The 56,633-nt window shown below is 70.8% G+C and carries 52 protein-coding genes and 1 pseudogene (2 of these 53 cut by a window edge); 26 read left to right on the forward strand and 27 right to left on the reverse strand.

Features of this window, described 5'->3' with window-relative positions:
- From H6A23_RS04045 to H6A23_RS04080, 8 genes are all read left to right on the forward strand, one after another.
- Positions 1-1,554: the 3' portion of an ABC transporter ATP-binding protein gene (locus tag H6A23_RS04045; protein ID WP_204830917.1), read on the forward strand. It extends 282 nt beyond the left edge of the window; only the last 1,554 of its 1,836 coding nucleotides appear in the window; its start codon lies beyond the left edge, outside the window; its stop codon occupies positions 1,552-1,554.
- A complete protein-coding gene (locus tag H6A23_RS04050; RefSeq protein ID WP_204830918.1) occupies positions 1,555-3,288 on the forward strand; it encodes an ABC transporter ATP-binding protein in 1,734 nt (577 codons plus the stop codon).
- A 99-nt stretch (positions 3,289-3,387) separates the two neighbouring features.
- Positions 3,388-4,056 carry a DUF3793 family protein gene (locus tag H6A23_RS04055; RefSeq protein ID WP_204830919.1) on the forward strand — a complete coding sequence of 223 codons (669 nt, stop codon included), beginning with the start codon at positions 3,388-3,390 and terminating at the stop codon, positions 4,054-4,056.
- A gap of 38 nt (positions 4,057-4,094) precedes the next feature.
- Entirely contained in the window at positions 4,095-4,523 is a 429-nt protein-coding gene (locus tag H6A23_RS04060; RefSeq protein WP_075280467.1) for a flavodoxin, read from the forward strand.
- 72 nt (positions 4,524-4,595) lie between these two features.
- Complete coding sequence (locus H6A23_RS04065; protein WP_204830920.1) at positions 4,596-5,231, forward strand: DUF6796 family protein; 636 nt, start codon at positions 4,596-4,598, stop codon at positions 5,229-5,231.
- 151 nt (positions 5,232-5,382) lie between these two features.
- The gene (locus H6A23_RS04070) at positions 5,383-5,700 is read left to right on the forward strand and encodes a DUF6110 family protein (RefSeq protein WP_204830921.1); all 318 of its coding nucleotides are present in this window, start codon (positions 5,383-5,385) and stop codon (positions 5,698-5,700) included.
- Positions 5,701-5,708: 8 nt separating this feature from the next.
- Positions 5,709-7,784: a heavy metal translocating P-type ATPase gene (locus tag H6A23_RS04075; protein ID WP_204830922.1), complete on the forward strand. Its 2,076-nt coding sequence runs from the start codon at positions 5,709-5,711 to the stop codon at positions 7,782-7,784.
- Between the two features lie 48 nt (positions 7,785-7,832).
- A complete protein-coding gene (locus H6A23_RS04080; RefSeq protein ID WP_204830923.1) occupies positions 7,833-7,985 on the forward strand; it encodes a hypothetical protein in 153 nt (50 codons plus the stop codon).
- Between the two features lie 75 nt (positions 7,986-8,060).
- Here the strand turns inward: H6A23_RS04080 and H6A23_RS04085 are convergent, their stop codons facing one another.
- The 13 genes from H6A23_RS04085 to H6A23_RS04150 form a co-directional block, all read right to left on the reverse strand.
- Positions 8,061-9,968, reverse strand: coding sequence for a heavy metal translocating P-type ATPase (locus H6A23_RS04085; RefSeq protein WP_204830924.1), 1,908 nt, complete (start codon positions 9,966-9,968; stop codon positions 8,061-8,063).
- Positions 9,969-10,075: 107 nt separating this feature from the next.
- On the reverse strand, positions 10,076-10,351 hold the full coding sequence (locus H6A23_RS04090) for a metal-sensing transcriptional repressor (protein ID WP_087216948.1): 276 nt from the start codon (positions 10,349-10,351) through the stop codon (positions 10,076-10,078).
- Positions 10,352-10,440: 89 nt separating this feature from the next.
- Positions 10,441-10,809 carry a heavy-metal-associated domain-containing protein gene (locus tag H6A23_RS04095; RefSeq protein ID WP_204830969.1) on the reverse strand — a complete coding sequence of 123 codons (369 nt, stop codon included), beginning with the start codon at positions 10,807-10,809 and terminating at the stop codon, positions 10,441-10,443.
- 73 nt (positions 10,810-10,882) lie between these two features.
- Positions 10,883-11,269 (reverse strand): YbaN family protein, encoded by a 387-nt coding sequence (locus H6A23_RS04100; protein ID WP_204830925.1) that lies wholly within the window; start codon positions 11,267-11,269, stop codon positions 10,883-10,885.
- Entirely contained in the window at positions 11,266-11,631 is a 366-nt protein-coding gene (locus H6A23_RS04105) for a nitrous oxide-stimulated promoter family protein (RefSeq protein ID WP_204830926.1), read from the reverse strand. Before H6A23_RS04105 ends, H6A23_RS04100 begins: the two co-directional genes overlap by 4 nt.
- Positions 11,631-15,083, reverse strand: a complete 3,453-nt coding sequence (cydC, locus tag H6A23_RS11435; RefSeq protein ID WP_286165794.1) for a thiol reductant ABC exporter subunit CydC — start codon at positions 15,081-15,083, stop codon at positions 11,631-11,633. Before cydC ends, H6A23_RS04105 begins: the two co-directional genes overlap by 1 nt.
- A gap of 185 nt (positions 15,084-15,268) precedes the next feature.
- A complete protein-coding gene (locus H6A23_RS04120; RefSeq protein ID WP_286165786.1) occupies positions 15,269-15,640 on the reverse strand; it encodes an HIT family protein in 372 nt (123 codons plus the stop codon).
- Between the two features lie 178 nt (positions 15,641-15,818).
- On the reverse strand, positions 15,819-16,616 hold the full coding sequence (locus tag H6A23_RS04125; protein WP_204830927.1) for an anti-sigma-I factor RsgI family protein: 798 nt from the start codon (positions 16,614-16,616) through the stop codon (positions 15,819-15,821).
- Complete coding sequence (locus H6A23_RS04130; RefSeq protein ID WP_204830928.1) at positions 16,613-17,098, reverse strand: RNA polymerase sigma factor; 486 nt, start codon at positions 17,096-17,098, stop codon at positions 16,613-16,615. The genes H6A23_RS04125 and H6A23_RS04130 overlap by 4 nt, the downstream gene beginning before the upstream one ends.
- Before the next feature lie 25 nt (positions 17,099-17,123).
- On the reverse strand, positions 17,124-17,588 hold the full coding sequence (locus H6A23_RS04135; RefSeq protein ID WP_204830929.1) for a hypothetical protein: 465 nt from the start codon (positions 17,586-17,588) through the stop codon (positions 17,124-17,126).
- 352 nt (positions 17,589-17,940) lie between these two features.
- Complete coding sequence (locus H6A23_RS04140; RefSeq protein ID WP_353653006.1) at positions 17,941-19,851, reverse strand: ABC1 kinase family protein; 1,911 nt, start codon at positions 19,849-19,851, stop codon at positions 17,941-17,943.
- A gap of 14 nt (positions 19,852-19,865) precedes the next feature.
- Positions 19,866-20,213 (reverse strand): phasin family protein, encoded by a 348-nt coding sequence (locus H6A23_RS04145; protein WP_204830930.1) that lies wholly within the window; start codon positions 20,211-20,213, stop codon positions 19,866-19,868.
- A gap of 130 nt (positions 20,214-20,343) precedes the next feature.
- On the reverse strand, positions 20,344-21,018 hold the full coding sequence (locus H6A23_RS04150; protein ID WP_204830931.1) for an HAD family hydrolase: 675 nt from the start codon (positions 21,016-21,018) through the stop codon (positions 20,344-20,346).
- Between the two features lie 92 nt (positions 21,019-21,110).
- On the opposite strand from H6A23_RS04150, the gene H6A23_RS04155 reads away from it, so the two are divergent.
- From H6A23_RS04155 to H6A23_RS11655, 4 genes and pseudogenes are all read left to right on the forward strand, one after another.
- Entirely contained in the window at positions 21,111-22,367 is a 1,257-nt protein-coding gene (locus H6A23_RS04155; RefSeq protein WP_204830932.1) for a DUF1015 domain-containing protein, read from the forward strand.
- 35 nt (positions 22,368-22,402) lie between these two features.
- Positions 22,403-24,661, forward strand: coding sequence for a tetratricopeptide repeat protein (locus H6A23_RS04160; RefSeq protein WP_204830933.1), 2,259 nt, complete (start codon positions 22,403-22,405; stop codon positions 24,659-24,661).
- Positions 24,661-25,323, forward strand: coding sequence for an HAD family hydrolase (locus H6A23_RS04165; RefSeq protein WP_204830934.1), 663 nt, complete (start codon positions 24,661-24,663; stop codon positions 25,321-25,323). The genes H6A23_RS04160 and H6A23_RS04165 overlap by 1 nt, the downstream gene beginning before the upstream one ends.
- A gap of 230 nt (positions 25,324-25,553) precedes the next feature.
- Positions 25,554-26,033: pseudogene (locus H6A23_RS11655) on the forward strand (LuxR C-terminal-related transcriptional regulator); the annotation flags it as partial.
- Between the two features lie 71 nt (positions 26,034-26,104).
- On the opposite strand, the gene H6A23_RS11440 reads toward H6A23_RS11655, so the two are convergent.
- The 9 genes from H6A23_RS11440 to H6A23_RS04210 form a co-directional block, all read right to left on the reverse strand.
- Positions 26,105-26,713 carry an IS30 family transposase gene (locus tag H6A23_RS11440; protein WP_286165796.1) on the reverse strand — a complete coding sequence of 203 codons (609 nt, stop codon included), beginning with the start codon at positions 26,711-26,713 and terminating at the stop codon, positions 26,105-26,107.
- 111 nt (positions 26,714-26,824) lie between these two features.
- Positions 26,825-27,343, reverse strand: a complete 519-nt coding sequence (locus tag H6A23_RS04175; RefSeq protein WP_204830936.1) for a helix-turn-helix domain-containing protein — start codon at positions 27,341-27,343, stop codon at positions 26,825-26,827.
- A 433-nt stretch (positions 27,344-27,776) separates the two neighbouring features.
- On the reverse strand, positions 27,777-29,105 hold the full coding sequence (locus tag H6A23_RS11660; protein ID WP_204830937.1) for a transcription antitermination factor NusB: 1,329 nt from the start codon (positions 29,103-29,105) through the stop codon (positions 27,777-27,779).
- A complete protein-coding gene (fmt, locus tag H6A23_RS04185) occupies positions 29,106-30,062 on the reverse strand; it encodes a methionyl-tRNA formyltransferase (RefSeq protein WP_204830938.1) in 957 nt (318 codons plus the stop codon).
- 8 nt (positions 30,063-30,070) lie between these two features.
- Entirely contained in the window at positions 30,071-30,619 is a 549-nt protein-coding gene (def, locus tag H6A23_RS04190; RefSeq protein ID WP_204830939.1) for a peptide deformylase, read from the reverse strand.
- A 44-nt stretch (positions 30,620-30,663) separates the two neighbouring features.
- Positions 30,664-32,967, reverse strand: a complete 2,304-nt coding sequence (gene priA / locus H6A23_RS04195) for a replication restart helicase PriA (protein ID WP_204830940.1) — start codon at positions 32,965-32,967, stop codon at positions 30,664-30,666.
- A gap of 89 nt (positions 32,968-33,056) precedes the next feature.
- The gene (locus H6A23_RS04200) at positions 33,057-34,346 is read right to left on the reverse strand and encodes a type II toxin-antitoxin system HipA family toxin (protein ID WP_353653007.1); all 1,290 of its coding nucleotides are present in this window, start codon (positions 34,344-34,346) and stop codon (positions 33,057-33,059) included.
- A 2-nt stretch (positions 34,347-34,348) separates the two neighbouring features.
- Positions 34,349-34,747 carry a helix-turn-helix domain-containing protein gene (locus H6A23_RS04205; protein WP_286165799.1) on the reverse strand — a complete coding sequence of 133 codons (399 nt, stop codon included), beginning with the start codon at positions 34,745-34,747 and terminating at the stop codon, positions 34,349-34,351.
- 82 nt (positions 34,748-34,829) lie between these two features.
- Positions 34,830-35,756, reverse strand: a complete 927-nt coding sequence (locus tag H6A23_RS04210) for a hypothetical protein (protein WP_204830942.1) — start codon at positions 35,754-35,756, stop codon at positions 34,830-34,832.
- A 304-nt stretch (positions 35,757-36,060) separates the two neighbouring features.
- On the opposite strand from H6A23_RS04210, the gene H6A23_RS04215 reads away from it, so the two are divergent.
- From H6A23_RS04215 to H6A23_RS04225, 3 genes are read left to right on the forward strand one after another with little or no spacing between them, the layout of a single operon-like run.
- Positions 36,061-36,339 (forward strand): hypothetical protein, encoded by a 279-nt coding sequence (locus H6A23_RS04215; RefSeq protein ID WP_204830943.1) that lies wholly within the window; start codon positions 36,061-36,063, stop codon positions 36,337-36,339.
- 37 nt (positions 36,340-36,376) lie between these two features.
- Positions 36,377-36,568 carry a type II toxin-antitoxin system HicA family toxin gene (locus tag H6A23_RS04220; protein WP_204830944.1) on the forward strand — a complete coding sequence of 64 codons (192 nt, stop codon included), beginning with the start codon at positions 36,377-36,379 and terminating at the stop codon, positions 36,566-36,568.
- 1 nt (position 36,569) lies between these two features.
- Complete coding sequence (locus tag H6A23_RS04225; protein ID WP_204830945.1) at positions 36,570-37,028, forward strand: type II toxin-antitoxin system HicB family antitoxin; 459 nt, start codon at positions 36,570-36,572, stop codon at positions 37,026-37,028.
- A 24-nt stretch (positions 37,029-37,052) separates the two neighbouring features.
- Here the strand turns inward: H6A23_RS04225 and H6A23_RS04230 are convergent, their stop codons facing one another.
- The 3 genes from H6A23_RS04230 to H6A23_RS04240 form a co-directional block, all read right to left on the reverse strand.
- Positions 37,053-37,445 carry a hypothetical protein gene (locus H6A23_RS04230; RefSeq protein WP_204830946.1) on the reverse strand — a complete coding sequence of 131 codons (393 nt, stop codon included), beginning with the start codon at positions 37,443-37,445 and terminating at the stop codon, positions 37,053-37,055.
- A gap of 144 nt (positions 37,446-37,589) precedes the next feature.
- Positions 37,590-41,033, reverse strand: coding sequence for an FtsX-like permease family protein (locus H6A23_RS11665; RefSeq protein ID WP_353653008.1), 3,444 nt, complete (start codon positions 41,031-41,033; stop codon positions 37,590-37,592).
- A gap of 106 nt (positions 41,034-41,139) precedes the next feature.
- Entirely contained in the window at positions 41,140-44,355 is a 3,216-nt protein-coding gene (locus H6A23_RS04240) for an ABC transporter ATP-binding protein/permease (RefSeq protein ID WP_204830947.1), read from the reverse strand.
- Between the two features lie 421 nt (positions 44,356-44,776).
- Between H6A23_RS04240 and H6A23_RS04245 the strand changes: the two genes are divergently transcribed.
- From H6A23_RS04245 to H6A23_RS04270, 6 genes are all read left to right on the forward strand, one after another.
- Positions 44,777-45,490, forward strand: a complete 714-nt coding sequence (locus H6A23_RS04245; RefSeq protein WP_204830948.1) for a response regulator transcription factor — start codon at positions 44,777-44,779, stop codon at positions 45,488-45,490.
- A gap of 183 nt (positions 45,491-45,673) precedes the next feature.
- Positions 45,674-46,609, forward strand: coding sequence for an ABC transporter ATP-binding protein (locus H6A23_RS04250; RefSeq protein ID WP_204830949.1), 936 nt, complete (start codon positions 45,674-45,676; stop codon positions 46,607-46,609).
- A complete protein-coding gene (locus H6A23_RS04255; RefSeq protein WP_204830950.1) occupies positions 46,606-47,406 on the forward strand; it encodes a hypothetical protein in 801 nt (266 codons plus the stop codon). Before H6A23_RS04250 ends, H6A23_RS04255 begins: the two co-directional genes overlap by 4 nt.
- Positions 47,403-48,224: a hypothetical protein gene (locus H6A23_RS04260; RefSeq protein WP_204830951.1), complete on the forward strand. Its 822-nt coding sequence runs from the start codon at positions 47,403-47,405 to the stop codon at positions 48,222-48,224. Before H6A23_RS04255 ends, H6A23_RS04260 begins: the two co-directional genes overlap by 4 nt.
- Positions 48,221-49,246, forward strand: a complete 1,026-nt coding sequence (locus tag H6A23_RS04265) for a sensor histidine kinase (RefSeq protein ID WP_353653009.1) — start codon at positions 48,221-48,223, stop codon at positions 49,244-49,246. The genes H6A23_RS04260 and H6A23_RS04265 overlap by 4 nt, the downstream gene beginning before the upstream one ends.
- 32 nt (positions 49,247-49,278) lie before the next feature.
- Positions 49,279-49,596, forward strand: coding sequence for a YbjQ family protein (locus H6A23_RS04270; protein WP_204830952.1), 318 nt, complete (start codon positions 49,279-49,281; stop codon positions 49,594-49,596).
- A gap of 12 nt (positions 49,597-49,608) precedes the next feature.
- Here H6A23_RS04270 and H6A23_RS04275 read toward each other — a convergent pair whose 3' ends face one another.
- Entirely contained in the window at positions 49,609-51,000 is a 1,392-nt protein-coding gene (locus tag H6A23_RS04275) for an FtsX-like permease family protein (protein WP_204830953.1), read from the reverse strand.
- A 155-nt stretch (positions 51,001-51,155) separates the two neighbouring features.
- On the opposite strand from H6A23_RS04275, the gene H6A23_RS04280 reads away from it, so the two are divergent.
- The 3 genes from H6A23_RS04280 (at position 51,156) to H6A23_RS04290 (ending at position 53,448) form a co-directional block, all read left to right on the forward strand.
- Positions 51,156-51,440, forward strand: coding sequence for a YgjP-like metallopeptidase domain-containing protein (locus H6A23_RS04280; RefSeq protein WP_204830954.1), 285 nt, complete (start codon positions 51,156-51,158; stop codon positions 51,438-51,440).
- Positions 51,437-51,823, forward strand: coding sequence for a M48 metallopeptidase family protein (locus H6A23_RS04285; protein WP_204830955.1), 387 nt, complete (start codon positions 51,437-51,439; stop codon positions 51,821-51,823). Before H6A23_RS04280 ends, H6A23_RS04285 begins: the two co-directional genes overlap by 4 nt.
- A 224-nt stretch (positions 51,824-52,047) precedes the next feature.
- On the forward strand, positions 52,048-53,448 hold the full coding sequence (locus H6A23_RS04290; RefSeq protein WP_204830956.1) for a TrpB-like pyridoxal phosphate-dependent enzyme: 1,401 nt from the start codon (positions 52,048-52,050) through the stop codon (positions 53,446-53,448).
- A gap of 282 nt (positions 53,449-53,730) precedes the next feature.
- Here the strand turns inward: H6A23_RS04290 and H6A23_RS04295 are convergent, their stop codons facing one another.
- Positions 53,731-55,530: a carbon starvation CstA family protein gene (locus H6A23_RS04295; RefSeq protein WP_204830957.1), complete on the reverse strand. Its 1,800-nt coding sequence runs from the start codon at positions 55,528-55,530 to the stop codon at positions 53,731-53,733.
- A gap of 229 nt (positions 55,531-55,759) precedes the next feature.
- On the opposite strand from H6A23_RS04295, the gene H6A23_RS04300 reads away from it, so the two are divergent.
- Both H6A23_RS04300 and H6A23_RS04305 read left to right on the forward strand, forming a co-directional pair.
- Positions 55,760-56,446 carry a response regulator transcription factor gene (locus H6A23_RS04300; protein ID WP_204830958.1) on the forward strand — a complete coding sequence of 229 codons (687 nt, stop codon included), beginning with the start codon at positions 55,760-55,762 and terminating at the stop codon, positions 56,444-56,446.
- 13 nt (positions 56,447-56,459) lie between these two features.
- On the forward strand, positions 56,460-56,633 hold the beginning of the coding sequence (locus H6A23_RS04305; RefSeq protein WP_204830959.1) for a sensor histidine kinase. Its footprint extends 867 nt past the window's final position; 174 of the gene's 1,041 nt are visible here — the first part of the coding sequence; its start codon is at positions 56,460-56,462; the stop codon falls past the right edge of the window.

Consider the following 56,633-nt stretch of genomic DNA (forward strand, 5'->3'; position numbering starts at 1 on the left):
CTCATGTGCACGCACCTCGCAGCCTTCCGCTGCGCGTCCAACATGCGCAAGCGCACCACGGACCACCTCATGCACGCGAGTCTCGGCTACTTTGACACGCACGCGAGCGGCGCGCTTCGCCGCGTCGTGGACGGCTGCGCCGCCGAGACCGAGGGGCTTCTCGCACATAAGCTCCCTGACACCGCGGGCAGCATCGCCATGATCTTGGGCATGCTGGTGCTGTTCTTCGTCTTTGACTGGCGGCTCGGCCTCGCGTGCCTTGTCGCGGTGATCATCTCGCTCGGCTGCATGTTCTACATGATGGGCGGGCGAGGCATGGACTTCATGACGCGCTACATGGAGTCGCTCGTCAAGATGAACAAGACCGGCACCGAGTACGTGCGCGGCATCCCCGTGGTCAAGGTCTTCCAGCAGACGGTCTACAGCTTCCGCGCGTTCCATGACGCCATCGAGGAGTTCACGCGGCTCGCGCAGGACTACGCCGTCACGTGGTGCCAGACGCCGCAGTCGCTCTCGCTCACCATCATCAACGGCGTCGCGATCTTCCTCGTGCCGGCGGCGATCCTCGTTGCGCCCGGCGAGGGGGACTTCGCGCGCTTTCTGGCCAACTTCGCGTTCTACGCGATCTTCTCGGCCGTGATCCCCACCGCCATGACGCGAGTGATGTTCATGTCCGAGGCATTCCAGTCCGCTGCGGATGCGGTCTCCCGCGTGGAGGAGGTGCTGGCCGCGCCCGTAATCACCGCTCCTGCCGCGCCGCGCGCGCCCGAGAGCAACGCCATCCGCTTCGAGGACGTGACCTTTACCTACGAGGGGGCGGACGCCCCGGCGCTCGACCACGTGAGCTTTGAGGTGCCCGCCGGCGCGACGGTGGCGCTCGTGGGCCCCTCCGGCGGCGGCAAGACCACGGCGGCGAGCCTCGTGCCGCGCTTCTGGGACGCGGGCGCCGGGCGCGTGACGCTCGGCGGCGTAGACGTGCGCCAGATGGACCCGCACGACCTCATGGACCGCGTTGCCTTTGTCTTCCAGGCCAACCGCCCCTTCCGCCAGACGATCCTGGAGAACGTGCGCGCCGCGCGCCCCGAGGCCACCCGCGAGGAGGCGCTCGCCGCCCTTGACGCCGCCCAGTGCGCGGACATCCTGGAGAAGCTGCCCCAGGGCGCCGACACGCTCGTGGGGACGGGCGGCACCCACCTCTCCGGCGGCGAGGTGCAGCGCCTCATGATCGCCCGCGCCATCCTGAAGGACGCGCCCGTGGTGGTGCTCGACGAGGCGACGGCCTTCGCCGACCCGGAGAACGAGGTCAAAATCCAGGCCGCCTTCAAGCGCCTCGCCCGCGGGCGCGACGGCTCTCCGCGCACCGTCCTCATGATCGCGCACCGCCTCTCCACGGTGCGGAACGCCGACAAGATCGTGGTGCTCGACGCCGGGCGCGTGGCCGAGCAGGGCACGCATGACGAGCTGCTGGCGGCGGGCGGCCTCTACGCCCGCATGTGGGCCGACTACGAGAAGTCCGTGAGCTGGCGCATCACGAGCGCCGCGGAGGTGGAGTAGATGAGCATCCAGGAGAAGTACGCCCTCACCGACGAGGGCGTGAGGAACGTCAAGAGCGGCGCCGCGTGGACGGCCGTGGCCAACTTCGCCGTCTTCGCGGGCGTGGGCGTGACTTACCTCGCCATGGAGGCGTTCGTGGCGCACCTCACCGAGGGCGCTCCGCTGCCCGCGCTCGTGCCCTACGCGGCAGGACTCGCGGCCTTCATCGTCGTCCTCTTCATTGCGGAGTACCAGGCCTACTACTACCAGTACGGCGTCATCTACAAGGAGAGCGGCCGGCAGCGCATCGGCCTCGCCGAGCGCCTGCGCAAGCTGCCCCTGGGCTTCTTCGGCCGCCGCGACCTCGCCGACCTCACCGAGACCCTCATGACCGACGTCAAGACCACCGAGCACGCCTACAGCCACGTGCTGCCCGAGCTCTACGGCGCCTACATCACGCTCGCCGTGGCGGCCGTGGGGCTTCTCGCCTTTGACTGGCGGCTCGCGCTCGCGTCGCTCTGGAGCTGCCCGGTGGGGCTCGCCATCCTCTTCGGCGCGCGGCGGGCGCTCCAGCCCATGATGGAGGCCACGCGCATGCGCGGCCTTGCCACCTCGGAGGACATCCAGGAGGCGCTCGAGTGCGTGCGCGAGGTGCGCGCGACCAACCAGGAGGAGCGCTACCTCGAGCACATCCATGCGGACGTCGACGCCGCGGAGCGCCAGGCCGCCCGCTCGGAGATCGCGTGCGGCATCGCCGTGAACGGCGCCCAGATCGTGCTGCGCCTGGGCCTCGCCACCACGGTGCTCGTGGGCGCGACGCTCATCCTGGAGGGCTCCTGCACGTTCATGACGCTCTTCGCCTTCCTTCTGGTGGTGAGCCGCATCTACGCACCCTTCGACCAGTGCCTCATGCTCATCGCCGAGCTCTTCTCGGCCAAGACGGCCGCGGCGCGCATGAAGGGCTTCTACGAGGAGCCGCTCGCCGAGGGCGGCGAGGCGTACGAACCCCATGGCCACGACGTCTCCTTCGAGGACGTGTCCTTCTCCTACGACGGCGGCGAGAAGGTCCTTGACGGCGTGGCGTTCACAGCGCGCGAGGGCGAGGTCACGGCGCTCGTGGGGCCGTCCGGCTCCGGCAAGTCCACCTGCGCCCGCCTGGCCGCGCGCCTGTGGGACGCCGACGCGGGCCGCGTCACCGTGGGCGGCGTGGACGTGGCGGCCGTGGACCCCGAGGTCCTTCTCGCCGACTTCTCCGTGGTCTTCCAGGACGTGCTGCTCTTTGACGACACGGTGATGGGCAACATCCGCCTGGGACGCCACGGTGCCACCGACGAGGAGGTGCTCGCCGCGGCGCGCGCCGCCAACTGCGACGAGTTCGTGAGCCGCCTGCCGCAGGGCTACGACACGATGATCGGCGAGAACGGCGCGCGCCTCTCCGGAGGCGAGCGCCAGCGCATCTCCATCGCCCGGGCGCTGCTCAAGGACGCCCCTATCGTGCTCCTGGACGAGGCCACGGCGTCGCTCGACGTGGAGAACGAGACGCAGGTCCAGGGTGCGCTCAGCCGCCTCCTCGCCGGCAAGACAGTCATCGTGATCGCCCACCGCATGCGCACCGTCCTGAGTGCGGACAAGGTCGTGGTGCTCGAGGACGGCCGCGTGGCGGAGCAGGGCTCTCCGGAAGAGCTGCTCGCCGCGGGCGGCCTCTTCGCCCGCATGGTACGCCTGCAGACCGAGAGCGCCGACTGGGCGCTGTGACCTAAAAGGGGACAGTCCCCTTTTAGGTCATAGACAACATGTTAGCTATGGTTTACTCTATGCTCACTAGAGTTAGTTATAGCTAACTATTGGAGGCGCATGGGTCAGGGAATGGACATCTGCCTTGCCGTTGACGCCAGCGACGCCTCGCCTCAGGAGCATCTTGAGGCGAGGTTCGTGCGCTGTCTCGTCTGTCAGGCGGGCATCGTGCTCGCGGGATGCAAGCCGGCCGCAGTCTTTGGCTTCCGGATGCCGCCCGACGATGCCGCGCGTCCGACGTCCATGTGCCGCCTCCGCGTAAAGACCCTCATAGGAACCTACGCGTGGCACCTTCGGCGCTTCGGCGTGCGCGTTTCCCTGCTGGGATGGCGAGAAGGGCGGGCGATGCTGCTCGTCTGGCGTCCGCGCCGCATCCGGCGTCTTCTCTCCGACGCGGGGGCGCACGAGTTTCTCGCCAAGAACCACCTCCCCTCTCGAAGCGGGGCGCTCATGGGAGAGCTCAGGCGTCGCCTGCGCGCCTACTACAACGACAGGACCCCCTTTCCCCATGAGATCGGCTTTGTCCTCGGCTACCCCATCGAGGACGTCGACGGCTTCATGTCGGACGGGGGCCAGGGAGCACGGGCGTGCGGACGCTGGAAGGTCTACGGAGACGTGGACGAGGCGCTGCGGCGCTTCAAGGAGCTCGAGCGCGAGGAGCTCAGGATCAAGAGGCTCTACTCCGAGGGAACGCCCCTGCGGGGGCTTCTTCGGATGGCAACGGCATAGCAAGGGCGGCCGAGCCCGCACGACGGAGGGAGACTTCCATGAGCAAGAACATCGCAATCGTGTACTGGACGGGAACGGGCAACACCGAGGAGATGGCCCGTGCGCTCGAATCGGGCGTCGCCGCAGCAGGGGCCGAGGCTCGTGTCGTGCCCGTCGCGGACTTCTCGGCAGAGGATGTGTCCGGCTATGACGCGCTTGCCTTTGGCTGCCCCGCCATGGGCGCCGAGGAGCTTGAATCCGACGAGTTCGAGCCCGTCTGGGAGGCGTGCCGCGACGCGCTGGGCGACAAGCCCGTGGCGCTGTTCGGCAGCTACGGCTGGGGCACCGGCGAGTGGATGGAGGCCTGGCGGGCAGACGCGGAGGGGGCTGGCGTGAACGTGGTCTGCACCGTGATCGCCAACGAGGCCCCCGATGACGATGCCATCGCCGAACTCGAGACGGCCGCAAGGAGCCTCGTCGAAGCGTAATGGCTCAAGCTGAGGCCCCGGAGCCGAGCGAGCTCCGGGGCCATCTGACGCCCGCGATGGATGGGAGGCGCCATGCCGTTGACGCTCGTACTTCTCGCCCTGGGACTCCTGGGCTCGATTCTCATGTTTGCCGGGGACATGCTGCTCTACTTCACGCCCGGCGCCTACGACATGGACGGCACGCTCAGGCCGTATATGCGCATCATGCGCGACGTGCCCGCCGGCCGCGTACGGCTTGGAGGTGCGCTCGGGCCGGTCTCCGCGTTCCTGTACGTGCTCGGGTTTGCGGGGCTTGCGCTCACGGCGCGTGGCGAGATGGCTTGGCTCGTCTGGCTGGCCGCGGCCCTGCTCGCCCTTGCCCTCATCTGCGGCGGCGCCTACCACGCCCAGTACGTCTATCTCTCCGTCATCGCCAAGGCAGGGCGAGAAGAACTGTACGACGAGGTCGCGGACAACATCATGTTTGTCATGCGGTTTGCAACCGTGCCCATGTACCTGGGCTTTGTTGTGCTCGCCGCGGCCGTCGTGCTCGGACAGACCGTCTTCCCCGCCTGGTTTGTCGTCCTCACGCCGCTGGTCACGAGCTTTCTCGGCCTTGCGTGGATGCGCGTGCCGCAGCCGGCGCGCTGCGTCCTCTTTGGCGGATGGAGCAACTTGGTATTCACGATCATGTTCGCCGCGATGCTCGTCTGCAAGCTCGCTGGGTAACGCGCAAAAGGGATGTCCCTTTTGCGCATACGGGACAGTCCCCATTTGACCCCTTGCGGAAATCACGCCGACCATTCCTCAAATGTGAGCTACAGTTGACTTGAAACTGTTCACCAAGGCGTACTTTTGTGCGCGACGGAGGGAGTTCGACATGAGTGCTCTAGGTTTTCTCAAGGGAACGCACGGCCTGCTTTTGGGCGCGGGGGTGTTGATCGGGTCGGTCGGCGGCAAGGTGCTCACGAGCGACGCGGCCAAGCGCCTCTACGTCGAGGCCGTCGCGGCGGGCCTGCGCGCCAAGCGCGCCTGCGAGGATGCCATCGAGCGCACCCGCGCCGAGATGGATGACATCGTCGCCGAGGCCACGTACCTTAACGAGACCGTCTACGACACCGAGGATGACGAGGACCAGGAAACGTCCAAAGCAACCGACGCAGCCGAGCCCGTCGAGCCCGCTCCCGCTGAGGCGTAGGCGCGACCGTGCGATACGCCATCGAACATGAGGTGCCGGGGCGAGTGCGCCTGACGCTCATCGAGCGTCTTGTCGCATCCGACGTCGTCGCTCTCGAGACGACGCTCTCCTCTTGGGCGGGCGTCGAGCGCGTGCGCGCCTATCCTCGCATCCGCTCGGTTGCCGTCTGGTATCGCGACGCTCCCGCAAGGACGGCCCTGTTTGATCGACTGGATGCGCTCGCACTCCCCCAGCTCGAAAAGACGAGCGTCCAGACGCCTGCGGCGCTCGTGCCCGTGGGCGCGCCCGTTGCGCGCAGCATCGTCCGCCTCGTGGGCAACCACCTGATCCGCCGCTGGCTCCTCCCTCCCGCGCTGCGCGCGGTATGGGCCGGGCTTCACTACCTCGGGTTCCTGCGCGCCGGCCTCGCCTCGCTCAGGCGCGGGCGTCTCGACGTGCCGGTGCTCGACGCCTCGGCCATCGGCCTCTCGTTTGCCAAGCGCGACCCAAAGACCGCGGCAAGCACCATGTTCTTGCTCGATCTGGGCGAGGCTCTCGAGGACGCCACCCGCACGCGCTCCGAGCACGAGCTCATCCGCTCTCTCATGGCCATCCCCCAAAGCGCGCGTCGCCTCGAGGACGGCGAGGAGGTCACCGTGCCCGCCCAGAGCCTCTGCACGGGCGACCTCGTCGTGGCGCGCACCGGTATGCCCGTGTGCGTCGACGGCGTGGTGGTGCGCGGAGAGGCCATGGTCAATCAGGCGGCGCTCACCGGCGAGCCGCTCGCCGTGGAGCGCATGGCCGGCGACGACGTCTTTGCCGGCACCGCGGTAGAAGAGGGCGAGATCGTCATCCGCGTGGGCGCCGAGCCCGCCTCGACCAAGCTCCGCTCCATCGTGAGCCTCGTCGAGGCAACAGAGCAGCTCAAGAGCGAGGTCCAGACGCGCCGCGAGCACCTCGCGGACCGCTTCGTTCCGTGGAACTTCCTGCTTGCGGGGCTTGTGGCGGCGACCACGAAAAGCCTCGCAAAGACGTCGGCCGCCCTCATGGTCGACTACTCCTGCGCCCTCAGGCTCACGTCGTCCATCAGCGTGCTCGCCGCCATGAGTCAGAGCGCTCACGAGGGCATGACCGTCAAGGGTGCCAAGCATTTCGAGGCCATCGCCGCCGCCGACACCATCGTGTTCGACAAGACGGGAACGCTCACCGAGGCGACGCCCCGGGTCGCGCGCGTACTCGCCCTCGCGCCCGATTGGACCGAGGACGAGGTCCTGCGCACCTCGGCCTGTCTGGAGGAGCACTTCCCCCACCCCGTGGCACGCGCCGTGGTGGCGGCGGCCGCCGCACGCGGTCTCGAGCATCGCGAGCGCCACGCCGAGGTCGCCTATATCGTGGCGCACGGCATCGCGTCGGCGCTCGATGGCAAGAGAATCGTCATCGGAAGCCGCCACTTCGTGATGGAGGACGAGCACGTCGAGGTCACCCCCGAGGCAGAGGCGCTCATCGACGGCGAGCTCGAAGGCCTCTCGCCGCTCTACCTCGCCCAAGACGGAAAGCTGGTGGGCGCGCTCGGCATCGAGGATCCCTTAAAGGCAGGAGTGCCCGAGGCAATTGCGGCACTTCGCTCGCAGGGCGTCGACCACATCATCATGCTCACCGGCGATAACGAGCGCACCGCCGCACGCATCGCCGCCGAGGCGGGCATCACCGAGTACCGCGCTGACCTGCTCCCCGAGGACAAGCATGCCTACGTGGAGGCGCTCGTGGCCCGCGGACAACGCGTCGTCATGGTGGGCGACGGCGTCAACGACGCGCCGGCGCTCTCCGCTGCCGACGTGGGCATTGCCATGGGCACAGGTACCGCCATCGCGCAGGAGGTCGCCGACGTCACGCTCGCCGCGGGCGGGCTCGACGCCATCGTGCGCCTGCACGCGCTCAGCCGTTCTCTCATGGGGCGGCTCGACCGCTCGTTCGTCGCGGTCATGGGCATCAACTCGGCGCTTCTCGCCGCGGGAATCGCCGGCATCATCCAGCCCCAGGTCTCGGCGCTCCTGCACAACGGCACCACCATCGCGCTGGCAGCAGAAAGCGCCCGACGTCTCTAGGAGGCATCAACCAGTCCGCTGTGGGGCCTGTCGTTGGGAAGTGGAGACATGGAGCGGTTCACGGTCGAGAAGGACGGCCTCTTCGGATTCCTCCACCTTCCGGGGCGGCACGTCGAAGCGTACTCCGGCAAGGCGCTCATCGTGCTCGGCGGCAGCGAGGAAGCCTTCGCGCAGACGCTCGCGTTTCTCGCCCGGTGGTAGCGAACGCGCGTGCGGAGCCGACTCGGGAGCATTAATCGTCATGCTCGCCGGTAGGTCGAATGCCCCCACGGCACCTCATCGGGCACACGCCCTCCACCCCAGAAGGAGCGCGGAGTTGACGATGACGAGCACCGACCCCGCATTGTGCACGAGCGCCCCCACCACGGGGTTCAGGACGCCCGAGATGGCAAGTGCGATCGCGATGAAGTTGAGGGTCATCGAGAACGTCAGGTTGATCCTGATGGTCGTCATCATGCGGCGCGCGAGGCGCAGGAGGTGCGGTAGCTCGGCGATGTCATCGTTCACGAGCGCGATGTCCGCCGCGTCGACGGCGATATCGCTGCCGACGCCTCCCATGGCGATGCCCACAAGCGCGCGCTTGAGCGCAGGCGCGTCGTTGACGCCGTCGCCGACCATACAAACGCCCTTGCCCGCGCGCTCCGAGTCATCGATGAAGGAGAGCTTGTCCTCGGGCAGGCATGCGGCCTTGTAGGTGGTGATGCCGAGTTCGGCAGCCACGTGGGCGGCCGCCGCCTCGTGGTCCCCCGTGAGGAGCACCGGCTCCACGCCCGTCTCCCGCACTGCCGAAAGCGTAGCGGTGGCGTTCTCGCGCACGCGGTCGGCGAGCGCGATGAACCCCGCTGCCGCGTCGCCCCAGCCGAGATAGGTGATCGTTGCCCCCTCGGCGCGCGCAGCGTCCGCGCGCCTCCCCAGTGCGTCCGGTATAGCCAGACCGTGCTCCGCCACCAGCGCGGCGCTGCCGGCGTACACCGTGCGCCCGCCCACCTCTGCCACCACGCCGCGACCGGGCACCATGGCAAAGGACGTCGGGTCCTTCGGCGCCGCTCCGGCGCGCTCCGTGGCCGCGGCCACGATGGCGCGCCCGAGGGGGTGCTCGGATCGCTTCTCGGCCGCGCCGGCAATCGCGAGCAGGGTCTCCTCACTCACGTCCTTCTCGCCCGAGAACACAGCCACGACCTGCGGCTCCCCCGTGGTGAGCGTGCCCGTCTTGTCAAAGCACACGCGCCTGACCTGCGCCAGGCGCTCGAGCGCGTCCCCCTCGCGCACCAGAAAGCCGTGCCTGGTGGCGTTGCCGATCGCCGCCATGATGGCTGTGGGCGTGGCGAGCACGAGCGCGCACGGGCAGAAGACGACGAGGATGGTGACCGAGCGAATTATCTCGCCCGTCACGAGATAGGTGAGAACTGCTGCCACAAGGGCGATGACGACGATCCACACCGCCCAGCGGTCGGCGAGGTTCACGATCTTGGCCTTGCCGGCGTCGGCCGACTGCACGAGGCGAATCATCCGCTGGATGGACGAGTCCTCGCCCACGCGCGTCGCGACCATGTCGAACGAGCCGAACTGGTTGACCGTGCCGGACGACACCTCATCCCCCGGGCCCTTGTCCACCGGCAGGCTCTCGCCGGTCATGACCGCCTGGTTGACCGAGGTCTGACCGGAGACGATGACGCCGTCTACGGGCACGGCCTCCCCGGGCAGCACGCGCAGGATGTCGCCCACCTGAACGGCTTCCGCCGCGATGGTCTCCTCCGCCACGGGGCGCGGCTCGGCCCCCTCGGCGGACGCGCGGGCGATGCGCCGTGCCGTGCGCGGCGTCAGATGGACGAGCCGTTCGATGCCGGCACGGGCGCGCGCCACGGTGAGCTCCTCGAGCAGGCCGCCGAGCTGCATGATGAAGGCGACCTCGCCCGCAGCGAAGTCCTCGCCGATGAAGACGCTCGCGATGAGGGCGAGCGAGACGAGCACGTCGGCCGTGATGTCGAACTCCGTCACGAGGCCGATGACGGCCTCCAGGATGATGGGCACGCCGCACAGGATGATGGCGACCCATGCGATCGAGAACGGAAACGGCTCGACGCCCGCGAGCGAGAGCACGAGTGCCACGCCCGAGACGGCGAGAAACGCGATGTTGCGCTTAGTGCCGCCCCACTCCAGCAGCTTCTCGAGACCTTCGATCATGGACTCCCCCGTCCTTCTCGCCGGCGCGTTTTTATACCTATACCCCTATGGGTATAATGCTTTGAGGAAGAGGAGTCAAATCCGAAGTTCTTTTTTCAGCTGGGGCACTAAATCATGTTGGCGAAACGCTCGACGGCCTTGGTGAAGTCGGCAACGGTCTTGTCCGCGTCCCCGTGCTCGATGCCGTCGCGCACGCAGTGTTGGATGTGCCCCTCGAGCACAACCTGGCCGCATCGGTGCAGGGCGCTCTTCGCTGCGTTGATTTGCGAGAGGATGTCCTCGCACGGCACGTCCTCGTCAATCATGCGATCGATGGCCTGCACCTGGCCGATGATCTTGTGCAGACGCCTGTGAAGGTTCGCCGCATCCATGCACTGCCTCATCGAGTCTCCTCCCCGCACGCGCACTGCCGCAATAGCATCCTGCCATCATAGCGCGTCGGGTGATTCAAAGGGGGGCGTCTCCTTTTGAATCACCCTTGGGTCACCCGGTAGCCGGCGGACTCCACGGCTGCGGCCAGCGCCGCAGGGTCGATCGGGTCCTTGGAGAGCACGCGCACGCGGTCGGGCAGGCTCGCACGCGCCCACACGCCGCCGATGCCGTCGAGCGAGGTCTCCACGGCCGCGAGGCAATGCTCGCAGTGCATTCCCTCGACGGTGAGGTCGGCCGAGTAGGGGTAGTGCGCCTCGTTGGTGTCGGCAACCGTCGGGCGCGCGACGTGGGACTCTCCCCCGCCGGAGCACCCGCAGCCGCAGCCGCCCTGACGGAGTGTCCGCAGGTAGCGACGGGCGGCGAGAAGGACGACCGCCACCACGGCCAGGACGATAATGACGTTGATCATGGCAACCTCCTTGCGAGCCCGCGTTCTTCTCGCCCGCCAAATGGGTCAAAAGGGACTGTCCCCTTTTGACCCATTACGCCTCGGCGGGGACGCGGCGGGTCTTCACGCCGAAGCAGAAGTACAGGATGTGGAACACCCACACGCACGCGAGGACGATCTGCCCCACGCGCACCTGATGCATCATGACAAAGCCGATGGACATGAGCATGGTCACCGTGACCATCACGCGGATCTTGGTGGCCCAGTCCATGCCCTGGCCGGCCACGTAGCTCTCGAGGTTCTTCTTGTAGAGCTTGGTGCTCGTGAACCACGTGTGCAGCCGCTCGGAGCTCTTGGCAAAGCAGAACGCCGCAAGCATGAGAAACGGAAACGCCGGCAGCAGCGGCACCACCGCTCCCACAGCCCCCAGAACAAGCCCCACGCAGCCCAGCGCAACGAGCAGCACCTTCTTGACGTTCATGCATCCTCCCTGGAAAGTCGCCTCTTCTCGGCCTTGGTCTCGATGACGTGACGGACGGCCGCCACGGGGTGATGGAAGATCATGCGCGGGCCCGAGAAGCGCATGACCTCGCGGATCTTCTCGCGCATCTCCGGCTTGTAGCAGTGCACGCGGCAGTTTGAGCAGAAGGTCTTGGTCTCCATGAAGGGGCAGCGGTCGCTGCGCTGCCGTGCGTACTCCGCGAGCTCGGCGCACTCCTGGCAGAGCTCACCGACGCGCGTGCCGTGGCGCTTGCGGCAATAGAGCGCGATCATCTCGGACACCATGCGCTTCTCGCGCTCGCGCTTGGCAGCCACGCGCGCGGTGTCGTGCGTGCGCGCCATCAGCTGACCCTCCCGTTCTCAACGCTGACCACGGTGTCGGCGATGCGCATCGTGGACGGCCTATGGGAGACGAGAAGAACCGTCCGCCCGGCGCGCTCCTCGGCAATGGAGCGCAGGATGACGGCCTCGTTCAGGCTGTCGAGGTTGCTCGTGGGCTCGTCGAGCAGCATGAACGGAGCGTCGTGCAGGAAGGCGCGGGCAAGCCCCAGGCGCTGGCGCTCGCCGCCGGAGAGGGTGTCGCCGAGCTCGCCGACCGGCGTGTCGTAGCCCGCCGGCAGGCTCATGACGAAGTCGTGGACCGAGGCCTTGCGGCAGGCCGCCTCGATCTCTTCGTCCGTGGCGTCGAGCCGCGCGATGCGCAGGTTGTTGCGGATGCTGTCGTGGAAGAGGTGGGTCTCCTGCGTGACGAGGGACTCCAGCTCGCGCAGGTTGGCCGTGTCCACGTGCCGCACGTCGCGCCCGGAGACGGAGACGCTTCCCTCGCCCGCGTCCCAGAACCGCATGAACAGGCGCAGCAGGGTGGACTTGCCGGAGCCGGAGCGCCCGGTGATGCCCACGATTCTGCCGGCGGGAGCCTCGAGCGAGACGTCCTCGAGCACGCGCTCGTTTCCGTAGGAGAAGCCCACATGGCTCGCCGCGGCACCGTCGAAATCCACGTGCTTCTCGCCCGTGACCTCAGGCGTCACCGGCTCCTCGTCCAGGATGGCGAGCACGCGCTCGCCCGCCGCGAGGGTGGGCTGCAGCGTGGAGCCCAGGTTCGCGAGCGCCACCACCGGGCCGAACGAGCTCATGAGCGCGAGCACGGGGATGAGCACCCCGTCAAATCCCACGGCACCGGCGCGGTGAAGCGCCGCCGCCACGAGCAGCATGACCAGGTCGCAGGCGAGAATGACCGTGTTGGTGAGCGCCGTGGCACGACCGGTGGCGCGCTTCATGCGCTCCTCGTCCGCGGCGAGCGCGCGGGAACGCTCGTCCATCTGGGCCAGGCGCTCCGCACCCGCACCGTACTGCAGGATCTCATCTAGGCCGCGCAGGCTCTCCAGCACGAAGCTCGAGAGCTCGCCCGCGCCGGCGCGGAAGCGCGAGCCGGCGTCCCCGGCGAGACGCGCCGCGACGAGCGGGCACGCCACGCCCACGGCGAGATATGACACCGCGGCCACGACGGCAAGCGCAGGATGGAAGCTCCCGACGAAGGCACAGGCGTCCGCGCAGAAGAGCAGCGCTATCGCCGCCGGCGAGATGGTGTGCGCGTAGAAGACCTCGAGAAGCTCGATGTCCGAGGTAATGAGCGAGATGAGGTCGCCACGATCGCGCCCCTCGAGCTTGGCCGGAGCAAGCCGACGCAGCGCCCGGAACACGCGGTCGCGGACGAGCGCGAGCAGCTTGAAGGCGATGAAGTGGTTACAGGCTTGCTCGCCGTAGCGAAGCAGACCGCGTGCCACGGCGCAGACGGCCATCGCCACGATGAGGCCCGCGAGCGGGGCCGCCGCGCCGTCCGCGAGCACCGCGAGCACGCCGTAGCCGCCGAGCACCGTGATTGCCGCCGCGCAGACGTGGCCGAGAAGTCCCATGAGGATGGCCAGCACCATAAATCCCATGAGCGGGCGCACCAGCCCCACGAGCCGCCGCATCACCCTCCGTGAGACAAAGGGGACAGGTTCATTTGTCTCATCGCGCTGGTCGTGCAGAGACGGGCGCGCAGGGCTAGCTGATGAGACAAATGAACCTGTCCCCTTTGTCTCACCCTCGAGCTCGCGCTGGGCGCGCCAGAGGGTTGCGTAGCGGCCTCCCGCGACAACGAGCTCGTCGTGGCGCCCGTGCTCCACCACGCGTCCGTCGTCGAGCACGAAGATCTTGTCGGCCCCCACCACGTTTGCCAGACGGTGCGAGATGAGGATTACCGTCGCGCGGCCTGCCAGCCCGCGAACCGCACCCATGATGGCGTCCTCGCTCTCCGCGTCCACGTTGGAGGTGGCCTCGTCAAAGACGTAGACCGGCGTCTCGTGCAAGAGGGCACGGGCGATTGCCAGGCGCTGGCGCTGGCCGCCGGAGAGGTTGGAGCCACGCTCCGCGAGCATCGTGTCCAGCCCGTCCTCGCCGCGCAGGAAGGGCGCCAGGCGCGTGGCCTCGAGCGCGGCCCAGAGCGCATCGTCGCTCGCACCCGGGGCCGCGACCAGCAGGTTCTCGCGCACCGTTCCCTTGAAGAGGTAGCTCTCGTGCCCCACGTAGGTCACGTGGGCGAGCAGGTCTGCGGCGTCGAGCGCGCCAACCTCAACGCCGCCCACCGTGAGCGAGCCACGATACCCGCGCAGCCGCCCCAGCAGGAGCGCTGCGAGCGTGGACTTACCGCAGCCGGACTCCCCCACCACGGCCACAAGGCCGCCAGCCGGCACGTCCAGGCTCACGCCGTCCAGCACCTCACGCTCGCCGTCGTAGGAGAAGCGCAGCTCGCAGGCGCGCACGTCACAGCACGCGGGGAAACTCTCCCCACCCGCCGGCGGCTCCGGCAGCTCCAGCAGCCTAAAGATCTTCTCACTCGCCGCCATGCCGTTCATGGCCACGTGGAAGAACGACCCCAGCTGGCGCATGGGGATGAAGTAGTCCGCCGCCAGCAGGATGATGGCAAGACAGCCGCCCAGGTCAACGGCACCCGCGGCCATCTGCGTAAGCGCCACCGCCACGCCGGCGGCCGCCCCGCCGTACGCAACGAGGTCCATAATCGTGATGGAGTTGAGCTGCATCGTGAGCACGCGCATCGTGATGCGCCGGAACTTCTCGGCCTGCTCGTTCATCTCGGCCTGCTTGAACTCGTCGGCCTGGTAGACCTTGAGAGTGGTGAGGCCTTGGAGGTTCTCCAGGAACGTGTCGCCGAGCTCGGTGTACTGCCCCCAGTAGCGGCCGAGCAGCTTCTTTGCCCAGGTCTGCACCGCGGCGATGGCCACGGGAATGAGTGGCACGCACACGAGCAGCACCACGGCCGCCGGCACGTTCACAAAGGCCAGGGCCACAAAGAGCGTGAGCGGCGCGAGCATGGCGTAGAAGAACTGCGGCAGGTACGCGCCGAAGTAGGTCTCCAGCTGGTCGCACCCCTCCACGGCCACCTGCACGACCTCGGAGGTGCGCACGTCCTCGCGATAGCCCGGCCCCAGGCGCAGGAGCTTCTCGTAGATGCGGTGGCGCAGCGCGCGCTTGACCTCGCGGCTGGCGAGAAACCCCATGCGCGCGGAGCCCACGGCGGCAAGGCCGCGCACGACGGCCGCGCAGGTCACGCCGGCGGCGAGAAGAACGAGGTCCTTCTCGCCCGCCGTGCCCGCCCAGAGCGCGGAGAGCGTCCGGCAGATGACGAGCACCATGCCCATGTTGGCCATAAGCGACGCCCACTGGAGGGCCACGCTCGCGCCCACGTACCTCATGCTCCCCGGCACGATGCCGATGAGCCGTCTGTCGATCATCACGTGTCGTCGCCCCTCACGTCCGACGGCCTTCTCTGTTAGACAGAGTAAACTATCCGGACACAAGGGTTAGCCTATTGCAACTCAATTTGTTTGATTGACACAACTTTAGACCTGGCAAAGGTGCCGGGGGAAACTGTCAGGAAAAACCTGACAGTTTCCCCCGGCACCTTTGCCAGGTCGGCCTACAGGGCAGCCAGGATCTTCTCGGCCAGTGCGTCGCACTCGGCGTCGGAGAGCGTCACGCGCCCCGGGTTCATCGCGAAGACGTCGCCGAACTCGAAGGGGTCGTCCGCGTACTTGGGCACGAGGTGGAAGTGCAGGTGGTGCATCGTGTCGCCATACGCGCCGAAGTTGATCTTGTCGGGCGAGAAGGCCCGGTGCAGCGCCGCGGCCACGTGGCGGACGTCCGCCATGAAGGCCGCCGACTCCTCCTCGGTGAGGTCACTGATGTCGTCGACGTGGCGCTTGGAGGCCACGATGCACCGCCCGCGGTGGCTCTGCTCCCTGAAGAGTATCAGCTGGCTCGCCGGCAGCTCGCAGAGGGGGGATGCCAAAGGCGCCCACCAGCTCGTCCTTCTCGCCGATCATGCAGTATGCGCAGCTCTCGTCCCTCATGGTCTCCCCTTTCTCGCGCGCTCTCGACGACTCAACTGTAGCGCCGGAATCGCCGCGCGCGGAGGACGCGTCGGCAAGCGCGCGGGCGCCCGCGGGCGCGCGAGCAGACGCTCCCGGTCAGTCGTGCCCGGCCTGCCCCCGGTGCCGGCCTCCGTGATGCCCCGAGGCGGACCCCGCGCCCTCCAGCAGCTCCGTGAGCTCGCGCACGCTCATGCCCGCCGCGTCCTCGGCCGTGAGGTCGGACCCGGCGTCCACGAGCTCGCGCCAGACGCGCCACTTCCCCACGCCGAGGCCCTCCTCGTGCGCGGCGTGACGTTCCTCCTCGCTCGCGTGCGAGCAGCTCACCTCGGCAGCGGAGGCGCCCAGGCACCGGTGGCTCGCGTCCTCGAGGGCGCCGTACTGGGCGTCGTCGTCGCAGCTCACGGTCACGCTCACCGTGGAGCCCAAGCCGAGGTAGCCCGCGGCCTCCATGCCCTCGGCGAGCTCGGCCACGGCCTGCTCGTAGCCCATCCACGTCACGTCCGTCGCGGCGAGCACGTCGCGCCCGTCCTCGTTGAGGCCCCGCGCGCCCACCACGCGGTCAAAGCGGTTGACGGCGAGCTCGATCGAGGGGTTCACGTCTATGTCCACGTACGCCGAGGGCGTGACGAAGGCGAGCCCGAGAAGGCCCACCCCCACCACGGCCACGACGAGGCAGGCTGCCAGCAGCAGCCGCGCGCGCCCCCTGGCGCGGGGGCGAGAAGGACGCCGCGCCGCGACCGCGGCGGCCGGGGCGGGGGGCTCGAAGGCGTCCCCGCACGGCTCCCCCGCGCGGCGCGCCTCGATCGCGGCGAGCGCGCGGGCCTTGACGTCCTCGGGCGCGTGGACGGACGCGAACGCCTCGCGCACGCGCCTCTCGGCGGCACCCTCCCTCATGACAGCACCTCCCTGAGCTTGCGCTTTCCCCGAGAGATCCAAGAGTAGACCGTGCCCACGGGCATGTCGCAGATCCCGGCTATCTCACGGGCGGAGTACCCCTCGCAGAGGGCGAGGTAGAGCTGGGTCCGGGGCGGGTCCCCGAGCGCCGCCATGGCGTCGAGCACCTCGCGCAGGCCGAGCTCGGAGGGCGCCTCGGCGCCGACGGCCCCCTCGCCGAGCCGCTCCACGCGCTCCTCGAGCGAGACGTCGCGCCTGCGGGCCGCGCGCAGGGCGTCCTTGCAGCCGTTGATGGCCACGCGCAGGAGCCAGGCGCGGGCGTGGGCGTCGTCGCGGAAGGGCTCGTCGTGCAGGGCATATTTGAGGAAGGTCTCCTGGAAGACGTCCTCGGCGTCCGCGGCGGGCAGGTAGACGAGGCACGCGCGCCACACGGCGTCCGCGTGCTCGCCCATCGCCCGCTCCATCTCTGCCTGACCGCGCACGCGCCCTCCTCCGTCACGTCACATGCTAGCAGCGACCGCGCCCGCCGTGGTGGCCGGACCCGCGACCGGCGTGGTGGCCCTGGCCCGCGCCCGTGCCGTCGCGGCGGGGGCCGGTGCCGTCGCAGGCGCCGCCGGTCGCGCAGGTCCCGTCCCCGCGGCTGTCGCAGACGCCGTCGCCGTTGGCGTCCGCGTAGCCCCCGCAGTCCGCGTTGGCGCAGCTGTCGCAGACGCCGTCGCCATCCGCGTCCGCATAGGCGCCGCAGGTCCCGCGCGCGCCCGTGCCGCGGCTGTCGCAGACGCCGTCTCCGTTGGCGTCCGCGTAGGCGCAGCGCGCCGCCGCGTCATCGACCTTGCGCTCGATCGCGCGACCCGCGTCCCCCTGCCATGCGGGGGCGTACCCGGCCGCCAGCGCCGGCTGCGCGACGGCGCCGAGCCCCGCCAGCGCGAGAGCGCCCGTGACGGCCAGCGCGGCCTTGGTTCTTCTCAGCATGTCTACCACCCTCTCGTCTCCCGGGGAGCGCCGGGCCCGCCCCGGCTCTTCTCCCCTCATCACAAACACGATTCAGGCGGTCCGCTCCTTGCGCGGAATCCGAACTTTTTTGCCGGAAGTGGGTGGCATCCTTGATGGCCGGGGCGTAGTCTCGGGCCGCCGGGCGGAAGAATTAAAGCAAGACTTGTTCTTCTCGCCACATTGCGCATGCGAGTGGGCAGCATCTTTGATAATGACCGGACTTTATATAAGGAATGCCACCCAACGGCACCGGGAAGCGGGCAGGGGGCGAGCGGCAGCCGGACGCGGCGGCAAGCGGCGGCAGCCGGACGCCTGACGGCAGCCGGCGCGGCTACCTGCGCCTGCGCCGGCGGCTCTCCCGGATGACGTCCTGCGCCACCCACGCGCCGAGGATGAAGGCCACGAGGTAGCCCACGAAGCCGATCACCGGGATGCCAAAGATGACGGGCTGGATGCGCGCGTAGTAGACCACGGACGAGCCGATGAACAGGCCCGCCACGATGACGCTCATGGTGAGGCGGTTGGCGATGCGCGAGAGGTCCTCGAGCGGGTCGGCCGTGCCGGCGAGGTCGAGGTTCACGCGGAGCTGGCCGCGCGTGAGCATGCGCGTGATGAGGCTGAGGTCGCCCGCGGCGCCGAGCAGGCCGTGCGTGGCGGCGACGGCCTCGCGCGAGAGGCGGCCGACCTCCTGCCGGACGAGCTCGTCGGGCGCCGCGTGCGCGCGCAGGTGGCTCTGGATGATCTCCACGATCGAGGCGTCCGGCAAAAGCGCGTGCACCACGCCCTCGAGCGTCACGAGGGAGCGCGCGAGCATGGTGACCGAGCCGGGGAGCTCGATCCCGTTCTTCTGCGCCATGGAGATGAGCGCGTTCATGAACGAGCCTATGTCGAGGTCGGAGAGGTCGGAGAGGCCGTAGTCGGCGACGATGGCGTCGAGGTCGGCGAGCAGGTGCGCGTGGTCGACCTCGGTGGTGTCGGACGTCGAGAAGCGCAGCAGGCCGTCGGCGAGCGCCGGGGAGTCGCAGCGCGCGACGGCCACCACCATGTCGCGCACCGCGGTGCGGTCGTGGCTGGAGAGCCGCCCCATGATGCCGAGGTCCAGGTAGACGATCTTGCCCCCGTTGATCACGAGGTTGCCGGGGTGCGGGTCGGCATGGAAGAAGCCGTCGTCGAGCATCTGGCTCGTGTAGTTGTCCGCGAGCTTGGTGCCGATCTCCGCGAGGTCGTAGCCCTCGGCCACGAGGCGCGCGGTGTCGTTGATGGGGATGCCCTCGACGTAGTCCATGACCACCACGCGCCGCGTGCAGAGCGCGGGGTGGGGCCTGGGGCAGTCGATGAAGGCGCAGCCCGCGTTGTTGCGGCGGAACTCCTCGAGGCTTCTGGCCTCCACGAGGAAGTCCGTCTCCTCGCGGAAGGACTGCCAGAGCTCGTCCACCACGGACTGCAGGTCGATGAACTGCTCGTCGCCCATGAAGCGGCTCGCGTAGCGCGCGAGCGAGCGGATGATGGAGATGTCGCGCGCCATGACCTCCTGCACGTGCGGCCGCTGGACCTTGACCGCCACGACCTCGCCCGTCACGAGGCGCGCCTTGTGCACCTGCGCGACGGAGGCCGAGCCGAGCGGGCGGTCGTCGATGGCGTCGAAGATGTCCTCGATCGGGCGGTCGTACTCGGCGCGCAGGGCGGAGATCACCGTGTCGCGGTCCATGGGCTCCACGCTCGTGCGAAGGCGCGCGAGCTCGCGCGTGAAGCTCTCGGGCAAGATCTCCGAGCGCATGGAGAGGATCTGCCCCGCCTTGACGAAGGTGGGCCCCAGCTCCTCGAGCATGCGGCGCAGGCTCTGCGGCGTGAGGCCGTGGAAGATGTCGTAGCGCCGGACGATGTTGACCATCTCGCCGATGCGCGCGAGGCGCGAGGCGGTGGTGAGGCCGTAGTCGTCCGCGCCGGCCGAGCGGCCGCCGAAGATGCCGATCGTCTGCGAGGACTCCCGCTGCTCCTCCCGCCTCCTCACGGCGTCGTACCAGGCGTCCAGGATCTCGTCCGGGCTCTTGGCCGTGCTGGGCGTCTGCCGCCGGGGCAGCTCGGTGCCCATGACGGGGCCCCACGCGCGGCGAGCCTCCCCCTCGGGGGAGGTGCCGCCCGCGGGGCGCGCCTGCTCCGCGGCCCTGTCCTGCGGGCCCTGCGTGTCCGGGGCCGCGCCCTCGACGCGACCCCGGCCCGTGTCACCTCGTGCCTCTGCCACGTGCTCCCCAGCCGCTACTCGGCGTCTTCCTCTTCGCCCTCGGCCTCCTCGACGTCGACCGTGACGGTCTTCGCGTCGATGTCGGCGGACATCTGGGCGACCTTCGCGGCATAGGCCGCGCGCTCCTCGGGCGTCATGGCCTCGAGGCGGGCGCGCAGCGCGGAGTCGCCGGCGCCGTCGATGACCTCCTTGGCCTTGCGGGTGAGCTCCTGGTTGAGGGTCTTGCCCTGCTCGACCGTCAGCTCGCCCTTCTTGACCAGCTCCTCGACGACCTCCTGGGACTTCTCGGCGCCCATGGCCACCGCGCCCACGCTGGCCAGGAAGAGCTTGCGTATGCCCTCGGTCACGTCAAAGTCTGCCATGTCTGCTCCCATCTCTTGAGCCCGGCGGGACGCCGCGCATCCCCTATGCTCGTCCTTCTACCCACATCCCGGGGCCTCGCCCCCGCACTTCTCGGCCAGCGGCCCCGGGGCGCGTCCCGAGGAGCCGCGCTCAGGCGCCGAGAAGGACGCGGCGCAGCCCCTCCACGCTGTCCGCGACGGCGCACGCGCCGGCGTCCTCGAGCTCGCCTGCCGCCGCCGTGCCCGCGTACGTCACGCCCACGCAGGGCACGCCGCAGGCGGCGGCCGCGTCGACGTCGTGGTGGCGGTCCCCCACCATCACGGCGTCGCCCGGGCGCGCGCCCGCGCGCTCGAGGACGCGGATGATCGTTGCGGCCTTGTCGCCCTGCGCGTCCGACTCCTTGCCGAGCACCGCGAGGAAGAGCCCGTCGACGCCGTTGTCGGCGACGGCGCGCTCCACGAGCTGCTGGCGCTTTGAGGAGGCCACCGCGAGCGTCCTGCCGGCTGCGCGCAGGTCGGCGAGGAGCTCGCGGACGCCCGGGTAGAGCGGCCAGCCCGCAAGGCCGAGGTTCAGGTAGATGGCCCGGTACTCCTCGGTCACCCGGGCCGCCTCCTCCTCGGAGAGGCCGTAGACGCTCGAGAACGCCTGCGGGAACGGCGGGCCGATGATGCGGCGCACGTCGCCGATCTCCTCCTCGGAGAGGCCGTGGCGGAGAAGGACCGTGCGGGCCGTGGAGATGATGCCGGCGATCGTGTCCGCCAGCGTGCCGTCGAAGTCGAAGATCACGAGCCTGCGGCCCGTGACGTCCTCGCCCGTGAGCGCCATGCGCGCCTCCTTTCGTCCGTCTCAGGGTAGCACCCCGACCGGCGTCGCGCCCGCGGGGTATCATGTCCTCATACGACACGCGAGGAGGCCCCATGCACGCCGAGCCCATAACCTGCCACCGCCCGCGACCGGACGCCGCCGCGGAGCTTGCCGCGCCGCCCTACGACGTCTTCGACCGCGCGGGGGCCGCCGCCTACGTGGCCGCCCACCCGCGCTCCTTCCTGGCGATCGACCGCCCGGAGACCGCCTTCCCGCCCGAGCACGACCCGTACGCGCCGGACGTCTACGAGCGCGCCCGCGAGCTGCTCGCCGGGCGCGTCGCCGACGGGACGCTCCTGCGCGACGCCACTCCCTGCTACTACCTCTACCGCCTGCGCGGGGACGGCCGCGAGCAGACCGGCATCGTCGCCGGGGTGGCGATGGACGACCTCGCGGACGGGACCGTGCGGGCCCACGAGCTCACCCGCCCCGAGAAGGAGGCCGACCGCGCCCGCCACATCGAGGCCACGGGCTGCCAGACCGGCCCCGTCCTTCTCGCCTATCGCGACAACGCGGTCATGGACATCCTTGTGGAGGCCGCCAAGGCGGCGGACCCCCTCTACGACTTCACCGACGAGGCGGGCGTCCGCCAGACCGTCTGGCGCGTGGCGCGCCCGGCGGCCGTCGAGGGCTTCCGCGCGATGCTCGCCCAGGTGGGGCGCGCCTACATCGTCGACGGGCACCACCGCGCCGCTGCCGCGGCGGACGTCTGCCGGCGCATGCGCGAGGCGGCGGGCTCTGGCCTCTCCGGCACCGAGCCCTACAACTACCTGCTCTGCGTCCTCTTCCCCGCGAGCCAGCTCGCCGTCCTGCCGTACAACCGCGTGGTAGCGGACACGAACGGCCTCGACGAGGCGGGGCTCGTGGCCGCGCTCGAGGCGGCGGGCGTCGCCGTCGGGGGGCGCCAGGACGGGCCGGTGTGCCCGGGGCGGCGCGGGCAGCTCGGCATGTACGCGTTCGGCGCCTGGCGCGAGCTCTCGCTCGAGGGCGCGCGGCCGGACGACCCGGCGGGCGGCCTCGACGCTGCGCTCCTGCAGGAGCGGGTCCTCGGCCCCGTCCTCGGCGTCGAGGACCCGCGCTCCGACGCGCGCGTCGCGTTCGTGGGCGGCGTCGAGGGCGCGGAGGGGCTCGTGCGGCGCGCGGGCGAGCGGGGGGTGGCGTTCTCGCTCTTCCCCGTCTCCATGGGCGAGCTCATGGCGGTGGCGGACGCGGGCGAGCTCATGCCGCCCAAGTCCACCTGGCTCGAGCCCAAGCTCAGAAGTGGCCTCTTCATCAGGAGGATCGGCGCCGGCGGGGCGGGCGGCCGGTAGGCGCGGGGCGAGAAGGACGGGAAGGGGGCGAGACCATGGCGGACGAGGAGCGCACGGGACGGCTCGGCAGGCTCTTCGCGGCGCTCGTGAACGTCGAGGGCGCGGAGGACGGCGGGGCTGCGCCGGAGGAGGGCGGCCCGGCCGACGCGGGCGAAGAGAAGGACCGGACGGGCGGCAACACCACCGTCCTCGACGTCGAGGCGCTCTCGCGCTCGCTCGCCTCCTCCCCCGACCCGCTGGCCCTCCTCTCGGGGCTCGTCGTGGACGTCCGCGCGCGCGTGGGCGCGACGGGCGCGCCCGAGTTCCCGGGCGAGGCGCCCAAGCTGCCGCCGAGCCCGCTCGAGGTGCACCTCGCCACGAGGCTCGTGGAGGCGGGCCTCCTGGAGGCAGACATCGAGCTTCCGGGCGTCCGCGTGGTACGCCCGCGCACCTCGGGCCTCTTCTACCTGCGCATCGAGGAGGAGCGGGTCAGCTACCTCGCCAAGCTCCGCGTCCTGCAGGTCGAGTCCGCGCTCAACTCCGTCCTTCTTGCGAGCCGAGCCCTCGCGAGCCCCAACGACGCCCCGCTCGACGCCATCGTGCGGGCCGAGCAGCGCGTCGCGAGCTCCGTCGCCGGCCAGGCGCGCGAGGTGGCTGCGCGCCTCGAGGGACCCGTGCGCGGGGAGTGGGACGTGCGCTACGCCCTTGCCTACGGCATCGAGGCCTTCCGCCTCCCCCACCGCCTCACGGCGCGCTTCCGCGTGAACGCGCGGGCGGGGCTCGCCGCCTTCGAGCTCGACCTCGTCCCGCCGGAGGCGTGGCCGCGCTCGGCCTTCGTCGACGGGCTCGGCGTGGTCCCCGCGACCGAGCAGATGCGCCGGCGCGCCTCGGGCACCTACAACGCGCGGCTCGCGGCGCTCGTGGCGGGCTACGCCCTGGACGCCGCGCCCGAGCTCGGGGAGGTGTGGGTGGCGGGCGTCATCGACACCGCGCGCGACCACGTCTGCCTCTACTCCGCGCGCATGACCCGCGCGGCCCTGGAGGCCGTCGACCTCGGGGGCGCCTTCGACCCCGTCGCGCTGCTGCGCTCCTGCGGGGCGGCCATCTCCCTCGACGAGACGGGCGGCCTCGCCCCCGTCCGCCAGGGCTTCTCCCTCGACGACGAGGCCCTCTGCCCGCGCGAGCGCTATGACGCGCCCGAGCTCTCCGAGGCGACGCTCGCGGGCGAGCTGGGCGACGCGCTCGGCTGCTGGCGCGTGAGCGACCTCGGGATAGACGAGGCCGCGCGGCGCAGGAGCGTCGCCGACGAGCTCACGCGCCACCTCACGGCGTCCACCGAGAAGAACGTCCAGGCCATCCTCTCCGCCGCCCGCGCGGACGGCCACGCCGACGTCGTCGAGGCCGCGCGGCGCTGCGTCTCGGGCCTCATCGACGGCGAGCTCGAGGACGACCCGCTCGCCATCGGGGAGGCCTTCGTCGAGGGGGGCGACCTCCAGCGCGGGTGCGCGCGGGCGCACGACGCCCTCGTCTCCCACGACCTCGAGGCCGCGGGGAAGTACGCGGACGAGGCGCTCCTGCCCGTCGACGGGCTCGGGTCCTTCGACGGCGCGGACGGGCTCGTCTGGCGCGGCTTTGGCTCATACGCGGACCGCGCGCTCTACAACCGGCTCGTCGCCACGCCCGGCGAGCGCTGCGCGCTCGTGCCCGCGGCCTACCTCGAGGCGCACACGATCGCCGCCGCCTCCGCCCTCGCCCGGGGCCGCTCCGAGGAGGCGCTCGCGCACGCCCGGCGCGCGGCCGAGGTGGCGCCGCTCTCCTCGCAGGCGAGCCTCAACCTGGCGCAGTGCCTCGAGGCGACGGGCGACGCCGAGGCCGCCCAGCGCGAGCTCTGCCGCCTGCTCTCCCTCGCGCACGACCCGGAGTCGATAGGCCTCGGCTACCTCGGCATGGCGCAGCTCCAGTGGCAGGGCGGCCACGTGCTCACCGCCCAAGCCTGCTACCAGCGCGCAACCCGCCACCTCGGCGCGCCCGCCCTCGTGGCGCGGCTCGCGATGGCGGCTCTCATCGGCCAGGTGGGGGTCTCGGCCGGAGGCGAGCTCTCCTCCGAGCAGGCCGACACGCTGCTGGAGGCGGCCGCGATCCCGCTTGCCCCCACCGAGGCCGTGAGCAAGGCCTTCCTCGAGGCCACGCGCGCCGCCACGGACGCTGGCATCTTCCGCGTGGCGCGCGACCTCCTGCGCAAGCTCTGCATGATCTCGCGCGACGACGTCTACTTCGGCATGCTCCGCTCCCTCGAGGACGAGCCGGACCGCTGATGGCGGCCCCCTCGCTCCTCCCGCCGTCCTTCTCGGCGGGCATCTTCGACTTCGACGGCACGCTCGCGGAGACCTGGCACCTCTGGCGGCGCGTGGACGAGATCTTCTTCGCCACGCGGGGGCTACCCTTCGACGAAGACGCCTCCGCCACGCTCGCCACGCTCGGGTTTTCCGCCGGAGCCCGCTGGTGCGTCGAGCGCTACCGCCTGCGCGACGAGGTGTCCGACATCGTGGACGAGTGGAACCGCCTGGGTGCGGCGCTCTACGAGGAGGAGGTCCGCCTGCGCCCGGGCGCCGAGGCCTACCTGCGCGCGCTCCGCGCGCGGGGCGTCCCCCTTGCGCTCGCCACCACGAACGACCCGCACGTGCTGGGGGCCATGCGTCACGTTGACGTCTTCGGCCTCTTCGACGAGGTGGTCTGCGGGCGCGAGGTCGCCCGCGGGAAGGACCACCCCGACATCTACCTCGAGGCGTCCCGCCGCCTGGGCACGGCGCCGGGCGCGTGCTGCGTCTTCGAGGACATACTGCCCGGCACGCTCTCGGCCGCCCGCGCCGGCATGACGACCGTGGCCGTGCGCTGCGAGGACCCGCGCCAGCCCGCCCGCGAGCTGCGTCGCGCGGCCGACCTCTGGATCGAGGGCTGGGAGGGGCTCGTAGGCTGAGGGCCCGCTGCCCGCCAAAGGCCCGCAGAGCGCTCGATTCTGTACATTGCTGCCATAGTGCACCGGGAGTCGCGCCTCCTACAATGCAGGATATGCCCCGGAGACGCCGAGAAGATTGACCCATCGCACATCAAAACCCGTGGCAATTGGGATTCATGCCCTCTTAGCACAGACCTCCTCACCACGGGGATATACGATGCTCGAAAGAGGCCAAGGTGATAGGAGCTGCCATGAGCGACCAGCGACGTTCCACCCATGAGACGCCCGGGATCCCGCACGCCTCCGACGAGGCCGAGCACTCGTTCTCCGAGCATGGCCTCACCGAGCGAGAGGTCGACGCCGCGCGCTCCGTACTCGCCGGCATGACTGCTGAGATGGCGGCGAGGGAGATGGGCGTTGAGGCATCAACGGTGGGTGGCTTCAGGCAACGGGCGTATCACAAGCTCGGCATGGAGGACGGACGCGAGCTCGTGCGACGCTACGGGCCGCATGTCGACAAGGACGTGAACGAACTCGCGAACAATATCGAGGGCTTTCGCGGCGCCCTTGAAAACAGGGGCCTTACGGACACCCAGCTCGACGTCCTCGCACGTGCTGCGGCGGGAGTTCCCACGACAGAGATTGCCCGGGAGCTCCGCGTGGCGCCTGGTACCGTCGGATGCGCGAGGTCCAACGGGTACCGGCTCCTCGGCGTTCGCTCACGAGAAGAGCTCCTCTCCATGCTCGAAGGCGAATGCGCAGAACGTAAGAGGAGGCAGCGGAGGGGAAAGCGTCGGCGGAGTCAGGCGACCATTGCACCGGCCTTCGCAAGCTCCTCCGCCAGCGCCTCCGCCGGCGTCCTCCACCCCAGGGTCTCCCGCGGCCTCCCGTTGAGCAGGTCCTGCGCCTCGCGGACCCGCTCGTCGGTCACGTCCGCGAACTCGGCGCCCTTCGGGAAGAGCTGCCCGAGCAGCCCGTTGGTGTTCTCGTTGGTGCCCCGCTGCCAGGGCGAGTGCGGGTCGCAGAAGTAGACCCTGAAGCCCGTCGCCTCGGTGAGGCGGGCGTGCTCGGCCATCTCGACCCCCTGGTCCCAGGTGAGGGTGGAGAGCAGCGCGTCGCGCACGCCGTCGGGCACCGACGCGACCATCTCGACGAGCAGGTCCATGACGGTCCTCGACTCGTGGCCGGGCAGCCTCCCGGCGACCAGGAAGCGCGTCCTGCGCTCCACGAGCGTCGCGAGGCAGCTCCGGCCGCCCGAGCCCACCACCAGGTCGCCCTCCCAGTGCCCGGGCACGGCGCGGTCGGCGGCCTCGGGCGGGCGCAGCGAGATCTCGCAGCCCTCGCACCAGCCCCGGCCGGGCCTCTCCGGCAGCCCCGGGCGCGGCTTGCGCCCGCGCCGCCCCGAGCGCAGCGCCCGCGCGCCCCAGCTCGTGGCGCAGGGCGCCCCTGCCCTGCACGTACAGGGCCTGGTATATGGTCTCGCGGCTCACCCTCATGGCACCATTGTCGGGGAACTCGAGCCTCATGCGCTCGGAAATCTGGCGCGGCGACCACCCCCCCCCAGGAGCCCCGCGGCGACGTAGGCCCCGAGGGCGGCCTCGGACTCGAGCCTGCGCGGCCTCGGCCTGAGAGCCGCGCGCTCCGCCCGGCGCTGCGCGCGCGAGAACCCGTGGCGCCCCCGCTCCGAGCCGCGGCGCACCTCGCGCGCGACGGTGGTGTGGGAGAAGCCGATGTCGCGCGCTATGGCGCGCAGGCTCCTGCCCGCCCTCAGCCCCTCCTGGATCGCCGCGCGGTCGGCCAGCGTCAGCCTCGAGCGGGGCGAGGTCCTGCGCGGCCTGTCGGCCGCCGCGAGCCCGGAAGCCACGGGCGCCCCCTTCCTGGGCCTGCCGACCCTGACGGGCGCGCCCGCCGCGCGGCACCAGTCCCGCGCCGTGGTCGGGTCGCACCCCACGACGCGGGCGGCGCCGGCGGCGGTCAGGCCGCCCCACACCAGGTCGACGACCCTCCTCCTGGTCTCCTCGCCATAGTGCCTCTGCCCCATTGAACCACGCCCCTCTCGTCGTGGTGCAATGGCCGCTGGAATCCGCCGGGGGCGCGGGTTAGGGAACCGGGGTCGTTGCGCGGGCCCGCGGCCGACCGGCCGGGGATTGCCGCCCGTTGCGGGGGCGCGCTCCGCAACGGGCGGCGATCCCTAACCGGCGGCGGCCCGACGGCCCTTCTCGCCCCCTCCCCTCCCGCAACGGCCGCCATTCCCTAACGCACGCCCGCCGAAATCCCGCAACGACCCCAAAAGTCTAAGCAGTCCCATGGAGCTCAGGAGGGAGTATCCAAACTTCTGCACATTGCTGGCGAGAAGAGCCTGCGCACGTTGCGCCATCCCAGGCGGAGGTCACAAACGCAGCAGAGCAGCCAACAGGGGCGGCACAATGTACAGAAGTTTGCCCGGTCAGGCAACGGGTCGTGGCGCGCGGGGCCTAGCGGCGGCGCAGGCGGGCGACGAAGTGGGTGTCGGCGCCCGGATGGTCGGTCCGCCGGGCGTCGAGGAGCTCGAAGCGGCCGCCCACGGGCCCGGTGAGCAGCGCCTCCACGACGCGCTCGTCCTCCTCCGCCAGGACCGAGCAGGTGGAGTAGACCACAAGGCCGCCCGGCGCCACGCGCGTCGCCGCGGCGCGCAGGATGTCCGCCTGGAGGGCGGCGAGGCCGGGGAGCGCCTCCTCGCGCAGCGACCACGCGATCTCGGGATGGCGCGCGAGCGTGCCGGATCCCGAGCACGGGGCGTCAACGAAGACCAGGTCAAAGCTGCCGAGAAGAACCTCGGGCAGGTCGTCCCCGCCAAGCGAGCGGGCGTCGGCCGCGACGCACGTGACGTGGTCGGCCACCCCGGCGGCCTCCATGCGGCGCGCGGCGAGCGCGGACTTGCGGGGGTCGATCTCCACCGAGACAATCTCGCACGGGCCGCCCGCAGCCACCGCCGTACCCTCGAGGAGCACGGTCTTGGTGCCGCGACCCTGCCCCACCTCGAGCACGCGACTGCCGGGCTCGGGAGCGGCGGCGAGCGCCACCTCCTGCGCCGCAAGGTCGCAGGGCAGGACCTCCGCACGCTCGACGAGGCCGGACGGCGCAAGACGTGCGGGGGCGCCCAGAAGGTAGGATCCCGGCACGGGACCGGGGGCGGGCGCGCACCCCGCCTCCTCGAGGGCGTGCAAAGGCGCCTGCCCCCTTTGCACGCGGCTGACGGCCACCCACGCGCCTGCGGGCCCGAGCGCCGAGGCGGCCCAGGCGGCGGCGCGGGCGGGCCCCAGCGAGGCGAGCGCCCGCGCGCAGAGCCACTCGGGCAGGGCGCCCACGCGGGCGAGGTCGGAGACGTCAAAGGCGCCGTCCGCGACGCGCTCGCGGGCGCGGGCGAGGGCGCGGGCGTCCTTCTCGGCGACGCGGCGCAGCACCGCGTTGGCGAGCCCGGCGGCGCGCGGGGCCACGCCGCGCACGAGCTCCACGCCCTGGCTCACGCAGACGTCATCGCGCGTGCCGAGGTAGAGGATCTCGAAGGCGGCGAGGCGCAGGGCGTCGCGCACCCGAGGCTCAAGGCGCGCGCCGCGGCGCAGGTGGGCGTCTATGACGCGGTCGAGCTCGCCCTCCGCGGCGACGGAGCCCAGGACGAGGCGCGTGGCCTGGGCGCGCTCGCGCTCGAGAAGGGCCGAGAGGGCCTCCGAGGAGCGCAGCAGGTCGCGCGCACGGGCGTTGCGCCGGCGGCGCTCCGAGGCGAGCGCGAGCGCCGCGAGCCGGGCGGCCGTCGCGCGCGCCACCTAGACGCGCCCCCAGGCAAGGCCGTCGCCGCGCAGGCCGGCGGCCCAGGCGGAGGCCTCCATCTCGCGCTTGCCATCCGGCTTCACGCGCAGGACCTCGAGCGAGCCCGCGGCGCAGCCCAGAAAGACGCGGCCGCGGGCGGCGAGGACCTCCCCCGGCGCAAAGTCCTTCTCGCCCTCGCGCGCGAGGGTCACGCGGGCCCCGCGCCCGGCCACGGCGCAGCGGGCCGGGGCGGCGTCGGAGGACGCCAGCACGCGCAGGACGTTGGTCGCGGCGGAGTCGGCCGGGTCCAGCATGAGCTCGGCCTTGGAGATCTTGGCGGCGTGGGTGACGAGCGCCTCGTCCTGCTCCACCCAGGCGGCGGTGCCGCCCACCACAGCGGGCAGCGTCTCAACGAGAAGGTCCGCCCCCAGGCGGGCGAGCTCCGCCGTGAGCTCGGTCGCGGTCTTTCCGGCCACCGTCGTGGAGGCCTGCGCGCAGTAGGCGCCGGTGTCCACGCCGTGGCCGATGCGCATGATGGAGACGCCCGTCTCGGCGTCCCCGGCGAGGATCGCGCGCTGGATGGGCGCCGCGCCGCGCCAGCGCGGCAGGAGCGAGGCGTGCACGTTCACGCACCCGGCGGGCGCCATCGTGAGCACCTCGTCCGGCAGGATGCAGCCGTAGGCGGCCACGCAGAAGACGTCGGCCGCGGCCGCGCGCAGGGCGTCGAGCGCCTCGGGCGTCATGCGGGAGGCCTCGAGCACGGGAAACCCCAGCTCGAGCGCGCGGGCCTTCACCGGCGAGGGCTCGAGCCGCCGGCCGCGCCCGCGTACCGCGTCCGGGCGCGTGAGCACGAGGGCCACCTCGCAGGCCTCGGCGAGCGCGGAGAGGGACGGCACGGCGAAGTCCGGCGTCCCCATGAAGACCACGCGCGGGCGGCGCGCCCCCGGGGCGACCGCGTACTTCTCGTCAGCCATGGCGCCCCCTACTCCACCTCGGTGTCGCCGGGGCGGGCGCCCGCGGCGAGCGCGGCCTCGTACTCGCGCTGCGCCTCGGCGCGGCGGATGGGCGGCAGGTGGTCGAACATCGTCACGCCGTGGACGTGGTCTATCTCGTGCTGGAGGCAGACGGCGAGCAGGTTGTCCGCCGCCTCGTACTGCATGAGGTCGCCATCCAGGTTGAGCGCCTGCACCACCACGTGGGAGGGGCGGCTCACGCGCACGCTCACGCCCGGGAAGGAGAGGCAGCCCTCGGAGCCCTCCCTCTCGGGCCCGTCGGCCGTGACGATGCGCGGGTTGATGAGCACGTACGGGTTCTTCTTGCCCCCGCGCCCCGCATAGTCGACGTCGATGACCACGATCTGGCGCATCTCGCCGATCTGCGGGCCCGCGAGGCCGCAGCCGTCGGCGGCGTACATGACCCTGAGCATGCGCTTGGCGAGGGCGCAGACGTCGTCGTCAATCTTCTCGACGGGGGCGCACTCCTGGGAGAGGCGGGGGTCGGGCGAGAGCACGATCTCCTTGAGCTCGTTCATGGTCCTCCTTCCGGGCGCCGGGCTCTGGGCCCCGGCGCCGAGGGTCACATCATGTCGTATGCGTCAACGTCCACTGCCATGTTAATACCCGGCAGGCGGCCAAGCGAGGCGGCACACGCGGAAAGCATCCCGCCGAGGTCCGCGCCCGTGGGCGCCTTCACCATCACGTGGCGGCGCACCTGGTCCTTCGCCCGCGCCCTGACGCAGTCGGCGGGGCCGAGCACCTCCCAGCCGGGGGCGTCTGCCACGCGCTCGCGGACCGCGTCGGCGAGGCGGGCCGAGACCTCCCGCACGCCCCGCTCCGAGCGGCCCCACACGACGGCGTTGGCGAGGCGGCCGAACGGTGGGTATCCCGCCTCCGCGCGCTCGGCAAGCTCCGCCTCGAGGAAGACAGAGCGGTCGTGGGACGCCACGGCGCGCATGGCGGGGTGCGTGGCCCACCAGGTCTGCACGATGACCTCGCCGGGGCGCTCGCCGCGGCCCGCCCGGCCCGCGACCTGCTCCAAAAGGTCGTAGGTGCGCTCGGCGGCGCGGAAGTCGGGCAGCTTGAGCATGGTGTCCGCGTTGATCACGCCCACGAGCGTGACCTCCGGGAAGTCGAGCCCCTTGGCGATCATCTGCGTGCCCACGAGCACCGCGCACTCCGCGGCGTCGAACTGCTCGAGCAGGCGCTGGTGGGCGCCCTTGGCGCGCGTGGTGTCCGCGTCCATGCGGATGACCTCGACGTCTGCGGGCAGCAGCATGGAGAGCTCGTCCTCGACGCGCTGCGTGCCCACGCCGAAGGCCGCGAGGTAGCGGCTCCCGCAGTTGGGACAGCTCGTCGAGGGGTCGGGGTAGGCGCGCACGGGCCAGCTCCTCCCGCAGGTGTGGCAGGCGAGCAGGTGCCCGCGCTCGTGGTAGGTGAGCGCCGTGGAGCAGTGCGGGCACTCGGGCACGCAGCCGCAGTCCCGGCACATAAGGAAGTTCGCGAATCCGCGGCGGTTGAGCAGCAGCACGGCCTTCTCGCGCCGCTCCGCGACGCCCTCGAGCGCCCTCACGAGCGGCGCCGAGAAGATCGAGCGCCCGCCGCCCCTGAACTGCTCCCCCATGTCGACCACGGTGACGCGCGGCAGCACCGACGCGCCGGGGCGCTCCGGCATCTCCACGCGCGTCCAGCGCGCGCCGCCGAAGCCGCCCTCGCGGCAGCGCTCGAGCGCCTCGAGGGAGGGCGTGGCCGAGCCCAGCACGAGCGCCGCGCCGCGCTCGCGGGCGAGCCGCGCCGCGACCTCGCGCGCGTGGTAGCGCGGGGACTTGTCCTGCTTGTAGGAGCCCTCGTGTTCCTCGTCGATGATGATGAGCCCGGGGCTGGCCAGGGGCGCGAAGAGCGCCGAGCGCGCGCCCACCACCACGCGGGCGCGACCGGCGCGCACGAGGTCCCACTGATCGAAGCGCTCCCCGGCGGAGAGGCGGCTGTGCAGCACGGCCACCTCGTCGCCGAAGCGGCTGCGGAAGCGGCCCACGGTCTGCGCCGTGAGCGAGATCTCGGGCACGAGGACGAGCGCGCCGCGCCCGTCCGCGAGCGCCCGCTCGATGGCCGCGAGGTAGACCTCGGTCTTGCCGGAGCCCGTGACGCCGTCCACGAGCACCACGTCCCCCCGGCCGGCGGCGCGCGCCTCGTCGATGGCCGCGAGGGCGGCGCGCTGACCCCGCGTGAGCTCGGCGGGCCGCGGGGCGGCGGCCGACGAGAGCGTGGTGGCGTCCGCGCCGCGGATCTGCCGCCGGCTCTCGATCGCCACGACGCCCCTCCTGGCGAGCGCCGTCACGGCGGAGGCCGCCCCCGGGATGGTGGCGGAGAGCTCGGCCACGCGCTGCGGTCCCTGGCGCAGGGCCTCGATCACCGCGCGCTGGCGCGAGGCGGTCCTGGCGGGGACGAAGTCGTTCGCCGCGGGGGTGAGGCTCGCCCAGCGGACGTCCACGGCGCCGGCGCGCTCGGTCTGGAGCTCCCAGGGGGCGTCCTCGGCAGCGCGCGTCACGCGGAGCTTCTGCCCCGGGGCCAGAAACGGGCGCACGGCATCGCAGAGCGGGCACGCGTACTCGCGCGCCATCCACATGGCCACGCGGGCGGCCGCCTCGTCGAAGGCGGGCGGCGCGAGGACCTGGAGCACGGGCTGGACCCGCTCCGCCGAGACACCCTCGGGGGGCTCCTCGGAGACGGCGAGCACGTAGCCCACCGCCATGCGGTGCGAGAAGGACACGAGGACCGTCGAGCCCGTCCTGGCCTCCCCCGCGAGCTCGGGCGGCACCGCGTAGGAGAACGCGCCCTCGAGGTGGCGCGTTGGTATGTCGAGCACGACGCTCGCGTAGGGCATGGGCGCGGGTCCTCCCGTCCTTCTCGCTGGGTGTCCGGATGCTCAATTGTACTCGGGGCGCCGTCCGCCGCGGCCCCGCGACGCGCCGGCTAGAGCAGCGCCAGGGTCTGCCGGCAGTTCTCCGTCACCGGGCCGAGCAGCCGCTCGCGCAGCTCGTCGGCGCCCGGCAGCGCGGACGACTCCTCGAAGACCTCCTCCATGGCAACGGGAATCTCCTGAGCGAGGTCGGCCATGAGCGCCACGCACGACTTCGCCGTGAGGCCCGCGCGATCGAGCAGCCTCGCGAGCTCGGCGTCGCCCTCGCCCGCATAGCGCCGGATGGCGCCCGCACCCACGCGCCCCACGCGGTTCTCGCCCCCGACGGACATGGCGAGGCGCGCGCGGCGCCTCATGCGCTCGTAGGCAAGGCCCGAGGCGACGTCGTACATGGGGGCAAGACCCGCGTTTCTTCCAAGGCCGAGCAGCACGGAGTAGTTCTTGGCGTGGGCGTCGGGCGCGCCAATGAGGGCGTTGAAGAACAGCTGGTGCGAGAAGAGCAGCAGGTTGAGCTTGCTGTGGGCCGTCCCTGCAAGCAGCCGCTGGACGTCGCGCGCGGAAGGGCCGCCGTCTGCGGCGTACTTGCTGTCCGGCATCACCGAGAGCGCCTGACAGAGGTCCTCCTGATGCAGGCGCGCCACCTTGCCCGACGCGTCGCGCACGCGGTCGTAGCGCTCGACGACAAGCGCCGGCTCATCCTCAAAAAAGCGGTAGGCCACCTGCGCGACGGCGACGCCGCATCGCTGGGCGCAGCGCATGCACACGTACTCGTTGAGCGCCTGGAGGCGAAACCCCGCCACCCCGTTCTTGAGGATGTGCGTGGTCAGGGCTGCGCCGCGGCACTCGTACCATCTGCCGCCCCTCCCCGCAAGCGCGAACTTGCCCTGGCTCCCGCCGAGCGACCAGCGCTCCCCCGTGCCCATCCACGTGACGTCCCCCTCGTCGCGCACCGTCCTGAGGCGCAGGGCGACCTCGTGGTCCGTGAGCTCGCGGAGCTCCCCCGTGTGCGTCACGACCTCCCCAAGGCGCTCCGGACGCACGAACTGCACCGCTCCCGGGCAGTCCAGGCCAATGTGATCGAGCAGCGCCACGGGGTTGTTGGCGCTCACGTCATGCTCGCGCCCTATGGCGCGACGCTGGCGCTCGCCGTCAGGAAGCAGGCCGAAGAGGTACGGGCGAACCACGTCCTGCCCGTAGGTCCGGTTCGAGACGGGCATGGAGAGCGAGAGCGGGACGCCACGATAGGACTCGTCGTAGCGAAAGCTCATGAGTCCGCGCCCATCCTGACGGAGCGTCCCCGCGGGGACGCCGGCGATAAGGACGCGGAGGTCAATGGCGGGCACGGCTACGCGGCCCCCTCGGCGATAACGACCCCCTGCTCGCGCGCAATCTCGCGAACGAGGTCAGAGTAGGAGGCGGGCGCGGGAAATGCGCTGGGGCCAGCCGGCGTGCGCGAAGACTCGAGGTCTGGGAAGGGGGCGGCGGGCGTCGTCTCTGGCACGAGCGCCCGAGCGGGGTCCGACGCGGCGATCCTCTCCCCCCGCGCCACGAGGGAGAGCCCCAGGGTCGAAAAGACCGCGAGCAGCTTGTCCAGGCGAATCCCCGTGGCGTCGCCAAGCTCAAGCGAGGCGAGCAGCCGCTCCGAGACGCCCGACGCCGCAGCGAGCTGCGAGCGCGTCATGCCCTGCGCCTCGCGGGCGCGGCGCACGTAGATTCCCGCCTGGCGCGGCACGTCGATGGGCATCGCGTCCACGTTCTTCTCCCCTCATGACATGCAAAAGTTTGCAGATAGATTAATATGCAGATTTTTGCATGTCAACGCGGGGCTAGCGTCCCCTCCGCGCGGGGATGAGACGCCGCGCCCGGCCGCGGAGGGCCCCCATGGGGGCGCTGACGTCGATCCCGAGGATGGCGTTTGCCACCCAGAGAAAGAAGAGCAGCACGATCACGGGAATCACGCAGGACGTCACGACCATCACGGCGAGCCACTCGATGAGGGCGTTCACCTGGTCGAGGACGCCGTCCGTGATGCTGGTGAGCCCGTCTGCCACCATGCTGGGCAGGTTGAGGATGAAGTCGAGCGGAGAGCCGCCCTCGTCCGACTGCTCGTCCGCCTGCGCCTCGGCGACCTCCTCGACCGGCGCGACGGAGCCCGCGTAGGTGTCGTCGATCATCCGCGTGACGGCGACGCTCGCCGGGATCGTGACGAGGATGACGAGCGCGAGCGCCACGAGCTTGGCGGCGAGCCGGGCGAGCGCCCCGTCCCAGGAGACTCTCCCGGCGAGGAGCGCGGCGGCGGCGAGCAGCACGCAGGCGGCGGGGACGAGTATCCCGAAGGCGGCGAGGCCGAAGATGGTGAGCAGGTACTTCTCGAGGTAGAGGACCGAGAGCACGATGCCGAGGTCCCCGGAGACCTCCATGAGCTTCTCGGCGACGGGGGTCCCGGTGTCGTCCGGGATGGCGGTGATCGCGGCGGAGAGGGCGGTCGAGCTCGCCACGAGGCCGAGGACGTTTGCCTTCTTCTCGTCGATGGTGGCGATGGTGTCGGCATAGGTCTCCGGCGCAGAGAAGTGCTCGCGCAGCGGGAACCCGCTCACAAGGGCCACGACCACGAGCGCGACGGCGATGGCCGCCCGCGCGCGCAGGGAGAGCCCGGACGCGGCCGAGGGCCTGTCGAGCTCCTCTGCCGGAAGCACGTAGACGGCCTCCCCCATCTCGTCGTCGCTGACCCGGCGGCGCTCGATCTTGTCCATGTGGGCCTCCCCCTCTTTCTTGACGTCTCGTGACAACCTTACGTCCCCCGCGGGCGGGCGCGCAACGCCCCACTCAGCCGGCGGTGCAGAACGCGACGGATTCCGACGTCCCCGCGCGCCGTGCTGTCCGGAGGCCCGCGCCCGCGGGCGAAGCGAGGCCGCCTGCCGACAATATGTTCGATCTGTCTCACCGGGCGGAGGCCCTCACCTGCGGCGTCAGCAACGCGTCAGCTGGCGGGAAGACAATCCCGCGCGCCCTTCGCGTAGCATGGGCGCCCCAGAGGACGCGAGGTGAGGAGGACCCATGGCGCTCTATTGGCCGGAGCAGGGAGTTGCGCTGGAGATCGTCGACGACCCGCTGGCGGAGCCGTTCGACCGGGCGGCGCACCCCGGGGTGCGCGTCATTCAGACCACGTGCGACGAGCTTGCGGACTTCGACCGGTTCAACCGGGTCATGACCCGCGTGGCCCACGAGTTGGGCGCCACGCCTCCGCCGTCCACGCCCGGGCTCCTCGCCCGGCGGCGCGCCCTGCACGAGAGGCTCATGGCCAGACGCCGCGCTACTGGTGAGATTCATCCTTGACGTAACTATAAAGTGACTATATAGTTTAGAAGGCGTGATGGCCAAGAGAAGGGACCTCGTCCGGCTGCTCGTGAGAAACGGCTTCGCGCCCAACGGCGGGACCAAGCACGGGCGGTTCTCGCATCCGGACGGTCGGGAGGTGAGCGTTCCCCGCCACAGGGAGATCAGGGCGCTGACCGCGCGGCTCATCCTCACGCAGGCGGGAATCACCGAGCAGATAGGGAGATGACATGTTGTTCGGAGTCTACGAGTTCGAGATCGTGCAGGACGAGGGCTGGTACGTCGCCTCTCCCTACGACCTTCCCGGGGGGACGCAGGGTGAGGACTTCGAGGACCTCTGCCTCATGGTCGCGGACTGGCTCAAGATAACCCTCGAGGACTTCGACATGCGCGGCGAGACGCCGCCCAGGCCGACCTTCGGCAACGCCCCGCGCCACGGGGGCACGAACATGGTCTTCGCCGTGCAGGCGGGGCGCGAGACGGTGGAGAAGGTCACGGCATCAGAGGCCGCGCGGCTGCTGGGGGTCACCCCCGCGCGCATCACGCAGATGCTCGCCTCGGCGCGCCTCATCGGCTACCGGGACGGCCGCAACACCTACGTGACGATGGACTCCGTCCGGGCCCGCCTCGAGGAGCGGCCGCGCGGCGGCAGGCCCCGCAAGGGGGAGGCCGTCGCAGCGTCCGCGTAGTGCGCGGCAGGGCGGCCCGGGGACCTACGAGAAGAGCTCGGCGTCGAGCGAGGAGAGCTCAGCGGGGGCCGTGGCGGGGTCGCAGTCAAAGGACTCCGCGACGGCGCGCGCCTGCAGGCGCCTGAGCCCGGCGAGGTCGTCCTCGCCGCGCGCCTCGTAGACGCGGGAGAGCCTGTCGAGCGCGTAGCACACGTACGCGGCGACCGTGTCGCCCATGCCGGAGAGGACCATCATCGTCACGAGGGAGTCGGGGGCGAGCGAGAGCGCCGTCGCGCGGTCGAGCTCGAGGAGCTCCGCCACCTGCGACTCCACGTCCTCGCACGCGCCGGCGTCGCCGCCGAGTGCCCGGCGCAGCGCCTCGCCCACGCCGTCCACGAACTGGCCCACGATTTCCAGGATATAGTCTCGCTGCAGCATCGATGCTCCTCTCGTCTCCCCGCAAGCATAGCGCGTCCCGGCAAGTGGGACGGCGAGACAAGGGGGACGGGTTCATTTGTCTCATCGGGTCCATGAGACAAATGAACCCGTCCCCCTTGTCTCGCCCCGTCCCCCTTGTCTCGCCTAGTCCACGGACTTGAGGCTCTCCACCATGTCCACGCGGTCGAGCTTGCGGCGCATGGCGAGCATCACGAGGCCCGCGAAGACGAGCGTCAGCACGAACGCGCAGGCATAGCTCGCAGGGTGGATGACGCGCCCGAACATCACGAGGTCCACCTCGGCCGTCACGATGACGAAGCCCTCGAGCCAGGTCCCGAGCGCGAGGCCGAGCGCGTCGCCCATGAGGGCGAGCACGAGGATCTCGCGGAAGACGTAGGCGGCGACCTCGCCCCTCCTGAACCCGAGGACCTTGAGGGTGGCGATCTCGCGGACGCGCTCGTCCACGTTGATGTTCGCGAGGTTGTAGAGCACGATGAAGGCGAGCGCCGCCGCCGACACGATGAGCACCACGACGATCATGTCCACGGCGGAGAGCATGTCGCGGTACATCCCCACCGTCTCGTCCACGAAGGCCACCGTGGAGACCGGCCCCGCCTCGGCGAGGTCGTCGGCGAGGCCGGCGCGATAGGCGGGGTCGTCGTCGGTCGTGGCGTAGATGGTCGAGAAGGACGGCTCCTCGTCATCGACCACGCCGGCCGCGCGGAGCGTGTCCCACGCCTCGGGCGCCAGGTAGGCGAGGCTCCCCACGTAGTTCTCCGCCACGCCGGCGACCGTGAGGGAGCACCCCTCGCCCACCGCGTTGCCGACGGCGTCCTGGCCACGCAGCAGAACCTCGCCGCCGACGGACACGCCGAGCTTGGTGGCGGTCTTCTCGGCGAGGACGACGCCCTCCCCCTCGAGCGGGATCCCCGCCCCGGACAGGCGGTCGTGGAGGTCGATGGCGGCCCCGAGCGACGAGGCGTTCTCGGGGATGATGACCTGGGCGGAGACCGGCCCCTCGGCGGAGGGGGACGAGAGCTGGAGGTTGACCGTGGCAACGTGGGCGAGGTCGGTGGCGCGCCCGTCCGCGACGAGGCGGGCCGCGACGGCGTCCACCTCGTCGGCGGTCGCCCCCTCGTCCAGGCTCACGGCGGTGTCGTAGCGCACGATGGGGCCGAACTGGTTGTCGATGATGTCCCAGATCGCGTCGTGCAGGCCAAAGCCCACGAGCAGCAGCGCGGTGCACCCCGAGATGCCGATGACGGTCATGAGCAGGCGGCGCTTGTAGCGGAAGAGGTTTCTCGCCGTGACCTTGCGGAGGAACGAGAGCCGGCGCCACAGCGGCCGGACGCGCTCGAGTAGGATGCGCCTCCCCGGCCTGGGCGCGCGGGGCAGCATGAGGGCGGCCGGGGACTCGCGCAGGCTCGCCACGACGGCGACCCACGTGGCGGCGAGCGTCACGCCCACGCCCAGGCCGGCCGAGGCGAGCGCCACGGCGGGGTCGACCGCCACCGGGAGGCTCGGCAGCGGGACGGCGTAGATGATCTGGTAGGCAGACATCACCACAAGCGGGAGCACCTGCGAGAGGACGAGGATGCCGACGGCGGCCCCCGCGGTGGCGGCGAGCCCGGCGTAGGCGAGGTAGCGCGAGGCGATGCGCGCCATGCCGTACCCGAGCGCCTTGAGGGTGCCGATGACCCCGCGCTCGTCCTCCACCATGCGCGTCATCGTGGTGAGCGAGACGAGCGCGGCAACGAGGAAGAACATGAGCGGAAAGACGGTGGCGATCTTGTCCATGCGCTCGGAGTCGCCCTGATAGGAGGCCGTGCCCTCGCTCTGCGTGCGGTTGAGCACGTAGATGTCTCCGGGCTCGAGCGCGTCCACCTCGGCCTGCGCGTCGTCGATCTGGGACGCGGCCTCGGCGAGGCGCTCGTCGGCCTCCGCGCGGGCCTCCTCCCAGGCGGCCAGGCCCTCCTCGTAGGAGCCGCGCGCCGCGTCGAGCTCGGCGCGCGCGGAGGCGAGCTCGGCGGCCGAGGCGTCGATCTGCGCCTGGGCGGCGGCAAGCTGGGAGTCCGCCGCGCGCTCGCGGGCGGCGAGCTCGGCGCGCCCGACGTCGATCTCTGCCTGCGCGTCCGCGGCCTGGGCGCGCCCGGCGTCGTAGGCGCTGACGGCGTCTCGCGCGGAGGCGAGCTCGGAGGCGCTCGCCGAGGCGGACTCGAGCGACTGCGCCCGGGCGTCGATCTGGGCGAGCTGCGCCCGCGCGGCCTCGAGCTGCCCGAGCTGCTCGGCGGGGAGCTCCCCGCCCGCGGCCTCGGCCTCCTCCTGGGCGGCCTCGAGCTGCGAGATGGCGCCGACGACGGCCTCGCGGGCGGAGGCGAGCTCATCGCGCGCCGCCCCGAGGGCCGCGACGGCCCCGTCGAGGTCGGCGGCCTCGACCCCCTGCTCCGCGAGGCTGGCGAGAAGGACCTCGAGCCCCTGGTCGTACGCCGCGCGGGCCGTCTCGGCATCGCCCGCCCGCGCGTCGAGCTCCGCCACCTGGGCGTCGAGCGCGGCCTGCGAGGCGTCGAGCTGGTCGCGGGCAGACGAGAGCTGGGAGTCGGCCTCCGCCCTGCTCGCCTCGAGCTCGGAGCGCGCGGCGGCGAGGCGCGCCTCCCCGTCGGCTACCTGCGCCTCTCCGGACTCGATCTGGGACAGCGCCCCGTCGAGCTCGGAGCGCCCGTCGGAGAGCTCGGCCTCGGCGGACGCGCGCTCGGCCTCGAAGTCGGCCCGCGCCTCGTCAAGGCGCCCCTGGGCGTCGGCGCGGACGTCGGCGAGGCGGGCCTCGGCGAGCGAGGGCGCGTCCGCCTCGAGCCCGTCGGCGACCGCTCCCACGGCCTCCTCGTACGCGGCAGAGCCGCTCTCCTCCCCCTCGGCGCCCGCCACGCGCAGGTACGCCTCGGTGTAGGGGGCGTCCTCGGAGAAGGTCGACGCCGGCACGTAGAGGTACTGGTCGATCATGCCGGAGCCGAGCGTGGTCGAGCCAAAGCTCACCGTGTAGGGGTACATCGAGGAGCTCACGGTCCCCACGACGGTGAGCTCCTCGGTCGCGAGCGCCCCCGCGTCGCCGGCCTCGCGGAGCACCTCGACGACGTCGCCGGGCTCCACGGGAAGCGCCGGGTTGTCGGCAGAGGCCACGCACTCCCCCGCCCCGCTCGGCCACCGGCCGTCGCGCAGGACGAGGCGGTTCATGCCGGGCTCAGACGAGCCGCCCTCGTACTCGGCGGGAAGGGTGGACACCCGCATGGCAACCTGCTCGGCACCCATGCGCGCCATGACGTCGACGGAGGTGGAGCCGACGGCGTCAGAGACGCCGTCGGCCTGCGCCAGGCGCTCGACGTCCTTCTCGCCAAGCCCCTGGGTGGAGACCACGCGCAGGTCCCAGAGCGCCGTCTCGTCGTAGTAGGCGTCCGCCGCCGCGCGCATGTCAGGGCCGCCCATGCGCATGCCGGCGAAGAAGCCGCAGCCCAGGGCCACGATCCCCATGATCGCGAGGAAGCGGCCGAGCGAGGTCCTGATCGCCCTGCCTATGCCCCGGGAAAACGCGCTCACCGCACCTCCCCCGCCGCTCGGCCGGTGCTGACAAGGGTGACAGGGTCGACTGTCAGGAAATCCTTCCTGACAGTCGACCCTGTCACCCTTGTCAGCACCCGCGCCATCACTCGCTCCTCAGGGCCTCCACCGGGTCGCGGCGGCTGGCGGCCGAGCTCGGGATGAGGCCGGCCACGAGGGTCAGCACGACGGAGATGCACACGAGCACGGCTGCCGAGGTCCAGGGAAGGCTCATGATGTTCTCCACGTTGAAGTCCGCGAGCACCCAGGCGTTCACCGGCACCGAGACGGCCACCACCACGGCGATGGCGAAGAGTCCCGAGATGAGCCCCTCGATGAAGGTCTCGGCGTTGAACACGCTCGCGACGTTGCCCTTGGAGGCGCCGATGGCGCGCAGGATGCCGATCTCCTTCTTGCGCTCGAGGACCGAGATGTAGGTGATGATGCCGATCATGATGGAGCTCACCACGAGCGAGATGCTCACGAAGGCGATGAGCACGAGCGAGATCATGTTCACGATGTCGGTGACGCTGCCCATGATGACGCCCATGTAGTCGGTGTAGGAGATGACGGCGTCGTCGTTTCCGGCGGCGCGCTGCTCGTCGTTGTAGGCGTCGATGACGTCGAGCACGCGCTCCTTGGCCTCGAAGTCCTTGGGGTAGATCTGGATGGCCGCCGGGTCGTCCGCCGTGGCGTAGCCGAGGGTCTGGAGGTTGTTGTCATAGGTGAGCTGACTCGCGTTGGCGTAGCTCTCCATGAGCGAGGTAAGGTCCTCGGCGTCCATATTGAAGTGGATGGAGCTCGCGAGCGCGTCGGCGTCCACCGAGAACGCGTCCTGAAGGTTGGCAAGGCTTGCCGCGGCCTGGCTCGCGTACTGGGAGAGCACCTGCGCCATGGCCGCCTGGAGCTGGGAGGAGATGGCGGAGCTGATCTGGGAGGACATGCTCTGCATGAAGCCCTGGAGATAGGGGGCGAGGTCGTTCGCGACGTAGGCGCGCACGATCTCCTCCACGCGGCCGCGGACGGCGGGGCCGGCCACGGCGTCGATCTGGGTGAGGATCGCCTGCGCGTTCTCGGTGACGAGGTACTGCTCGAAGTAGCCCGCGATCTTCTGCGCGAGCTCGGGGTCCTCGGGGTCGAGCGCGCCGGCGTTGGCGCCCCACCAGGCGACGAAGTCCTGCGCGAGCTGGCCGCCGAGGGTCGTGACCTCCTCGAGCTGCTCCGTGGTGAGCGCCGGGTCGGAGAGCTCCTGGTCGAGGATGGACGAGAAGTCCGGCGCGGGCACCCCCGCGACGAGCGACTCCACGTCGATGGAGCCCGCCACGCCCGAGAGGTCGACCGAGAGGCCGGAGAGGTCGAGCCCCGAGGGGTCGAACCCGGCGGCGAGGCCGGAGGTGTCGAAGGAGAAGGCGGAGCGCAGCTTGTCCTCGTCCACCGTGAAGAGGCTCTCGAGGTCCACGCCCTGGCGCGCCTCCTCCTGGAGGGTGTCGAAGGACTTGCCGGTGAAGACGTCGACCTCGGGGCTAGCCAGCTGCTGCTGGGCGATCTGGGAGCTCGCGACGCGGTCCATGAGCTCGAGCGTGAGCTCGGGGGTGTAGGCGATGCCGGCGGAGAGCGCCTTGGCGTCGGAGGACTCGTTGGGGCGCACCACGCCCACGACGTGCAGGTCGAGGCCGCCGGCCACGGCGTCGGCCATGAACTGGGCGTCGGAGGACATGTTGGTCCAGCCGCCCGTCTCGTCGTTGCGGCGGTACTCGTCGGTGGGGGCGATCACCTTGAACGTGAGCCCGAGCGCGTCGTCGTAGGTGAAGTGGACGTCCTCCCGCTCGATGTCCGCCTCCCCCGCCGTGCCGCTCATGGCGCTCGACACCATCTGGGTGAGCTCCGCGGGGTCGAGCACGCCGATGCCGTAGAGCGTGTAGTCGCTGATGCGGCCGCTCTGGGTGAGCACGAGCACGCACTCGTCCGCCGCGCTGGCCCAGCGGCCGGCCACGACGTCGTACTGGGACTCGAGGAGCTCCTGGTCGTCGATCATCTCGTTGAAGACGGACATGCCGCCGCCCGTCATGCCGGCCGTGGCGGTGCCCGATGCGCCGCCGGTCATGGCCGTGGAGAGCGCATTGGGGTTGAGCTGGACCGCCCCCTCCGAGGTGTCCGCCTTGTAGACGAGCGGGGTGAGGCCGTAGTCGTACTGGATGGCGTTCACGTCCTCGTCGAGAAGGCCGGCGTTGGCGTCGAGGTAGGACTTGAGGCCCGAGAGGTCGTTGGACCCCACGGAGGCGAACATGTCCGTGAGCATCGTGAACTCGGGGATCTGGTTGGGGTCGGCGGCCCCCTCGCCCTCCCCCGACGCGTCGCCCGCATCCTCGGAGAGCATGCCGGAGATGTCCATGCTCTGCTTGGTGATGGAGAGCGGGTAGCTGGAGAGCGTGTCCTCCTCGACGCGCGCGATGTAGTCGTTCACGCCGTTTGCCAGGGCGAGGATCGCGGCGATGCCGATGATGCCGATCGACCCCGCGAAGGCCGTCATGATGGTGCGGCCCTTCTTGGTCATGAGGTTGTTGAACGAGAGGCCGAGCGCCGTGAGGAAGCTCATGGAGGTGCGGCGGGCCTGCTTGGCCGCGCGGCGCGGGACGGCCGCCGGGTCGAAGGGGTTCGAGTCCGCCGTGATCTTGCCGTCCGAGAGCTCGACGATGCGCGTGGCGTACTGGTGGGCGAGCTCCGGGTTGTGCGTGACCATGATGACCAGCCGGTCCTGGGCGACCTCCTTGAGGAGGTCCATGACCTGCACGGAGGTGGCCGAGTCGAGGGCGCCCGTGGGCTCGTCCGCGAGCAGGATCTCCGGGTCGTTGATGAGGGCGCGGGCGATGGCGACGCGCTGCATCTGGCCGCCGGAGAGCTGGCTCGGCCGCTTGTTCACGTGGTCGGCCAGCCCCACGCGCGCGAGGGCGTCGAGCGCGCGGCGGCGGCGCTCCGCGCGGCCCACGCCGGAGAGCGTGAGCGCGAGCTCCACGTTGGCGAGGATCGTCTGGTGCGGGATGAGGTTATAGCTCTGGAAGACGAAGCCGATGCGATTGTTGCGGTAGGCGTCCCAGTCGCGGTCCTTGTACCTGCGCGTGGAGATGCCGTCGATCACGAGATCGCCCTCGTCGAAGTGGTCGAGGCCGCCCACGATGTTGAGCATCGTGGTCTTGCCGGAGCCGGAGGGGCCGAGCACCGCCACGAACTCGTTGTCGCGGAAGGCCACGGAGACGTGGTCGAGCGCGACCTGCGTGAAGTCCGCCGTGACGTAACGTTTGCAGATGTCATTGAGCTCGAGCATGGAGTTCCTCCGGAACGGTCGTAGACCCATTCATGGTACCCAAACGCCTTGCGTTCCAGACCCGTCCGCACAATCGGCGCCCCGGGTGGCGCACTCGGTCCCGAGGGCGCCGCCGAGATGCGCAATTACCCCCTTGGTGCGAAAAGCGACGCCCCGAATGCGCAGTCAGCCCCTTGGTGCGAAGGCAATGTGTCCTCTCGCTACCCGGCGTCGTTTTCTTACCTGCGGATACGCCCGCCCGGGGGGCGCGCGCAGCCCCGGAAAACCGGTCGTGGGACCACGAAGCCCTTCGCACCAAGGCGCCGACTGCGCCGAATCTCGGCGTTTCTTCGCACCAAGGAGGCAACTGCGCACGGCTGCGACGTGCTCCGGGGCGGCCCGCCCCGAGATTTGGCACAATGGGGCGGACGAGAGGAGAGTCATGGCACGGGTTCTGGTCATTGAGGACGACGCGGCGATCAACGACGTGGTGACGACGCGGCTCTCCCGCGACGGCCACGCCGTGACGCAGGCGTTCTCCGGCTCCGAGGCGCGGCTCCTCCTGGGCGGCACGGGCGAGGGGGACGCGGGGTTCGACGTCGTGGTCTGCGACCTCATGCTGCCCGGCGCCACCGGCGAGGAGCTTGTGGGCCTCATCCGCGGGCGCGACGCGACGACGCCCATCGTGGTGATCTCCGCCCGCACGTCCCCGGCCGACCGGGTGGGGCTTCTTCGCCTCGGCGCGGACGACTATCTCACCAAGCCCTTCGACCTCGACGAGCTGGCGGCGCGCGTGGAGGTGCAGCTGCGCCACCGCGGCGTGGGCGCGGCGGGCGGCGGGGCCCTGCGCTGGCGCCGCTGGTCGATCGACCCGGAGGCGCGCACGCTCGCGGTGGCGCCCGGCGCAGACGGTGAGCCGGGCGGCGACGTCCCGCTCACCAAGATAGAGTTCAACATCCTCGAGGCCCTCGTGCGCCGACCGAACAAGGTGTTCTCCAAGTCAGAGCTCTTCGAGCTGGCCTGGGGGGAGCCCTTCGCCGGGGACGACTCCGTCGTGGCCGTCCACGTGTCCAACATCCGCTCCAAGCTCCGCGCGACGGGCACCGACACCTACCTCAAGACCGTCTGGGGCATGGGATTCAAGCTCGCATCGTGACCCGGCGAAAGGACCTGACAAGGGTGACAGGGTCGTTTGTCATGAAAATCATGACAAACGACCCTGTCACCCTTGTCAGGTCGCCCCTGCTAGGCCCCATCCTCAAACTTTCTTAAGGGTTGACTCACGGTTTCTGAAGGGTCGCCTGCCAGACTGGAGCCAACCTCAGGAAAGGAGCTCAGCGTGAACGTCATCGAGACGCACGGCCTCACTAAGCGCTACCGCCGCAAGCTGGCCGTGGACGGCCTGGACATGACCGTCGCCGCCGGCGACATCTACGGCTTCGTGGGCAAGAACGGCTCGGGCAAGTCCACCACGATGAAGATGGTCTGCGGCCTGGCGCGCCCCACCTCCGGCGAGGTCGTCCTCTTCGGAGACCCGGCGGGCGGCGGCGCCACGCCGCAGGGGTTCTCCCGCATCGGGGCGCTCATCGAGAGCCCCGGCGTGCTCGCCAGCCTCACCGCGCGCGACAACCTCGTCGCCAAGGCGCTCGCGCTCGGCATGACGCACGCCGGCCAGGTGGCGGACGATCTGCTCGCGCTCGTGGGCCTGGACCCGCACGACCGCCGCCGCGTGAAGGCCTACTCGCTCGGCATGAAGCAGCGCCTGGGACTTGCGCTCGCGCTCGTGGGCGCGCCCGACCTGCTGCTGCTCGACGAGCCCTTCAACGGCCTCGACCCCGAGGCCACGCGCGCCATGCGCCTCACGCTCGTACGCCTCAACCACGAGCGCGGCGTCACGATCGTGATCTCCTCCCACGTTCTGGACCAGCTCGACCGCGTGGCCACCCGCTTCGGCGTCATCTCGGACGGCCGGCTCACGGCCGAGTTCACCGACGCCGAGCTCCACGAGCGCTGCGGCAGCTCCGTGCGCGTGCGCCTGGCGTCCCCGGAGCGCGGCCTCGCCCTGCTCGAGCAGGCGCTCCCGCAGGCGGCCTTCCGCGCGGAGCCCGACAGCGCGCTCGTGGTCACGGGCGTCGCGCTCGAGGAGCTCAGCGCCGCGTGCTTCCAGGCCGGCGTGGAGGTCCGCGAGCTCTCCCAGCTGGAGCGCGACATCGAGGAGTACTTCGTCGAGCTCATGGGCGGCGCGGACGGCGAGAAGGACGGTGAGACGCGATGATCGGCCTTCTGCGCTCGGACGCCTACCGCGTCCTGCACGGGCGCTGGATCTGGGCGTTTGCCGCGGCGGTGGCCTTCCTCACCTTTGCGCCCGCACTGCTCATGCGCTGGACGAACATGGGTCCTGTCGTCTACGACACCCTCACGGGCTCGGCGCTCAGCTTCGGGAGCTTCCAGATTCTCCCCGCCGTCATGGCGGCCGTCGTGTGCGGGGACCGTACGGACATCGGGTTCTCCCGCTCGCTCCTCTCGTCGCTCAGCGCGCGGGCGCGCAGGCTCTGGTTTGCCGAGAAGTGCGTGTTCTCGCTGATGCTCGCCGCCGCCACGACGCTCTTTGCGTTTGTGACCGGGCTGCTTGCCTGGGTCGCTTCCGGCGTGCCCGTGCTGACGCTCGAGCCCGCGTGGCAGGTGGCTGCCTGGCTCTGCTGCACGTGGCTCGCTAGCGCTCCCTACGTCGTGCTCACGGTGCTCGTGGCACACCTCACGCGCAACGAGAGCGTGACCATCGTGTTCGCCACGCTCGGGGCGGCCGGAATCATCGAGGGTGGTCTGCTCGTGGGGGCCGACTTTCTGTGCTATCTGGCGGGCGGCGAGTTTCTCACTCTGAGCTCGGTCGTCGCTCCGTGGCTTCCGACGACGATTGCCTCCGCAGTGGGCGACGGCGCGGCAACGATGCTCTCTGCGGAGAACGCCGCCCAGCTCGCGCCGGCCGTCCGCGCGCTCGCCGTCTGCCTGCCCGTCGCCGTGGCCGCCACCGCCGCCGACGCGCTGCTCGTCTCAAGGAGGGATGTCGCATGATCGCCCTGCTCAAGTCCGACCTCTACCGCACGGCGCGCTCGCGCTGGCCGTGGGCCGTGCTCGCGCTCGTTGTGCTCGTCACGCTGGGGTCGGCCGTCCTCACCATCTGGTGGCCGCTCGAGCCGGGCATCGTCTACGACGGTCTTACCGGGCGCGCCGGGGCGCTGCGCCTCGCCGGGCGCGGCTCGAGCATCGTGCTTGTCCAGATGGTCGCCGTGTTCGTGGCCGCGCACCTCTCGTGCGAGGACTCCGATGCCGGCTATAACCGTACGCTCCTGTCGTCGCTGCGCGGCCGCGTCGCCTATTTTGTCGAGAAGTACCTGCTCGTGGTCATCGCCACGGGCTTCGTCCTCCTTGCCTACCTCGCGTTCAGCGGCCTCGGAGCCCTCGTGACCATGCGTCCCGTGGAAAACGTCGAGCCGCTCTGGCAGGTTGTGGCATGGGCGGTCGAGGGCTGGCTCGTGGCGTGCGCCTATGCGCTCGTCGTACTGCTCGTGGGGCAGCTCACGCGCATCAAGGCGATTGCCATGATCGTTGCGTTTCTGCTGCTCATGGCTGCCTTTGAGCAGGGCTTTCTCACCTTCCTGCTCTTTGTGGGCAAGGTCTTTGGCCAGGACTGGGAGCCTGCGCTCGAGGCGGCCATCGCGTGGATGCCCTACGTCACCACCGCTGCCGTGGGCAACGGCGCCGCGGACATGCTCGCCGTGGACGCCACGGGCGTGGCGCCGGCCGTCCGCGCTCTCGTCGTCTGCGTCCCGCTCTGCCTCGCGTGCGGCGCGATCGGCGCCCTCGTGGGCACGAGGCGTGACCTCGCGTGATCGCCGACGCGCTCCTCGAGCCGCTCTACCGCTGGCTCTCCTCCATGGCGGAGTGGCTGCTCGCAAGCCCTACCATGGACTCCTGGCTCAACCTCTACGAAAGGCTTCGCATGTCCGAGGGACTTTTGCTCGTCGTGATGCTCGCGCTCGGCATCGGGATCGGGGCGACGCTCGCCGTCGCGTGCTACGCCACCGAGCTCGGCCGCCAGGCGCGCTTCCTCCTCGGACGCGAGCGGCGCAGCAACGCGCGGCTCACCTGCGGGAGCCGCCTGCCGGGCATGGTGGGCATGGTCGACGCCGTGAACGCCGAGGTGGACGCCGCAGACGCCGAGCGCGTGGAGGCCCTGCGCGCGTCAGACGAGTTCTCACGCGGGCTCTCCGCGCTCTCCCACGACGTGCGGACGCCGCTCACCGGCGCCCGCGGCTACCTCCAGCTCGCACGCGAGGAGGCGGAGCCGTCGCGCAGGGACACCCAGCTCGCGGCCGCCGACGCGCGCCTCGCCGCGATGTCGGGGCTTCTGGACGAGCTCTTCTCCTACGCCCGCGCGGCCGACCCCGACGCCCCGCTCGAGCTTGCGCCCGTCCCCCTGCGCCCGGTGCTGGAGCAGGTCCTTCTCGGCCACTACCCCGAGTTCGAGGCGCGCGGCTGGGAGCCCTCTCTTGCCTGCGACGGCGCGCCCGAGGCGATCGCGGACCCCGAGGCGCTCAGACGCATCACGGAGAACCTCGTGGCAAACGCGCTGCGCCACGGGTCGGGGCCGCTCACGGTGACGGTCCGCCCTGCCGAGAAGGACCGCGTGGCCGTGGACTTTGCCAATCCCGTGGCCGACCCCGCCGCGATCGACGCCGACCGCCTCTTCGAGCGCTTCTACCAGGCCGACGACTCGCGCGCCACGGCGGGCTCGGGCCTTGGCCTGTCCGTCGCCGCCAAGCTCGCCGAGGCCCAGGGCATGGCGCTCTCGGCCCGCCTCGACGGCGGCACCCTCACCATCACGCTTGTCGCATGTTGCGCGCAAAAGTGACCGTCACCTTTGCGCGCAGGAAGGAGGAAGAGATGATCGTCACGACCACCAACTCCGTGGAGGGCCACCAGATCAGCGAGTACCTCGGCATCGTCACCGGCGAGGCGGTGAGCGGCATCAACATGTTCCGCGACATCGGCGCGAGCGTGCGCAACATCTTCGGCGGCCGCTCGGCCGGCTACGAGGAGGAGCTCCAGGCCGCGCGCGCCGAGGTCCTCGAGGAGATGCAGGCGCGCGCCGCCGCGCTCGGCGCCGACGCCGTCGTGGGCGCCTCCATCGGCTACGAGACCTTCGAGGGCATGATCATGACCTGCTGCTCCGGCACGGCGGTGCGCCTGCGCCGCGCGTAGGGGCGGCCACGCCTACTCCCCCGCCGGCGCGCCCGCCCCCAGCAGCACGCGCTGGCACTCGCGGACGCAGAGCAGGTAGTACAGGGCGAGAAGGACGAGCGTGCCCGCGACCGAGCAGGCCGCGATGACGGCGAACGTCCCGTCCGGCACGGCTCGCGCGAGCTGGCGCACCAGCATGAGGCCGAAGGCGTCGTGCGCCACGGCGAGCGCGGCGGGCAGCGCGAAGGCCACGCCCACCTGCGCCCGCACCGCGGCGCGCATCTCGCGCGCGTCGGCCCCGAGCGCCGCAAGCGTGGCGTAGGCGCGCCTGCCGTCCGCGGCCTGGCTCACCTGCTGGAGCGCGAGCACCGCCACGGCGGCCACGAGGAAGGACTCCCCGTAGAAGATCCCCACGTAGCCGATCGGCGCGAGCGAGGCCTCGGCCGGCGCCGCCGGGTCCGCGAGCCCGGCGGCGCGCTGGCCGACGGAGAACACGAGCCCCGCGCAGACCATGCAGACCGCGCACGCGATGAGCACGCAGGTGCACGAGAGCGCCTGGCAGCCCGTGGACACGCGGCCCTCGACCTGCCGCAGCGCAAAGGCGCGCAGGCCCTCCCAGTAGCGTGGCCGCCGGCGCGCGCGGGCGGGCGCGGCGGTCGCCACCAGGCGAAAGACGAGCGAGGTCGCCACGTAGGCGGCCCAGCCCATCGGCAGGATGGCGAGCACGAAGAGCCCCGGCATGACCACGCACGACCCCCACACCACGGCGAGAAGGACCACGGCGAGCACCGCCTGCGCGCGCGTCACCCCGCGATGCCCGGAAAGGGCGAGCCGCTCGGGCGCACGGTCCCGCCCGAGGAGCTCCACGAGCGGCCGACGCAGCACGTCCACGACGGAGAGCGCGATCGCGAGCCCCTCGATCCCGGCGAACCACGCGCACGCGTCGAGCGCGGCCGCGGGCGAGACCGACCACGCGAGCCGCCAGGGCACGCCGAAGACAAACGCCGCGACGGCGCCGAAAGCCGGCGAGACGGCGGCCCCGAGCGCGAGCCCCGCCGCGAGCGCCGCGGCGCCGACGAGCGCGCCCTCCGCCGCGAGGATCGCCGCGAGCGAGGAGGCGCGCATCCCGAGCAGGCCGTACGTCGCGAACTCCCGTGAGCGCCGGCGCACGATGAAGCGGCTCGCGTAGGCCACGAGCACGGCGAAGACGAGCACCACGAAGACCGAGAAGGCGCCCGTGACCTCGCGCGCCTTGTGGATGACCTCGAGCTGGCCCGCGTTGAGCGGCATCGCGAGCAGGTAGTCCCCCGAGGCGTTGAACGAGTACATGAGGCACGTCGCAAAGGCGAGCGTGGCAAAGTAGACCGAGTAGTCGCGGACGCTGCGGGAGACGTTCCCGAGCGCGATGCGCACGACGGCGGGCATGGGCGGCTCCTTCCGGACGGCACGTGCGGGACCCCACGATCGTCCCTCTCGCCCCGCCGGCGCGCCATGGCCCAGGCTTATGCGCCCCTAACGGTTTCGCAAGGTTGCCCGCAACGGCGGCGGGCGGCCGCCCCGCCATGGGCTACAATGCCCGCATGAAAAGGACCCTTCTTGCCGGCGGGCCGGACGGCGTTGCCGTGGAGGTGGAGCGCCGGCGCGTGCGGCGGCTCAACCTGCGCGTGCGCCCGGACGGCACCGCCCACCTCTCCATCCCCCAGCGCGCCACGCTCGCCGAGGCGCAACGCTTCCTGGACGGGCACGCCGACTGGCTGCGCAGACACGTCGCGCGGCAGGCGGCGCGCGCCGCCGAGGCCGAGGTCGCGGCCAGAGACGGCCTCCTCCCCTCTGGGGCGAGCTCGTCGCGCTGCCCGCGGGCATGACGGCAGACGAGCTCTACCGCACCGAGCTCGAGCGGCGCCTGCCCGAGGTCGCACGTCGCATGGAGGAGGCGACGGGCGCCCGCGCGTCCGGCTGGCAGCTGCGCGCGATGTCCTCGCGCTGGGGATCGGCCACGCCCGGGACGGGGCGCATCCGCATCAACGTGACGCTTGCCGCCTACCCGCCCACCTGCCTTGACTACGTGGTGGCCCACGAGCTCACGCACCTCCTTGAGCCCAGCCACAACGAGCGGTTCCACGCCCTTCTCGCCCGCGCGTACCCCGCCGAGCGCGCCGCCCGGGCCCTCCTGCGCCGCCCGGCGCGCGAGGTCGCGGCAGCCAACTCGTTCCCAACCGGTAACGCGCACGAAACAAGCGCCGGGTAAGCTGCCCTCAATCGTCTCCGAAAGGAAGGCCGTCAATGCCCCGTCCCGCGCGCATCGCTCTTCTCGGCGCCCAGCAGCTTGCTGGCGCTCGTGCGTGGTGGTGGACAAGGACGACCCCCCTCTCGGACTGACGAGGCCACGCGCGCATACATAAAGGGCCCTCGGACTCAGTTCCGGGGGCCCTTTTCTTGTGCGCACAGAATCAAACGTGAAAGGAGATCGTCATGGCCGGCACCACCGCACACGCCACCGCCCCCTACCGCACCTACCTGAGCGAGCAGCAGATCCCGACGGCCTGGTACAACCTGCGCGCGGACATGCCGGAGAAGCCCGAGCCCATGCGCCTGCCCAACGGGGCCGTGGCCACACACGCCGACCTCGCCCCCGTCTTCGCCGACGCCCTGATAGACCAGGAGCTCGACGACGAAACCCCCTACTTCGAGATCCCGGCGCCCGTGCTGGAGATGTACAAGGTCTACCGGCCGAGCCCCCTCTGCCGCGCCTACAACCTGGAGCGCGCGCTGGGCACCCCCGCGCACATCTACTACAAGTTCGAGGGCAACAACACGAGCGGATCGCACAAGCTGAACTCCGCGCTCGCGCAGGCCTACTACGCCGCGGCGCAGGGCCTCTCCACCATCACCACCGAGACGGGCGCCGGCCAGTGGGGCACAGCCCTTGCCGAGGCCGCGGCGCACTACGGGCTTGACCTCGACGTCTTCATGGTCAAGTGCTCATACGAGCAGAAGCCGTTCCGCCGCAACATCATGGAGACCTTCGGCGCCTCGGTGACGCCCTCGCCGAGCGCCACCACCGAGGTCGGCCGGCGCATCCTGGCCGAGCACCCCGACTCCACAGGATCGCTCGGCACCGCCATCTCCGAGGCCGTGGAGCGGGCGCTCCACGTGCCGGAGAACCGCGGGCGCTACCAGCTCGGCAGCGTCCTCAACCAGGTGGTGCTGCACCAGAGCATCATCGGCCTCGAGAGCTACGAGGCGCTCGCCGAGCTCGGCGAGTACCCGGACGTCGTGATCGGCTGCGCGGGCGGCGGCTCCAACCTCGGCGGCCTCATCGCGCCCTTCATGCGCGACAAGCTCCGCGGCGAGCGCCCCGACACGCGCTTCGTCGCCGTGGAGCCCGCGAGCTGTCCCTCGCTCACGCGCGGCCGCTACGCCTACGACTTTGCCGACACCGGCCAGACCTGCCCGCTCTGCAAGATGTACACGCTCGGCAACGGCTTCATCCCCAGCCCCGACCACGCGGGAGGGCTCCGCTACCACGGCATGAGCCCGATCGTGTCCAAGCTCAAGCATGACGGCTACCTGGAGGCGGTGGCCGTGCGCCAGACCGACGTCTTCGAGGCGGGCGAGAAGTTCGCCAAGCTGGAGACGATCCTGCCGGCGCCCGAGAGCGCCCACGCCATCCTCGTGGCGATGCGCGAGGCCGAGCGCTGCCGCGAGACCGGCGAGGCCAAGACGATCCTCTTTGGCCTCACGGGCACCGGCTACTTTGACATGGTGGCCTACGACAAGTTCAACCGCGGCGAGATGGAGGACCACGTCCCCACCGACGAGGAGCTCGAGGCCGGCTTCGCCACGATCCCGAGCGTCCCCGGGATCCAGTAGCGCCACGGGCGGACGCCCTTCTCGCCCTGGCGGCGCCCCCCTGCGCCGAATCGGCCGCATATGTGCGTTTGGGTGCCGGAATAGCTGGATATGTGCGCGAGGGGTGCCGGAATGGTCGGATATGTGCGCGCGCAAACGCACACATCCCCCTGTTCCGGCACCCCAAACGCACATTTCCCCACTATCGGGCGCAGGATTATACGGCGACGCGCAGGCAGAAACGGCGACGACGGGGCGCGGACAAGCGTCCCCGCCCCGTCGTCACGTGTCGTGCGGAACGACCTACTTGCCGCAGTTCTTCCGGCCGAGCTCCGACCACTCGGGCTCCTCGTCGGGAAGCGACCCGGCCGCCTTGCCGAAGAGCTCCTTCAGGCAGTTGTAGGCCACGATGAGGCCCAGCACCACGAGCAGGATCGCAAAGACGAGCTGCAGGCCGGAGGTGGCGATCACGGCCGCGCCGCTCGCCGCGAGCGCGTTCACGCAGCCGATGATGCTCTGGACGAGCGAGGTGAACGTGCTCACCAGCAGGAAGACCACCGGCACGTAGAGCATCCAGCCCTTGCGGCCGGTGCATTTGCAGAAGACCGCGAGCATGATCATGGTCATGCCGCCGAGCAGCTGGTTGGACGCGCCGAAGAGCGCCCAGATGTTGTTGTAGCCGCCGAAGGCGAGCGCAAGCCCCAGCGCCAGGGTGAGCACGGTGGCGACCCAGGTGTTGGACGCGACCTTGGCCACGCCGGTGGCGTCGGCGCCGGCCTCCTCGGCGGCGTCGTTGGTCTTGGCGAAGAACTCCTGGAACGAGAGGCGGCCGATGCGGGCAACGGCGTCCACCGAGGTCAGCGCGAGCGCGGAGACGCACATCGTCATGAACACCTTGGCCAGCGTGGCGTCCACGCCGAACGCGGTCATGCCGCTCGCCACGCCCTGCGAGAAGATCTGGAACGGCGTGGCCGTGGGGGCGCCCGCCTCGAAGGTGTAGAACGAGCCGAACATGATGGCCGCGAACACGATGGCCAGCACGCCCACGAAGGACTCGGCGACCATCGCACCGTAGCCCACGACGACCATGTCCTTCTCGTTGGACACCTGCTTGGAGGAGGTGTTGGTGGAGACGAGGCTGTGGAAGCCGGAGAGGGCGCCGCACGCCACGGACACGAAGAGCAGCGGGAACATGTTCTTGCCGGCCGCGGAGAGCGACTCGAGCGTGGCGGAGTCGGCGATCATCGGGGCGTTCATCGTGGCCTGGCCGTTGACGCCGAGCACCACGATGCCCACCACGGCGCACGCGATCATGACGATCATCATGATGGAGGTGAGGTAGTCGCGCGGCTGCTTGAGGGTCTGGATGGGCATGGCTGCGGCAAAGAGCAGGTAGACCGTGATGACGGCAAACCAGCCGAGCTTGTCCAGGTAGACGGGGAACTGCATGCCCACGGCAAACATGAGCACGAAGAGCACCACGGCGAGGACAAGCTCCTTCCACCCGGTGAGGCCGAAGCGACGGCTCGCCCAGCCAAACGCGATCGCCACGAAGGTGAAGAGGATCGAGATCGTGCCGGCCGCGCCGCCCGCGTAGGACTTCGCCGCGTCAACGGCGCCGTCGGCGCCGAAGGTGGCCATGAAGGTGCCCGCGACCATGTCCACGAAGGCCGCGATCACGATGATTGTGAAGAGCCAGCTGAAGAGCAGGAACAGCTTGCGCCCGGTGCGGCCGATGTACTTCTCGATCAGCTGGGCGAGCGACTTGCCGTTGTTCTTCACGGACGCGTAGAGCGCGCCGAAGTCGTGCACGGCGCCGAAGAAGATGCCGCCCACGAGGACCCACAGCAGCACCGGCAGCCAGCCGAACATCATGGCGGCGATGGTGCCCGTGACGGGGCCGGCGCCGCAGATGGAGCTGAACTGGTGCGAGAAGGCCGTGAAGCACGAGGCGGGCGAGAAGTTCTTGCCGTCCTCCATGCGCCGCGCGGGCGTGATGGCTTTCTCGTCGATGCCCCACGTGCGCGCGAGCCAGCGTCCGTAGAGCAGGTACCCGGCGACCAGCACCACGGCCGCGACGAGCACGATGACGATTCCGTTCATGAAAACCTCCTAACTGTTGCAAAAAGCGCGAGCACCATGGTGCTCCTTTCAACTTCACACATCCGCCATATTCCCCGACCGCTAACCGGCAGGAAACATACCGTTCACGGACAGACGTGACAGAGGGACGGAGCGGCGACAACTCTTCCGTCCCCCTGTCACATGACGAAACCGTCACATAGCGCCGCTGCGTCGCCACCCTATACTCGGAGATGACGAAGGGAGTGCCATGCAGCGCATACTGCTCGCGGAGGACGACCAGCTCATCGTGGAGGGGCTCTCCGAGCTTCTGGCCAACGAGGGCTTTGTCGTGGACTCCTCCCCCACCCAGACGGGCGCCGTCGAGCTCGCGACGCGGCGGGGCGCGGGCTACGCCCTCGCGCTCGTGGACCTCACGCTCGCCGAGGGCAACGGCTTTGCCGTCTGCAACGCCATCAAGAGCGTGACGCCGGACGTGCCGGTGATCTTTCTCACCGCCGCCGACGACGAGCTCAACACCGTGACGGGCCTCTCCATGGGCGCGGACGACTACGTGGCCAAGCCCTTCCGCCCGCGCGAGCTCGTGGCGCGCATCCATGCCGCCATCCGCCGCGCGCACCCCGAGCGCACGGTGCTGCGCCTAGGGCAGGTGACCATCGACCCCGACCGCGCCCACGTGGAGCGCGACGGCCGGGAGGTCGCGCTCTCCGCGCTCGAGTACCGCCTGTTGCTCCTCTTTGCCAAGAACGCGGGGCGGCTCGTCACGCGCGACATGATGCGCGAGGCGCTCTGGGACGACGCCGGCGCCTACGTGGAGGAGAACACGCTCTCCGTCTACATCAAGCGCCTGCGCGACAAGCTCGAGGACGACCCGACGGACCCCCGGCTCATCGTCACGGTGCGGGGGCTCGGCTACCGCGCCGGCGACGGCGCCTAGGGGGGCGAGGGGCGTGCTGCTGCGCAACCGCGAGGTCAGGCGGACGGTCGGCGTCTCGGCCGTCGTGGCCGGCGCGGGCGCGCTCTGCGCATGGCGGCTCGCGGGGGCGCCCGCCGCCACGTGCGTCGTCGTGACGGCGCTCGCGCTGCTCGCCGTGTGGCTCGCGGCCACGCGCAAGCGCTACCGC

Source organism: Olsenella uli, assembly GCF_016900775.1.
Taxonomy (GTDB): Bacteria; Actinomycetota; Coriobacteriia; order Coriobacteriales; family Atopobiaceae; genus Thermophilibacter; species Thermophilibacter uli_A.

Excerpts from the sequence above, each read along its gene's own strand:
- H6A23_RS04050 (WP_204830918.1), top strand. The coding sequence starts at position 1,555 with ATGAGCATCCAGGAGAAGTACGCCCTCACCGACGAGGGCGTGAGGAAC.
- H6A23_RS04055 (WP_204830919.1), top strand. The coding sequence starts at position 3,388 with ATGGGTCAGGGAATGGACATCTGCCTTGCCGTTGACGCCAGCGACGCC.
- H6A23_RS04060 (WP_075280467.1), top strand. The coding sequence starts at position 4,095 with ATGAGCAAGAACATCGCAATCGTGTACTGGACGGGAACGGGCAACACC.
- H6A23_RS04065 (WP_204830920.1), top strand. The coding sequence starts at position 4,596 with ATGCCGTTGACGCTCGTACTTCTCGCCCTGGGACTCCTGGGCTCGATT.
- H6A23_RS04070 (WP_204830921.1), top strand. The coding sequence starts at position 5,383 with ATGAGTGCTCTAGGTTTTCTCAAGGGAACGCACGGCCTGCTTTTGGGC.
- H6A23_RS04080 (WP_204830923.1), top strand. The coding sequence starts at position 7,833 with ATGGAGCGGTTCACGGTCGAGAAGGACGGCCTCTTCGGATTCCTCCAC.
- H6A23_RS04085 (WP_204830924.1), bottom strand. The coding sequence starts at position 9,968 with ATGATCGAAGGTCTCGAGAAGCTGCTGGAGTGGGGCGGCACTAAGCGC.
- H6A23_RS04090 (WP_087216948.1), bottom strand. The coding sequence starts at position 10,351 with ATGAGGCAGTGCATGGATGCGGCGAACCTTCACAGGCGTCTGCACAAG.
- H6A23_RS04095 (WP_204830969.1), bottom strand. The coding sequence starts at position 10,809 with ATGATCAACGTCATTATCGTCCTGGCCGTGGTGGCGGTCGTCCTTCTC.
- H6A23_RS04100 (WP_204830925.1), bottom strand. The coding sequence starts at position 11,269 with ATGAACGTCAAGAAGGTGCTGCTCGTTGCGCTGGGCTGCGTGGGGCTT.
- H6A23_RS04105 (WP_204830926.1), bottom strand. The coding sequence starts at position 11,631 with ATGGCGCGCACGCACGACACCGCGCGCGTGGCTGCCAAGCGCGAGCGC.
- cydC (WP_286165794.1), bottom strand. The coding sequence starts at position 15,083 with ATGATCGACAGACGGCTCATCGGCATCGTGCCGGGGAGCATGAGGTAC.
- H6A23_RS04125 (WP_204830927.1), bottom strand. The coding sequence starts at position 16,616 with ATGAGGGAGGGTGCCGCCGAGAGGCGCGTGCGCGAGGCGTTCGCGTCC.
- H6A23_RS04135 (WP_204830929.1), bottom strand. The coding sequence starts at position 17,588 with ATGCTGAGAAGAACCAAGGCCGCGCTGGCCGTCACGGGCGCTCTCGCG.
- H6A23_RS04145 (WP_204830930.1), bottom strand. The coding sequence starts at position 20,213 with ATGGCAGACTTTGACGTGACCGAGGGCATACGCAAGCTCTTCCTGGCC.
- H6A23_RS04150 (WP_204830931.1), bottom strand. The coding sequence starts at position 21,018 with ATGGCGCTCACGGGCGAGGACGTCACGGGCCGCAGGCTCGTGATCTTC.
- H6A23_RS04155 (WP_204830932.1), top strand. The coding sequence starts at position 21,111 with ATGCACGCCGAGCCCATAACCTGCCACCGCCCGCGACCGGACGCCGCC.
- H6A23_RS04160 (WP_204830933.1), top strand. The coding sequence starts at position 22,403 with ATGGCGGACGAGGAGCGCACGGGACGGCTCGGCAGGCTCTTCGCGGCG.
- H6A23_RS04165 (WP_204830934.1), top strand. The coding sequence starts at position 24,661 with ATGGCGGCCCCCTCGCTCCTCCCGCCGTCCTTCTCGGCGGGCATCTTC.
- H6A23_RS04175 (WP_204830936.1), bottom strand. The coding sequence starts at position 27,343 with ATGGGGCAGAGGCACTATGGCGAGGAGACCAGGAGGAGGGTCGTCGAC.
- fmt (WP_204830938.1), bottom strand. The coding sequence starts at position 30,062 with ATGGCTGACGAGAAGTACGCGGTCGCCCCGGGGGCGCGCCGCCCGCGC.
- def (WP_204830939.1), bottom strand. The coding sequence starts at position 30,619 with ATGAACGAGCTCAAGGAGATCGTGCTCTCGCCCGACCCCCGCCTCTCC.
- priA (WP_204830940.1), bottom strand. The coding sequence starts at position 32,967 with ATGCCCTACGCGAGCGTCGTGCTCGACATACCAACGCGCCACCTCGAG.
- H6A23_RS04205 (WP_286165799.1), bottom strand. The coding sequence starts at position 34,747 with ATGCCCATCGACGTGCCGCGCCAGGCGGGAATCTACGTGCGCCGCGCC.
- H6A23_RS04210 (WP_204830942.1), bottom strand. The coding sequence starts at position 35,756 with ATGGACAAGATCGAGCGCCGCCGGGTCAGCGACGACGAGATGGGGGAG.
- H6A23_RS04215 (WP_204830943.1), top strand. The coding sequence starts at position 36,061 with ATGGCGCTCTATTGGCCGGAGCAGGGAGTTGCGCTGGAGATCGTCGAC.
- H6A23_RS04220 (WP_204830944.1), top strand. The coding sequence starts at position 36,377 with ATGGCCAAGAGAAGGGACCTCGTCCGGCTGCTCGTGAGAAACGGCTTC.
- H6A23_RS04225 (WP_204830945.1), top strand. The coding sequence starts at position 36,570 with ATGTTGTTCGGAGTCTACGAGTTCGAGATCGTGCAGGACGAGGGCTGG.
- H6A23_RS04230 (WP_204830946.1), bottom strand. The coding sequence starts at position 37,445 with ATGCTGCAGCGAGACTATATCCTGGAAATCGTGGGCCAGTTCGTGGAC.
- H6A23_RS04240 (WP_204830947.1), bottom strand. The coding sequence starts at position 44,355 with ATGCTCGAGCTCAATGACATCTGCAAACGTTACGTCACGGCGGACTTC.
- H6A23_RS04245 (WP_204830948.1), top strand. The coding sequence starts at position 44,777 with ATGGCACGGGTTCTGGTCATTGAGGACGACGCGGCGATCAACGACGTG.
- H6A23_RS04255 (WP_204830950.1), top strand. The coding sequence starts at position 46,606 with ATGATCGGCCTTCTGCGCTCGGACGCCTACCGCGTCCTGCACGGGCGC.
- H6A23_RS04260 (WP_204830951.1), top strand. The coding sequence starts at position 47,403 with ATGATCGCCCTGCTCAAGTCCGACCTCTACCGCACGGCGCGCTCGCGC.
- H6A23_RS04270 (WP_204830952.1), top strand. The coding sequence starts at position 49,279 with ATGATCGTCACGACCACCAACTCCGTGGAGGGCCACCAGATCAGCGAG.
- H6A23_RS04275 (WP_204830953.1), bottom strand. The coding sequence starts at position 51,000 with ATGCCCGCCGTCGTGCGCATCGCGCTCGGGAACGTCTCCCGCAGCGTC.
- H6A23_RS04280 (WP_204830954.1), top strand. The coding sequence starts at position 51,156 with ATGAAAAGGACCCTTCTTGCCGGCGGGCCGGACGGCGTTGCCGTGGAG.
- H6A23_RS04285 (WP_204830955.1), top strand. The coding sequence starts at position 51,437 with ATGACGGCAGACGAGCTCTACCGCACCGAGCTCGAGCGGCGCCTGCCC.
- H6A23_RS04290 (WP_204830956.1), top strand. The coding sequence starts at position 52,048 with ATGGCCGGCACCACCGCACACGCCACCGCCCCCTACCGCACCTACCTG.
- H6A23_RS04295 (WP_204830957.1), bottom strand. The coding sequence starts at position 55,530 with ATGAACGGAATCGTCATCGTGCTCGTCGCGGCCGTGGTGCTGGTCGCC.
- H6A23_RS04300 (WP_204830958.1), top strand. The coding sequence starts at position 55,760 with ATGCAGCGCATACTGCTCGCGGAGGACGACCAGCTCATCGTGGAGGGG.